This is a genomic window from Actinopolyspora biskrensis, from assembly GCF_013408175.1.
GTDB lineage: Bacteria > Actinomycetota > Actinomycetes > Mycobacteriales > Pseudonocardiaceae > Actinopolyspora > Actinopolyspora biskrensis.
This window is the reverse complement of the sequence record NZ_JACBYW010000007.1, coordinates 1-56,379: the sequence shown is the minus strand read 5'-3', so window position 1 is coordinate 56,379 and position 56,379 is coordinate 1. Positions and strand designations below refer to the sequence as shown.

The window sequence follows — 56,379 nt, the reverse complement described above, 5'->3', positions numbered from 1 at the left end:
GAGGGCGCTCCCGCGGCCGGGCTCCGGCGCGCGGGCCGCAGCCCGGTCGCGCATCGCGGTGCTTCGGCGGGCCTAGTACGCGAAGGACAGCACATCGGATTCATCCGAATCGGAGTCGTCTCCCCCGTCGTCGGAGTGCTTCGGGGGCATGACCGCCTCGAACCCGCCGCGCGCGTAGCGCACCATCAGGAACACCTCGACGACGAGCAGCACCGCGTAGACGGAGGTCAGCGCGATCAGCGAGGTGAGCATCTCGCCCGGTGCCACCCCGGAGGAGACCGCCCGCGCGGTGTACATCCGAACACCGTCCACCCCGGACGGGTTCGGGTTGGGGACCACGACGAAGGGCTGCCTGCCCATCTCGGTGAACACCCAGCCGAAGACGTTGGCCAGGAACGGCGTGGCGATAGAGGCCAGCGCCAGCGGGCCCCACCAGCGTCCCGTCGGGAAACGGCCCTTCCGCGTGAACCACAGCACCGCCACGGCGGCCAGCGCCGAGACGGCGCCGAACCCGATCATGAAGCGGAACCCCCAGTAGGTGACGGGGAGGTTCGGCCGGTAGTCGATCGGCTCGCCCGCGAGCTCGCCCAGCCGCGGGTCGTCCGGGTAGTTCGTGCCGTACTGCTGCTCGTACTCCCGCTGGAGCTGCTGGACGCCCTTGACCTCGGTGCTGAAGTCCCCGTGCGCGAGGTAGGACAGCAGGAAGGGGACGGTGAGGCTCTTGACGTCTTCGCAGTCGGGCTGGCTCACGTCTCCGTAGGCGAACACCGAGAAGCTCGCGGGCTGCTCGGTGTGGCACAGCGCCTCCGCCGAGGCCATCTTCATCGGCTGCTGGGAGAACATCAGCTTGCCCTGCACGTCACCCGACACGGCCAGCCCGGCGAAGGCCACCACGGCCACCCAGGCGCCGACCCGCATGGACTTGTGCCAAACCCTGCGGTCCTCGTCGTGCGGAACACCGGCCCGGTCCCGCTTCCACACCTTCCACGCGGCGATGCCGAGCACGAAGGTCCCGGCCACCGCGAAGCAGCCGAAGATCGTGTGCGGGAAGGCGGCGAGCAGGGTGCTGTTGGTCAGCACCGCCCAGATGGAGCTCAGGCGTGGTTGCCCGTCGACCATCTCCACCCCGACCGGGTGCTGCATCCAGGAGTTGGCGGCCAGGATGAAGTAGGCCGAAGCCACCGTGGCCAGCGAGAAGGCCCACGCGCAGGCCAGGTGCACCCGTTTGGACAGCCGGTCCCAGCCGAAGATCCACAGCCCGAGGAAGACCGATTCGACGAAGAAGGCGACGATGCCCTCCATCGCCAGCGGGGCGCCGAAGACGTCGCCCACGAACCTGGAGTACTCGCTCCAGGCCATTCCGAACTGGAACTCCTGCACGATGCCGGTCACCACGCCCATGGCGAAGTTGACCATCATGAGCTTGCCCCAGAACTTGGTCATCTTCAGGTACCGCTCGTTGCCCGTGCGGTACCACGCGGTCTGCATCCCGGCGACGAGGATCGCGAGTCCGATCGTCAACGGGACCATCAGGAAGTGGTAGACCGTCGTGATCCCGAACTGCCACCTGGCGATATCGAGAAGATCCACGGTTCCCAGGTTCCCCGGTGTTCACGGGGGCTCACAGGTCCGTTGGTCCTCTCGTGCGCGGACCGAGGTCCCGCCCCGGGCGGGACCTTGGTCCCTGCTGTGGGGTCCCGTGTGAGCCGGACCGCGTGGACTTCGTTGTACCACCGGCGGCGCCCCGCGTGCCAGGGTTCGCCCGCAGGGCCGGCGGCTCGGTCGGCTTGAGGGCCCCTCCGGCGCGGCGGCGCCGAAACGACCACGCTCAAGCGAGCGACCACGCAGAACACTCCACGGGAGCTCCCGCTCACCGCGCGGTCACGGTCAGCTCCCTGACTCCGGAGTGCCCTTCCCCTCGCGGGCCGGTCACCTCCACCCGCACGTAGCGGGCGAGCACCGGCCCGTCCGCCTCGGGGTCGAACTCGCTGAAGTGGTGGCCGTCCACCGAGGTGAGCACGCGGTGCTCGACGGGGGCCACATCGGTCCACTGTGGCTCGACCCGGTCGACCCGCGCCGGCTCGTCCAGCTCCACGGTCAGCTCGGCCCGCCGCTCGTCCGCGGTCCACGTGGTGGCCGTGCTGCCGTCCACGGCCGCTTCGGCGTACTTGCCCGGCTCGGATCCGCTGGCCGTGACCGTCCGGCAGCGGGCGAGGTTGGCCGTCGGCTCCAGGTCCGGCCGCCGGGTGTCGATCGTCAACGGCCTCCCCTCCTCGACCGTGTGTTCCCCGTCCGGGGTGCGCACGGTGAACGGCTCACCGTCGCGCAGCCGCACCCGCGTGCTGTCCGGTCCGATGTGGACGTCGTAGGTGCGCCCCTGCCACTTCATGCCGGTCAGGTCCACGCCCCGCGGGAACTGCGGCGGCAGCGTCGGGTCCAGCCGCACCGCGTCGGCCCTCCAGCGCAGCCCGGTCAGGCCGTGCGTGAAGGTCTGCAGGAACCCGCCGTTCCCGGTCAGGAAGTTCAACGCGGGCGAACCACCGTCGTCACCTGCCTGATCTCCCCGCGCCTCGGAGAACTGGGCGAAGGGTTCCCGGACGAAGGGGCGGATCGAACGGTTCAGGTAGGTGTTGGTCACACAGCCGGGCCTGCCGCCCGCAGCCGCGTCGATCGCGTGCACCGCGTCGGTCATCGCCGGGCCGTCCGGGTCGGTGCGCTGGGCGTAGTAGTCCAGCGTGTTCCTCGCCCGCTCCTCCGACATCGGCCACTCCAGCGGATACTGCAGCAGCACGGTGTCGGCCTGTTTGATCTCGCTCCCGTCGTAGCCCGCGTACTGCAGGAACACCCCCTGCTCCTCGTCGAAGGGAACGCGCAGGCCCTCGGAGATCCGGCTCCACCGCTCCGGGGCCGGTTCGCCGAGCACCTCGGCGGCGCTGGTCGCGTCGCGCAGCGCGGTCGCCGCTCCCGCGTTGGTGAACGCGCCGTCGTCCACCCCGTTGCTGTACTCGTCGGGTCCGGCGACGTCGTTGATCGAGTAGCTGCCGTCGGAATTGCGCGTCACGCGTCCGGCCCAGTACTCGGCGATGCCGCGCAGCACCGGCCAGCCGTGCTCGCGCAGCCACTTCTCGTCCCCGGTCGCCTGGTAGTACTGCCAGGTGGCCAGCGCGATGTCGCCCTGCAGGTGGTTCTGGGTCAGGCAGTGCGGCGGGTCCCAGCTGTGGCAGTCGGTGTCGAGGTCACCGCTGTCGGCGCTGGTCCACGGGTAGAAAGCGCCCTGCTGTCCGGTTCGCTCGGCGTTGCGCTCGGCGGCGCCCAGCGTCCGCTCGCGGTAGGCCGGGATCGACTCGGCGACGCGCGGGTGCTGCGCCAGCAGCGCGGGATACATCCACAGTTCGGCGTCCCAGAAGACCAGCCCGGCGTAGTTGTCGCTGCTCAGGCCGGCCGGGGAGATGCTGTTCTCCTGGCCGCGCCGGATGCTGGACAGCAGGGCGTACTTGCTCGAGCGCAGCCATCGCTGCATCTCCGGCCGCCCCGGTGTGCGGATGTCGCTGCGCCACAACCGCTGCCAACTGTCCGCGTGCGCGGTGAAGAGCTCCCGCCAGCCGCGCTCGGCGGCCTCCCGTGCCGCGGACAGGGCCGAGGCGCGAGGGTCCGCGGAGGTCAACGAGGTGTCCACTCCGACGTACTTGCCGAACTCGTAGCTGTGCCCCCGCCGCGCGCGGAAGCTGACCGACTGCTCGGCGTCGAGGCCCGCGACGCCATCCTCGCGCGCGGTGGTGCTCGCGCGCACGGCCTCTCCGGGGCGCAGCGTCGAAGCGACCGTGCCGGTCTCGCCGACCTCGTCGGTCCGGAACCCGACGTGGACGGCGCCGTCCGCGGAACCACCGCCGGTCGGTTCCATCCGGCGCGCACCGGCACCGTCGATCGCGCCCGTCACGGTGGCCCGTCCGCTCCAGTGCGGGGTCATGCGCAGCCGCACGGCTCCCGCGTGCGGTTCGGAGCGGTCGGCCACGATCTCGTAGACCAGGTCGGTCCTCCTGCCGTCCTCCGAGGTCCAGGTCAACGAGGTGCGCAGCAGCCCGCAGCGCAAGTTGAGGGACTGCTCGAAATCGGAGATCCGCCCTTCCGGGGTTTCCGCGCCGTAGGTCCCGGCCCCGTTGTCGACGGTCAGGGTGGACCAGGTGGGGATCGCGGCGATGGCGTGCTTGTCCTCGTCGGTCTGCGCGCTCGGACCGCTGCCGTGGAGCCCGCTGACGAAGGCACCGTCGAAACGCGGGGTTTCCAGCGGGAACCCGGTTTCGCCCCCGGTGGCCACGTATCCGGTTCCCGTGGGAGGCACCCGCTGGGAGAGGTAGCCGTTGCCGACGAAGGCGTGCCTGGTGTAGGCGGGGTCGAACTCCCCGGTCGACAGCACCCACCCCGGATCGTTCGGCGAGCACCCGCGGCCGTGCTCCGCGGAGGACGCGGAGGGCTCGTCCGGCGTGGGATTCGCCTGCGCCGGAGCCACGGCCGTGGTGATCGCGAGCAGCGCTCCGGTGAGGACACCGCCCGCTCGTCTCGATGACAGTCCCATTGTCCACCCCGGTTGGACGTCGCGGTTCGACAGCGCAAGAGCCAACCCGCCGTTTCCGGGGCCAGTCAACATCGAACGCGCGTGTCCGCGGAATTTCGCCGGAACGGCCTACATGGGTTCGTGGCACAGAAAGGCCCTCCCATCCGCTCTGATCCTTCCGGCGGAAAAACCGACCCACCGAAGTGCCGTGCTCACCGGTCGTCCGAACGGAGCAATACCAGGAAAACCCGAGAGGCCACGTGTGAGGTGTCACGAACAGCGGAACGATGTCCCGCGGTTCACCTCCCGAAACACCCGGTTGTCCTAGAATGTGATCATGCGTGGCGCGAGAGGCGCGGAAACCGTCCGGTTGCGGACACGGCACCGCGGGAGCGGCCTGTCCGATTCCGAACACCGTCTCGGACCGCTCGGGTGATGAGCCGGTACGGCTGGAGCGGCACCCTGCCGGTACCCGGGCACGCGGACTCCCGGCAGAGCGGTGAGGTGGTCCGGGCGGCGCTGGCGGTGCAGCAGGGCCACGGCCCGGAGTCGCTGCTGGAGGCGCTGCGGTCCGTTGCGCTGCTCGTTGAGACCGAGCACGGCGAGAGCGGGTACACCGTTGCCGTCATGTCCGCCGAGTCCGGCGGGCTGTGGTGGTTGCCGGTGTTCTCCGACTACCAGCAGCTGGCCGACTACGCGCTGCGCGGGCAGCGCGGCGACGTGTCGATCACGTACGGGCAGCTGTCCGGGGCCGAGGTGTTCGACGAGCTGCTCGCCCAGCTGCCGCGCGGCACGGGGGTGCTGCTCGATCCCGCCGCCGAGCACACCGTGGCGCTGCCGCCGGTGCCCGGCACCGTGCCCGCCGCCATCGCCCTGGATCCCGACACCGGCGATCACGGAGACACTGCCGATGGGTAGCCAGCACTTCTCGGTCGATTCCGACGAGCTGGAACGCGCCGAAACCGGCGTGCGCGACGCGGTCGACGAGCTCGACAAGATCGCCCCGTTCGACGTCGGTGCCAACGATGGCAGGGGGCTGCGGGGCTATGTGGACAACAACGCCTCCGCGGCCGGTGACGACGAGCTCGAAGGGGCGTTGCTCGTGTTCGGCAGGTCCTGGGAGTGGGGCGCGAAGTACCTCGTCGAGGACGGGCTGGAAACCGCCGACGCCCTGGCCGAGACCAACGAGAACTACCGCGCCGCCGACGAGCAGGCCGGCGGGTTCCTCGACCGGGTGGGCCACGTCATGACCGGCGATCCCACCAAGACCTACGAACAGGCCCAGCAGGACGGGTCCACTCCCGATATCTCCGAACGTGCCGCCACCGCCGCGGAAACGGGCGATGCCGGCTGGTTCCAGCAGATGGGCGAGAAGGTGTTCTGATGGTCAGCAACACGTCGTCGTTGGGTGCCGACTGGAACGCGCTCAAGGAGCGGATCGGTGACTGGGGCCAGTCGATAGGCCAAGCGGTGGGCCTGGTCGACGGTGAGGTCATCCCCGGTGATCCCGACAAGCTCGTCGAGATGGCCGGGCACTTCCGTGCCATGGGTAAGGCCTTCGACCAGGCCGGGAACGGCTTCCGGGCGATCACCACCGACGGGTGGCAGGGCGATGCCGCCGAGGCGGCGCGAGACTACCTGGACCAGTCGCCGAAGAAGTGGCTGACCGCCGCGGACGCGTTCACCGATGCGGGCAAGGCCCTGGACGAGTACGCGCAGGTGCTGCGCCGCGCCAAGAAGGACGCGGCCGCGGCGAAGGAGAACCTGGAACAGGCCAAGCAGGACGCCGAGAACGAGGCCGAGCAGAACAACCGGTCGACCGGCCCCCCGGGGGCGTGTCGGCAGCCCACCGCGGAACGGATACGAGCCAACCAGGATCTCATCGACCGGGCCCGGCAGAACGTGCGCAGCGCGGCCCAGGACGCCACCGCAGTGCTGGGCCGAGTCAGCGGCGACGCCCCGGACCGGCCCGGGTGGATGGCCCGCGCCCGCAAGAACCTCGTCGACAGCTTCGAGGTTGCAGGGCGCGTGGTCGGCAGCGTCGTCGAAGGCGTCGGCAGCGCAGCGGTCGAGACGTACAAGGGACTGCGCACCATGAACCCCGGCGACTCCTGGAACAAGACGCACCCGATGATCTACACCGCCCGGATGAAGAGCATGGGGGAGGCGATCGTCACCGACCCCTACGGCACCCTCAAGCAGTCGGTCGACATCAACGGGTGGAAGAACGACCCGGGCAAATCCGTGGGGTCCCTCATCCCGAGCCTGATCGGCACCGCTGCCGGGGGCAGCGGCATCGCGGCCAAGGTCGGATCCGGTCTGGGCAAGGTCGGCAAGACCGCGGGCAAGCTGGACGACGTCCCCACCGGCCCCGTCGGCAAGCACGTTCCGGACGGAAACTCCCGCCCCTCGGGACCTGATTCGGGCAACGAGCCGAAGCAACCACCTCAACGGCCCGAACGGCCGCAGGATCACGGCCCGCCGAGCGGTCCCGGGTCGCAGGGTCCGCCGAACGGGCCCGGCTCACAGCCCAACCAACCCTTCGGACCGGGCTCGCAGGGCCCGCCGAGCGGGCCACAGCAGCCACCGGGCCCCAACCCCCCTCCGTGGGCACGCACCGACGGTCCACCATCCGATCCGGGACAACCACCCTCCGGACCCTCGCACGGCCCGCCGAACGGCCCCGACTCGCAGCCGGATCAGCCCTTCGGCCCCGGTTCCCAACCGGACCAGCCGTTCGGGCCGGGATCACAACCCGATCGGCCTTTCGGGCCCGGGGCCCAATCGGACCAGCCCTCACCTCCGGACTCCGGGGCCGGACCACAACCGCACCCCGACCTCACCGACAAGGTCGGATCCCCGCACACGCCCGAGGACGGACCCACACGTCCTTCCCCGCCGAACGGCCCCGAGGTGCCCCACTCCCCCGAGTCGGACTCCCCCGATCCTTCGGGGCCCGATGGCCCCGGCCAGTCCCGGATCGACTCGCCCGACGACGGGACTCCCGAACCCGGCGGCCGCCACCACGACGACGGGGACCAGGGCCCGGGGGACAAGGGTGACGAGGAGTACCGCCGCCGCGTCGAAACCCGCTACGGCACCTCCTGGGACGAGGCGGTGGCCGATCTGCGCGCCGACCATCCCGAACTCGACCACCTGCCGGACGAGGAAGCCATGGCGGTGCGCCGCTACGTCGGCGGGGACGCGTCCACGATCAACGACACCCTGCGCAACGGCGACGCCATCGACCGCGAGTACATGAGCCGCGAAGTCGAACACCTCCGGGAGGGGCTGGACAAGCTGCCCGGCCACACCCCGACCCCGGACAATCCGGTCGTCTACCGGAACCTGCACGTCTCCCCCGAGGAGCTGCCCAAACTCCTCGAGCGCTACACCCCCGGCGAGACCGTCGAGGAAGCCGGGTTCACCAGCGCCTCCAAGGAGATCCCGCCGGAGATGTTCGGAGACCAGCCCGGCTTCAAGCGCGTCGAGATGGTCATCGACGAGCCCGAGCACGCCGCCGACCTCGAAAAGATCAACCCCGACGAACGCGAAGTGCTCTGGAAGAACGACAACCAGTTCACCGTCAACGACGTACGCCAAACCTCTGAGGGATCCTGGCAAATCCACTTAACCGACGCGGGATCGAAGGGAGAATGAGCACATGGACGACGAAGAACTGCGCCGCCGCTTCCACCGCCCCACTGCGCGTGGTGACGAACTCGAAAAGCTCAAACGACAGAAAATCGAGCGGGGCGAGATCGCGAAGTCCGTCTCCTACGACCCCACCCAGGCGATCGGACTCGACAAGAACCTCGACCCGTTCCCCCTCACCAGCGACACCCCGGACAAGCCGACGGACACGACGGGCGAGTCCCACGAAGACGAGGACACCGACGAGAACCGGTGAGCTGACACCACACCTCCCCGCGGGCCGTCCCCGACCGAGAGACCCCGTCGGGGACGCCCCGCTGCGGACCGAGCCGACGAAGCCCTACTGCCCCAGCGCCTCGGCCACCGAGGCGCAGCACTGCACCACGAGCGGGCCCACCTCGTCCGGGGAGAGCGGTTCCATCGCCACCACGCCGACGCTGGCCCGCAGCCCGGGAACACCCCGCACCGGAGCGGCCACCCCGTAGGCACCGGGCTGCAACTCGCCGGTGCTGGTCACCCATTTCGGCCCGTCCGCGGGGAGGTCGACCGCACGGCCCGCCGCCCCGCGCTGCACCGAGTGCCTGGTGCCCACCCGGTAGGAGATGTGGTAGCTCGTCCACGAGGGCTCGACCACCGCGATCGCCTGCGCCTCGTTGCCGTCGGCGACGGTCAGGTGCACGGTCGCGCCCACCCGTTCCGCCAGCGCGCGCAGCGCGGGCAGGGCTGCGAACCGCAGCTGCGGAACGACCTTGCCCGCCAGCCACAGCACGCCCAGTCCCAGCCGCACCCGGGAGCCCTCCCGGCGCACCAGGCCGCGGCTCTGCAGCGGCCCCAGCAGGCGGTACACCGCGGCTCGGCTGACCCCGACGCCCGCAGCGAGATCGCTGATCGTGGGAGCCTCGCTGTCCGCGTCGGCCACGGCCTGGAGCAGGTTCAGACCGCGCTCCAGGGTCAACGAGCTCTCCTTCGTCGAGGTCGCCCCGGCCGGTTCCCGCTCCGGTTCCGGAGTGGGTTCCCGGGCGGACCGAGCCGATCCGGTGTTCATCGTCCTACCTCCGAACGGCCGGGAGGACCGTCCCGGCCACGTTGCCGAGCCCGACCACCGAGCCGTGCTCGCCGGGTGCGGTCGCGCTCAGCATCACCCTGTCCCCGTCCTGCAGGAAGGTTCGCTGCTCGCCGTCCTCGAGCGTGACGGGGTCCGAGCCTCCCCAGGTGAGCTCGAGCAGGCACCCCCGCTGGTCGGGTTTCGGGCCCGAAACCGTGCCCGAGGCGAACAGGTCCCCCGGCCGGACCGGGCTTCCGTTGACGGTCATGTGGGCGAGCTGCTGCGCGGGCGACCAGTACATCTCCGCGAACGGCGGGCTGGACAGCAACGTGTCGTTGCACCGGACCTCCAGCCGCAGGTCGAGTCCCCACGGCTGCTGCTCGGCCAGGTATTCCTGCACCCCGTGCTCGTCCCCCGTGGTGGGGACCCTGGCGTGTTCCAGCGCCTCCAGCGGGGTGATCCAGCCCGAGACCGACGTCGCGAACGACTTGGCCAGGAACGGTCCCAGCGGCTGGTACTCCCACGACTGGATGTCGCGGGCCGACCAGTCGTTGACCAGCACCGCCCCGAGCACGTGCTCGGCGAAGTCCTCCGTGCCCACCCAGGCTGCCGGTTCGCCTCCGCAGACGAAGCCCACCTCGGCCTCGAAGTCCAGCCTGCGGGTCGGGCCGAAGACCGGGGCGGGGTCGCCGGAGATCCGGCGTTGGCCGTTCGGGCGGGTGACGTCCGTTCCGGAGACGAACACCGTGCCGGAACGGCCGTGGTAGCCGACCGGCAGGTGCGTCCAGTTCGGCAGCAGCGGTTCCGACTCCCGCCGGAATATCCTCCCGACGTTCTCCGCGTGGTGTCTGGAGGAGTAGAAGTCCGCGAAGTCGGAGACGGTGAACGGCAGCAACTGGGTGTGCCAGTCGGTGCGCAGCAGCTCGGCGCCCGCCGGAGCGCGGTCGGCGTGGACCACTCCGAGCAGGCGTTCCCGCAGTTCCCGCCACGCGGGACGTCCCGCCGCGAGCAGCGGGTCCAGCGAGGAGCCGCCGACGAGCTCGGACAGCCTCGGGCCGAGCTCGTCGGCTATGCCGCGCAGCGGGATGGCGTGTCTGCCGACCCGCACCGCCACCGCCGGGCCTGCCGCCGTCCCCAGTACTCCGTAGGGCAGGGTCTGCGGCCCGAAGGGGTGATCCGGAGTGAACTCCGGGTCCTCGATCCAGCTCACAACAGTTCCAACTCGACGAGATCGGACACGGGATCGGTGGGCGAGTTCGCCCCGTACGAGGCGAACACCCCGCGCACCGCCTTGGCGGCTTCGTCGGAGAACGAGCCTGCCTCCGCCGCGAGTTCCGCTTCGTCGGTGCTGGCGAGCGCCCCGCGCACGTCCTGGCCCGACAACGCGCGCCCCACGGCCACCAGCAGGTTCAGGAAACCGTGGTACGGGAACCCGGTTTCCGAGTCGGTGCGGCGCACCGCTCTCGGCATACCCGCGGTCACCTTGAACGGAACGTCCAGCGTGGTGGCCACGGCCAGGAACTCGGCCACCACGTCGACGCTGGGGAAGGACTCGACGGTCTGCCCGCCGGAGCGCAGCTTCGGCCAGCAGCCGAACTCGGCGACCCGGCGCACACCGTCGAGCCACCCCTCACCCCGTCTGGGCTCGACCACGCGCACCACGTCCTCGGGAACGAATTCGGAGACGCGTTCCAGCCAGACGTCGTCCACGTCCGAGGGGCCGGGCATCTCGACCATCCGCAGCGAAAGCAGTTCCTGACGGCCTTCGATGATCGAGAGCGCTTTCGGCACCTCGCCGAGTCCGGTGTCGCAGACCAGCGACATCGGAACGGGTTCGGCCGGTTTGGCCTTGGCCAGTTCGGTGATCAGTTCCGGCAGTCGGGAGACTTGGCACAGGATAGGCCCCAGCAGCCCCGCGTACTCACCGTCCCGCGCACGCAGGTGATCCTCGACCGCCTGAGCGACGGACGCGCCGGCCGGCGAGAACAGGGAAGCGTCGTCGGCCAGGCGTGCGAGCAGGGGCGGAATACCGCGCGGACCGGGAGCGTGGAGTTCAACAGCGCTTGACACGAGTGCCACGCTAATGCCGTGCCGGGTAGTGAACAAAAGTGTCCGTAAAACGAACACCCGATCGTCGGGTGCGATCGGCCCCCGAACAGGGGCCGGGGACGGTCACGGCCCAGCCGCACGGCGTGTCGTCGCACCGCAACGGAGCACCGCGCGAGCCTACCGGGAGGACCGTCCGGGCGGAGGGGTTCACCGACCGCGGCACCCGACAACTCGACATCGGATCGACCGGAGGTCGGCATGCCGTACTACCGCCAAGTGGGCGAGATCCCCCGCAAGAGGCACACTCAGTTCCGCCAGCCGGACGGCAGCCTGTACGCCGAGGAGCTGATGGGCATCGAGGGCTTCTCCGCCGAGTCGGCGCTGCTCTACCACCGCGGTCTGCCCACGGCCGTGGTCGCCGCGGAGGCGGTGACCGAGCACGGGCGCTCCACCTCGCCCAACCTGCCGCTGAAACCGCGGCACTTCCGCACCGGCGAGCTCGGCTTCACCAGCGACTCGGTCGACGCGGTCACCGGGCGCAGGCTGCTGTTCGCCAACGAGGACGTGTCGGTGTGCTTCGCGGTGCCGGACACCACCAGCCCGCTGTACCGCAACGCCGTCGGTGACGAGCTGTGCTACGTGCAGACCGGTTCGGCCAGGGTGGAGACGGTCTACGGCGCCCTCGAGGTCGCCGAGGGCGACTACGTGGTGCTGCCCACCTCGACCACCTACCGGGTGACACCGCACGGGGACGAGCCGGTCCGGCTGTACATCGTGGAGTCCACCGGCCACATCGCTCCGCCCAAGCGCTACCTGAGCGCCAAGGGGCAGTTCCTGGAGCACGCGCCGTACTGCGAGCGGGACCTGCGCGGCCCGACGGAACCGCTGCTGCTGGAGGGGAGCGATGTGGACGTGCTCGTCCGGCACCACCACGGGGTGACCAGGATGACCTATGCCCACCACCCCTTCGACGTGGTCGGCTGGGACGGCTGCCTCTACCCGTGGGTGTTCAACATCGGCGACTTCGAGCCCATAACCGGCCGGCTCCACCAGCCGCCGCCGGTGCACCAGACCTTCGAGGGCCCCAACTTCGTGGTGTGCTCGTTCTGCCCGCGCAAGGTCGACTACCACCCCGACGCAGTGCCGGTCCCGTACAACCACGCCAATGTGGACTCGGACGAGCTGATGTTCTACGTGGGCGGCGACTACGAGGCGCGGAAGGGCTCCGGGATAGGGATCGGGTCCCTGTCGCTGCACCCCTCCGGGTGCAGCCACGGCCCGCAGCCCGGGGCGGCGGAGGCCTCGCTCGGTGCCGAGCGGTTCGACGAGACCGCGGTCATGATCGACACCTTCCGTCCACTCCGCATGGGCGAGGCGGCCACGGCCTGCGAGGACCCCTCCTACGCACGGAGTTGGACCCGCTCGTAACGGAGCTGGGCCCGGATGATTGCTCAGCCGGCACGTGAGTCGGCGCCTCGCGAGGTCGGGCCGCTGGTGAGTTGGCTACTCGATGTCGGGCACCCGGAGCGAGCCCCCGACTGAGGTTCCGCCACGGAACCACGCACGCAACCGGTACCGCCGACCGCCCCCAACCCGAATGGGTCATTCCCAGATCCACCCCATTCGAGTTAGGGTTACCTAAGTAGCTCCGTGGACCGGGCCCGTGGCGCTCACGAGCGCTCGTGAGCGCCACGGGCGAGGGCAGTCGCTCGTCCGGCACGTTCTCCCCGGAGCGGTTCCGACCCGGCCCGCGCGTCCCCTCGAGAGGTGAGCAATGCACGAGACCGCTCGCAGGCCCGCGACTCCAGCCCCGGCCGAGCGGGCCCGCACCATCGCGAAACGCGGTGGGCGAGCGACCGTACTGCCGTCCGGCGAGACCTCCAACCGCGCGCGGCCGCTGCTGCACCACGTGCACGCGGACGGCACGGCCACCGTGCTGCTGGCTGACGAGCACCCGCTGGTGGCCACGGCTTGGCAGAACCCGCGCGGGGAACTCACGGGCGTGCTCGAAGTGACCGACTCCGCCCCGGTGCGCCTGCGCGAACCCGTGCGCGGGCTGCTCTGGCTCACCGGCAGGCTGCGGATCCCCGATCCCGGGACGGCCCACCGCGAAGTCCTGCGCGTGGCCGAGCAGCGGCCCGACCCGCGCCTGTTGGACGCGGGGCACGGCGCGACGGTCCTGCTGCTGGAGACCGTCTCGCTGGTGCTGGCCGACTCGGAGAGCACCGACTCGCTGGACACCCGCGAGTTCGCGGCGGCCGAACCCGACCCCTTCTGCCTCTACGAGGACGGGTGGCTGCGCCACCTCGAGCTGTCGCACCGGGACGTGGTCGGGCTGCTCACCCGGTACCTGCCCGACCGGCTGCGCGGCGGGCACCTGCGCCCGCTCGGGCTGGACCGCTACGGGGTGCGCCTCCGGGTGGAGGCCGCGGACGGGGATCACGACGTGCGCATCGGTTTCTCCCAGCCGGTGGAGGACTCCGAGCAACTGAGCACCGAACTGCGCAGGCTGATGGGGTGCCCGTTCCTGGCCCCCCGGCGCTGACCCGCCGCCGTTGACGGTTTCGCGCGGAACGTGCTGTCCGGAACCGTTCCGGGGTGAACGTTTCACGCGAAACGTCCACCCCGGAGCGGGCCGGGTTTCCACAGCGGAAGCGGCCATCCACAAGCCCGTTCACCAACGACCGCCGCTCCGCCATCCCGTCGGTGAGCACGGCACGGGCCGCCACCTCGGTTAGAGTGCCCCGGGTGAGCACCTCCACGTCGGGGCACGCGCTCCCCGAGCCCTCCGCGACGCGTTCCCGGTCCGTGCCGCGTGACTGGCTCTTCCCGCCCCGTCCCGCCGAACCGGGCACGGTCACCACCCGCCGCGAACGTCGGGCGATCGTCGCCGAGCTGGTGATCGTATTCGCGATCACCCTGGGCATGGCCGGGGTGCAGAGCCTGCTCTCGTTGCTCGACGCGCTGCTGCGGCCCGAGGGGCTGGGCGAGCAGGCGGTCGCGATCAACTCCTCGCGCTCGGCCCTCGGGCTGCTGGACCTGGCGCAGCAGCTCGTCAACATCCTGCGCCTGTTCGCCTGGGGAGCTCTGGGGGCCTACCTGCTGTGGCGGGGCGGAATCGCGTTGCGCTCGGTGGGACTGCGCGGGGACCGCATCGGGGGTGACTGCGCGGGCGGAGCGGGAATGGCCGCGCTCATCGGCATCCCCGGCCTGGGGCTGTACCTGCTCGCCCACTCGCTCGGCCTGAACCTGTCCGTGCAGCCGTCCACTCTGGGCGACGCGTGGTGGCGAGCACCGGTGCTGGTCCTGTCGGCCGTGGGCAACTCCTTCGCCGAGGAGATGCTGGTCGTCGGCTACCTGCTCACCCGGCTGCGTCAGCTCGGGCTCCGCGAGAACGGAGCGCTGTGGCTGTCGGCGGTGCTGCGCGGTTCCTACCACCTCTACCAGGGCTTCGGCGGATTCGTCGGGAACGTGATCATGGGGCTGGTCTACGGCCGGGTGTGGCAGCGGACCAACCGGCTCTGGGCGCTGGTCGTCGGACACGCGTTGATCGACGTGGTGGCCTTCCTCGGCTACGCCCTGTTGCGCGAGCGGGTGGGTTGGCTGCCCTGATCGCACAGCTGCACGCAACGATCCGAACACCGATGTGCGCTCGTGTTTAACGATCCTTCGAATTTCGCGCCGAATGCGGTCATTTTCGCTCAACAGCGCTAGGCTGCGGGGCCGTGACCACTCCACACGTGACGAGCGAAGTCGGCCCGCTGCGCACCGTGCTGCTGCACCGCCCCGGCGGAGAACTCAAGCGGCTCACACCGCGCAACAACGACCAGCTGCTGTTCGACGCGATCCCCTGGGTGGACCGCGCCGAGCAGGAGCACGACACCTTCGCCGAGGTGCTGCGTGGCAGGGGTGTCGAGGTGCTGCTGCTGGACGAGCTGCTCACGGAGGCCCTCGCGGATCCCCGCGCCAGGACGGCCGCCCTGCACAGCGGCGTGGACGAGCGCAGGCTGAGCACCGAGGTGGCCGACACCCTGTGCTCGTACCTGGCCAGTGTGGACGACAGGACGCTGACCACGGCCCTGGTGGCGGGCATGACCTTCGAGGAGCTGCCCGCCGCGGAGGGGCAGTCGCTGGTGCGGCGGATGCACCAGCCGCACGACTTCGCGATCGACCCGTTGCCGAACCTGCTGTTCACCAGGGACTCCTCGGTGTGGATCGGCGACAGGGTGGCGGTGACCTCGCTGGCCATGCCCGCGCGCACCCGCGAGTCGGCGCTGACCGATCTCGTCTACGCCTACCACCCGAGGTTCGCGCAGTCCGCACGCGCCTACGGTGCGCACTCCGCCCCGGTGGAGGGCGGGGACATACTGCTGCTGGCCCCGGGGGTGGTGGCCGTCGGGGTCGGCGAGCGCACCACACCGGCCGGGGCCGAGTCGCTGGCGCGGTCCATGTTCACCGACGGGCTCGCGCACACCGTGCTGGCCGTGCCGATCACGCAGACGCGGGCCTCGATGCACCTGGACACGGTGTGCACCATGGTCGACCGGGACGCCGTGGTGATGTATCCGGCGATCCAGGACCACCTGAGCGCCTACGTGCTGCGTCCCGCCGGGGACGGGATCAAGGTGTCCGGCCCGGAGCCGTTCCTGCGCGCCGCGGCCGAGGCCATGGACCTGGAGCGGCTGCGGGTGATCGACACCGGGCTGGACCCGGTGACCGCCGAGCGCGAGCAGTGGGAGGACGGCAACAACACCCTCGCGGTCTCGCCCGGCACGGTGGTGGCCTACGAGCGCAACGTGGAGACCAACGCGCGGCTGGAGGACGCGGGCATCGAGGTGCTGCGCATCAGCGGCTCCGAGCTGGGCTCCGGCCGCGGCGGGCCGCGCTGCATGTCCTCACCGGTGGTGCGGGACGGGCTGGACTAGCGGCAGGCCCCGGGCAGCAGGTCGAGGCATCCCGGCGCGTTCGCCAGTTTTGCCTAAAACTGGCCCCCCGGGCAGGCCCGAGTCCACTGGGGACTCCAGTTTTGCCTAAAACTGAGGGTTATCCACCGCGCTTCGCGAGCACGGCCCCGACGTCGTGACGGGGAGCCACCCGATGTCGGGGCTCCCGCAGCCGGGCGCCGCCCGAGGTTCCGCCGAGCGGCCCCCGGGCGAACCGGGCCGAGGCGACCCCACTACGCGTGGGTGCCGCCGTCGACGCGGATCTCCGTACCGGTGGTGAAGGCCCCGTCGTCGGAGGCCAGCATCGCCACCACACCGGCCACGGTCTCCGGACCGGCCATCGTCGCGCCGCCCGCTCGCTGGTCGGTGCGCAGCGCCGGGGAGAGCTTGGCGAACAGCGACATGTCCGCGTCGGCGGGCAGGTGGTTCGGGGTCTCGTCGGTGATGCCGCTCTTGATGCTGCCCGGGGCGACGCAGACCGCGCGCAGCCCCCGCGCGGCGTACTCGGTGGCCAGCGTGTGCGTGAAGGACTGGATGCCGCCCTTGCTGGCGGCGTAGGCGGCCATGTACGGGTGGGCGAACGAGGCCGAGGTGGAGCTGAAGTTGACCACCACCCCGTGATCGCTTTCCAGCAGCGCGGGCAGCGCCTGCCTGGTCACCAGGAAAGTTCCGGTCAGGTTGACCGTGATGATCCGGTTCCACAGTTCCAGCGAGGTCTCGTGGGTGTGCGCCGCGCGCAGGATTCCCGCCGAGTTCACCAGCACGTCGAGCCCGCCGAGCCACCGCACGGCCGCGTCCACCGCGGCGGTCACCGACCCCTCGTCGGCGGTGTCCAGCGACATCGTGGTCAGCCGATCGGCGGTTCCCGCCTGCTCGGCTCGCCGCCGCGTTTCGGCCAGCCCCTCCGCGGAGATGTCCGCGGCGACCAGCAGCGCGCCCTCGTCGAGCAGCCGCAGCGCGGTCGCCTGCCCTATGCCCGAAGCCGCACCGGTGACCAGTGCCCTGCGTCGTTCGAGACGGTCCATGCTCGCTCCAGTTCCGTGGATCGAATGCGGGGTGTCGCACCGGCTCACGATTCGCGAGCACGCGCGGAGCCGAATCGTTCGGCACGGCACACTTCCCGACCTGGAATTCCGGGGGAACTCTACTGCCGAACGAGGCGAGCGACCACCAGCCCTGGAGACGAATACGCAGGGCGGACTGTTACGAATACGCTCGGTTCCCTCCGGGAAGTTTTCGATTCCGTCGACTTCCGGCCGGAACGGAAAACCGGTCCTCGAAAAAGGCCGGGCACGGAGATCGGGGCGGGAAAGGACGACGCCCCGGCCTCGTTCCGGGGTGGAAACGAGGCCGGGGCGCCAGGGGCGGGTGCGGGTCAGTCGACCGGCACGGCGCTCCACCGCTGGGAGAGGCTGTCCACGTCCTTGTGCAGCACGATGTCGTGCGAGGGCAGCGCCGCCTGGTAGGGGTTCATCACCAGGTTGCCGTTGTTGAACGGCGAGATGCGCAGTCCTTCGTCCTTGCGCACCGACCACCACTGCTCGCGGTCACCCCTGTCGCACTGCTTCTGCACCACGTGCCGCAGCGAGTCCTGGTTGTTCGGCTGCAGGCACAGGCCGGAGCCGACGTTCTTGATGCGGGCCACGCTGTTCAGTCCGGTGGGCATGAACTTCCACTGCTCCTGGAGACGGTTCACGTTGGTCTGGTGCGTGTGCCACAGATCCAGAACGCCGTTCTCCGCGGTGTTCCAGCCCTTGGTGATCATGAACAGGTGAGCGCTGCGGTTGTAGAGGTGGTAGGGCTCGCCCATGTTGATCGAGGTCTGCGCTTCACGCGCCTGCGGCCGCACCTGCTCCTGCTGTCCGTCCTGCTCGGCGGCGCCTGCGCCGGCCCCCATGACGCCGACCATGGAGAAGGCGGTTGCGAGCACCAGGGCGATCCGCTTTTTCAACTTCACCGGGATCCGGTCCTTTCCCGTTGTCACTCGAGAACTTCCGCGAGGATCATCAGCGTGTCGCAATAAAAAATCAACAACTCTTTCGGGTGACAACAAGGGAAGATCAGCTCCACCCCAGGTGAACAAGTTGACGCAAATCCATTTCCTCCCACCAAAGGGTGAAATCTTGGTTTTTCGCTTGATTCATCGTGATTTTTGCGCTCAACCCGAACAGCGAATCCCGTTCAGGCTGCCGCGGGCATTCGACCGCGCGGGGGCGCGGCGGCGCGCGGCGATCGGCGGCGGGACAGCAGACCTACGGATGTGGTCCACTCCGGACGGGCCGCGCAGCCGCGGTCCGCGCTCGGCGCGCGGCGGTGCTTGCCGATGTAGCCGGGTTCCGGGTGCTCGTCCTGACCCACCGGGACGCCGAGCAGCACGGCGAGGTCCTGCTCGACCAGGCTGATGGGGTGGCGCGGCCGCCACCTACCAGGGTCGGGCGGCTGGTACTCGGGATGGTTGAGCAGGGCAAATCGTTGGGCCGGGGTGAAGTCGGGGACGGGCCAGTAGCCGAGGGCGTCCCACCAGTCGGAGTCCGGGGAGCGGTCGGGCCCGTGGAGGATCAGCGTGGCCGGGTCCAGCGGTGGATCCGGTGCTGCTCCGGCAGAGCTCGCGTCCGAATGTTCATCCACAGTGGCCGAATGCTCGCGCCGACCGGAGGGCCCCGGCGCGCGGTGCCGGTCGAGCAGGCCCGCGACGGTGAGCGCGCCCGGACAGACTCCGGTGTGCTGTCCCTGACCGCCGCGCAGCGGGGCGAACGCGCTGCCCAGGGCCAGCGCGAGCACGGTTCCGAGGATCCACAGCAGTCCGACCGGGTGTTGCAGCAGTGCCGGTCCCGGGGTCATCGCCGCGCCGATCACAGCGCGTCCCCGTCGCAGCCGAAGCGTTCCCGCACGTGACGGCGGGCCTGACGCTCGCGGTCCTCCTTCTCCCGACCGTGCTCGACGGCCACGCTCATGCAGATGTCGCAGGTCGGCAGCAGCCAGTCCAACTCGGACGGGTCTATCAACGTGACCCACTGCCCGCACAGGGTGTCCCGCTCCTGCCCCGGACGCGGACGCAACTCCCGCGAGAACGCGTGCCGAAGCCCGGCCACCGGATTCCACCACACCACCGGCCCGGACCAACCCCATCCGGCCAACGGAACCTCCAGCATCACCAACACTCCTCACCCTACGAATGAATACAAACACGATCTGTCTTCAGTGAATATTATACAAAGATAATTACAAGTGAATCACTCGCGCAGGTGATAGTCGTATGATCAGAGCCGACTCCGACCGATCCGGGAAGGCTGATGACCGCTACCGACTCGCCCGCCGTGCTGCGGCGCTACATCGCGTTCGAACTCAAACGGCTGCGTGAGGCACGCGGATACACCCAGGCTCAAGTGGCCAACTACATGCGGTGTGCCCAGAGCCGCATCACCCACATCGAAAGCCAGCGCAACCTGCCCAGGCTGGAGTTCCTGGAAAAGCTGCTGCGCTACTACGACTGCACCGAGGAACAGGTGCGGCACTTCGGTGGGCTGCTGGGACGGGCCAACACCAAGTCGTGGTGGACCGGAATCGACCACAGCAGGGAACCACTCCAGTTCGATCTCTACCTCGGCCTGGAAGAAGGAGCCTCACGGATCGAGAGCTACGACCCGCTGCTCATCCCCGGCTTGCTGCAAACCCCGCGGTACACCGAGGCCATCGTCCGTGCGGGCCAGCAAACCGAGCACGACCTCGACCGGCAGGTGGACCTCCGCGTTCGACGACAATCGGCACTGACGCGCTCGGACAACCCCACCCACCTCTGGGCGGTCATCGACGAGCAGGCTCTCGACCGCCCCGTCGCGGCACCAGCAGTCATGCGCGAGCAGCTGGACAAACTGCTGGACACCGCCGAGCTCGCCAACGTCACCCTGCAGATCTGTCCCGTCGTCGTCGGCGGTCACCCGGCCCTGACCGGGCCGTTCACCATCCTGCACTTCCCCATGCCGCACGATCCCGGGGTCGTCTACATCGAAACTCGGATCAAGGGCTTCTGGTTCGAGGAGCAGCCCGAGATCGACCAGTACACCCAGATCATGAATCACCTTCGCACTATCGCCGCTTCTCCGGAACAATCGAAGAAACTCCTCAACGACAAGCGCGAGGAACACACCTAATGCAGCACAGCACAACACACCACTGGCGGACCTCCAGCTACTCCAACGACATCGGCCAGTGCGTCGAAGTCGCCTTAACATCCGAGGCGGTCGGCATCCGCGACACCAAGGACCGCGCGGGCGGCACCCTCGCCGTGCGCCCGGAATCCTGGGCCGGATTCGTGGACCGGCTCAAGACCGGCGAGTACGACCGGGGCTGACCTCGGCCACGCCGTGCCGGGAGTCGACCGGCCGCCAGGACCACGTCCCCGGCACGGCACACCGGCTCCGCTCCGAGGATCGGGTCAACTCCGTTGACCCCGTGCACGCGTGATCAGTAGCGTCGCTCGGTATCACACGGCAGCGCAGTACTGGGGAGCCCACGCCGATGAACGATCCGCAGCAGGTCGCCAACAGCCTGTCCAACACCAACGACGCGATGCGCGGCATCATCACCGCCGCTGACAAGGGTGAGTTCACCATCACCCCCGATGCGGGCGACGAGCTCATCCAGATCTTCCAGGGGATCGAGGAGTGGACCGGGAAAGTCCTGTATGACATGACGATCGTCAAGCAACACACCCCGCTCGGCCCCAGCCCCGCCGGTGAAGCGATCACGGAGTTCAACCAGCAGGTCGCTTCCGGGAACGAGAGCTCCTTCGAAGAAATGATCCTACGCATCCGGAAGAACGCTCCGAAGGTCGTCGAGGCCCTCCGCGAAGGCATCCGGCTGTATCAGGAAACCGACGAAGGCAACGCCGACGACCTCGGAAGGCAGGCATGACGACCGCGCCCGAACGTCCCAAAGCAACCCGCACCGCGCTGCTGGCGACACTCGCCGCGGGCGGCCTGCTGCTCTCCGCCTGCGGCGGAAGCAGTTCCGGTGCGGACAGCACGACCACCATCGAAGAGACCACGACAAGTACGAGCAGCACGTCCGCGCTCGCTCGGACGAACCCCTGCGAGCAACTCACCGCAGCCAACAAGGAAGAACTCGGCATCAACGAGCAAGGCGACAGCAAAGAGCTCGTAGGGGCTGTAAGGTGCTCTTGGACCACTCAGAACGGAACACTCACGGTCGCTCTCAACCCAGAGGATGGAATTGACGACCTGAACTTCTCGGACGGTGAGCAGGAGTCTTACTCGATAGCTTCGAAACAAGGAAAGATCGTGCGTGGCAGTACCGGGATGGACTGTACTGTAGCGGTACCTTTCGACGAAACCTCCTCCATAAGCGTAGGCGGACTAGTAGACGACATCCCCTCCTCCTGCGAGCTGGCTAAGAAGGCGGCCCCGATGGTGTGGAAGAATCTTTCCGAGGAGTAGCTGCCCGGACTCCGCTGAGGCGGTAGGCTGATCGGGCGAGTACGACCGGGGCTGCCCCCAGCGCGCCGTGCCGGGAGTCGACCGGCCGCGAACCGGCGCTTCAGCGACAGCGGTGCCGCAGCGCGTGCCCCGGCAGGGCATCGGTGCGCTCGCCCTCGTCGATGACGGGCACGCCGTTGACGAGCACGTGCGAAATACCGGCGGCCTGCCTGCGCGGATCGTCGAAGGTCGCCGTGTCGGCGATCCCGTCCGGGTCGAAGAGCACCAGGTCCGCCACGTTTCCCTCCCGGATGCGGCCTCTGTCCGGCAGCCCGAGCCGGTCGGCGGCCCTGGCGGTCATGTGGTTCACGCACTCCTCGAGACCGAGGACCCCGAGCTCGCGGGTGTAGTGCGCCAGGTAGCGGGGAAAGGTCCCCCACGCCCTCGGGTGCGGTTTGTCGCCGACGAGCAGCCCGTCGCTGCCCGCGGTGTGCGCCCGGTGGCGCATGATCGCCCGCACGTTCTCCTCGTGGCCGACGTGCATGAGGCAGGAGCTGCCCAGCCGCTCGGACAGCAGCACGTCCAGGTAGAGCTCGGTGGGCTGCTTCCCCTCCGCACGGGCGACTTCGCCCACGGTGCGCCCCAGCAGGTGACCGTTGACCTCGGGACGGCGCACCCCGTTGATCTCGATGGAGTCCCAGTCGACCGGAACGCCGTGGCAGCCGTCGGAGCCCTCCACCTCCAGGACCTCGCGGATCCGCGCACGCAGCGCGGGATCCCGCAGCCGTTCCAACGTGGCCTCGACACCGCCCTCCCCGGCCCAGCTCGGCAGCAGCGCGTGCAGCGCCGTGCAGCCGGGCAGGTACGGGTAGGAGTCCAGCGTGATGTCGGCGCCAGAGTCGATCGCGTCGTCCAGCAGGGTCAGCAGTTCACCGGCCCGCCCCTCGTTGACGTCGAAGTTCATCGTGGCGTGCGCCAGGTGCAGCGGGCAGCCCGCCGCCGCGCCGACCTCGATCATCTCGGCGTAGGCGTCCAGCGCCCCGGCGCCGTAGCTGCGGTGGTGCGGGCAGAAGAACCCGCCGCGCTCCCCGGTCACCGCGCACAGCGCGGTCAGCTCGTCCCGGTCCGCGAACATTCCCGGCGTGTAGGTCAGCCCGGCGGACATGCCGAACGCGCCCTCGCGCAGCGAGCGGTCCAGCACCCGGCGCATCTCGGTGAGCTCGGCCTCGCCGGCGGGGCGGTTCTCGCTGCCCACGCACAGCACGCGCAGGGTGCCCTGGGGAACCAGGTAGGCCGCGTTGACCGCGATCCCCTCGTCGAGCCGGTCCAGGTACTCGGCCACGCTGCGCCAGTTCCAGTCGAAGCCGGGCGGGTCGTCGTTCCAGCCCGCGAGCTGGGCGCGCAGCGCCGTCAGGGTCCGCTCGTCGACGGGCGCGTAGGACAGCCCGTCCTGTCCGAGCACTTCCAGGGTCACGCCCTGCGAGACCTTGGCCAGGTGCTCCGGTTCGGAGAGCACCCGCAGGTCGGAGTGGGAGTGCATGTCGATGAACCCGGGGGCGAGCACGAGCCCGGACGCGTCGACCACGCGGCGCGCGCTCAGGCTCACCGGCGCGGCGACCTCCGCGATCCGCCCGTTGTGAACTCCCACGTCGGCGCGGTACTCGGGGGCTCCGGTCCCGTCCACGACGCGGGCTCCGCGCAACGCGATGTCCATGCCGAGCCCTTTCCGCCGCACACGAAAATCAGCACCCACTGTGCTCATATCGACACCTGTTGCATCGAACGGCCAATTGGTTTATACCAATAGCGTGACAGTTGGTCAACGCGCCCGGAAAAACCCCGAGCGACGCACTCACCGATGCTTTCCGGTCGAGTCGTTGGCCGACTCGGATCTTTCTTCGGCGCGGCAGCGCCGAAACGACCACCCTGGCCACCGGCACCGCCCCGGAAAAATCCAATCAATCCGCGGAGCCCAGGCCGCGGTTGACCGCGTTCAGGCTGTCGCTGAGCGCTTCGAGCTGTCCGGGGGTGAGCAGGTCGATCAACGAGGAACGCACGGCTTCGAGGTGCCCGGGGGCCGCACGGCGGAGCTTCTCCAACCCCTGCTCGGTGAGCACCGCGAAGACGCCGCGGTCGTCCCCCGGGCACGAGCGGCGGCGCACCAGACCGGCCTTCTCGAGCTTGCCTATCTGGTAGGTCACCCCGCTCTTGGAGGTCACCAGCTGCGTGGCTAGCTCGGTCATCCGCACCTCTTGTCCGGGGGCCTCCGCCAGCCACACCAGTATCTCGTACTGGGGGTGGGACAGTCCTTCCTGCTCCCGGAGCTGGTGCTCCACACGCCTTCCCACGCGATGACTGGCCTCCAGGAACGCGTTCCAGGCCGCCATCTCCCCGGAGTCGAGCCAACGTGGTTGCGTCATGCACTCATCCTAGCGGTTGTTCGAATTTGAACAACCCGGTAGCGTGGAACTAGTTCAAATTTGAACCACAAGCACTCCGGCGGGCCCCGACCCCGCCCCGCCCGGACCGGGGACGACTCACCGGCCCGGGACCCGAAGTCCGAAAATCGAAAGGAGCAGTCATGCCACAACTGCCACCCCAGGTCCGCGACCTGGCACTGCTGCTGGCCAGACTGGTTGCCGGGATCGTGTTCATCGCCCACGGCATGCAGAAGTTCACCCAGTGGGGGATCAGCGGGACGGCCGACTCGTTCGCCGGAATGGGCATCCCCGCCCCCGGGCTCGCGGCCTGGGCGGCCGCGCTGATCGAGACCCTGGGCGGAGCCGCGCTCCTGCTCGGGCTCGCCCTGCCGGTCGCGGGAGTGCTGCTGGCGCTGAACATGCTCGGCGCGCTCGTGTTCGCCCACCTCGGCCAGGGCTTCTTCTCCTCCGGCGGTGGTTACGAGTACGTGCTCGTGCTCGCGGTCATCGCCCTGGCCCTCGGATTCAACGGCGGAAGGTTCGCGCTGGACAGGGCGCTGAGCAGCTCCGGCTCCCGCTCCGGCCGGGAGCGCACCGGCGAGAGCGTGGGGGTGTGAACAACTCCCAGTTATAGGCAAAACTGGGAACCCCTCTGGAAATCGTCACCCCTCCAACGCCGTCTCCCGGAACGTCGACAGCCCGGCGGCAGGCGGTGCCTCGGGCTGCTCGGCGGCCGGATGCCCCGCCGCGAGGACGTAGAGCGGGGTCCTGCCGATGTTGTCCAGCCCCAGCCGCTCGGCGAGCTGCGAGTCGTGGAAAGCGCCCGTCTGCGCGGGTCCGAGCCCCAGCGCGGTGGCGGTCAACGCGAAGGTCTGCCCGAGGTGTCCCGCGTTGAGCAGGCTCACGCGGTAGGAACGTGGTGTGGGGTACTTGCTGAGCAGCCGGTCCACCACTAGACCGAGCACCACCAGGAAGGCCGCGCCACCCGCCCACTCCTGGTCCGCGCAGAAGCGGGTCGCGTCCGCGGAGGAGAACCCCTCGGAGAGCAGTTCCAGGGAGTGCTCCCGCAGGTTGTAGTGGTACACCCCCGGCTCGACCCCGGTCACGTTCCGGACGGCCACGTAGGCGTCCAGCTCCTGCCGCGCCCCGCCCGCGGGGCTCGTGCGGCGGAACAGCGCACCCCGCCCGCAGTCGATGAAGTCCACGGGGGCGAACGCCGTGGCCAGCAACGTGCTCAGCACGGGCAGCGGAACCGGGTCCCGCGTGTAGTCCCGGCAGGTGTGCCGCGCGAGAAGCACCTGCTCGTAAGGGGCGCGCAGCTCCGTGGACAGCGGTCGGGGCAACAGGATCCGATCGGCCCGCGGATAACTGGTGAACAGCACGAAAGGGGCCTGCGACTCCCGCCCCGCAGCGGACTCCCCCTCGTGCTCCGTCTCGGGGTACTTGACGTCCTGGGTGGCGTAGTGGAAGAAGGCGGCCTCCGGACTCCAGGTCGACCACTGTCGCTCGAACCGCTCGTCGGCCGCCACCTCGGGAGCGTCGGCGGCCAGCAGCAGCCCGGCCCCGCGTAATTCCCCCACCGCCTGCTCCACGGTCCCCGGGGAAAGGTGATTCAGCTTCTCGGCCGCTTCCGCGGGATCGGTCCACTCCGAGAAGGCGGAGAGGATCTCGGCCACGGCCGGATGAAGGGCGAGTGGGTCACCACCCGGGTAGGGGTGGACGACGAAGGACCCGTCGTACCAGTAGCAGACCAGTCCGTGACGACGGCGCAGGCGCATTCGTGCTCCAAGAGGTTCCGGAATCGATCGCGGAGTCATCGGCATTCGTCGCGGGGCGGACCGAGCGATCCGCCCCGCGACGTTCATCCGTCATCAGGAGTGGTGCCATATCCAGAAGAACGGCTTGTTCTTCCGGTCGCTGCGGACCACGGGAGCGGCCTGGATCGTGATGACGCGCATCGTGCTCACCTCCTTTCCCGCGAGTTCCTGCGGTGCGTGGGCAATTACGCCAGCACACGCACCGAGAACACAACGGAAGAACGCGGAATCAGCCCTCGAGGCGACAGGAAAGCACGCTTCCGGAGCAGAAAGGCGAACACGAAAGAAACAGAAAATATTCGCCGACAAACAATTCCCGAAACAGACAGCGGGCCAAGAGGAGGAAGAATTGTCGAGAATTCCGAGGGCCCGTCACCGGGCGTGGATCCGGGAACGCGGAGAGCGTCGGGACGCACCCGCGATCAGGGCCGCCCGGGAGCACGCTGCCGGAGGGGGCTCGCGGCCTGCCCGGACGAGGGATACCGACACTTCCGGCCGCGAGCCCGTTCACCGCGGCGGGCCGCTACGGCTCCACGGCCGCGCCGACCGTGCCCCACGACCGAGCCGAACCGCCGCACCACCGAGTTCCGGCGTTTCGCGCGAAGCGTTCTTTCCGGAGCGGTGCCAGAGCGACAGTTTCGCGCGAAACGTCCCCGTTCTCGGCAGTCGTCCAACGCGAACCGCGCCGAGGAACCTCGCTCAGCCCGTCCGCCACAGCTCGCGCATGCTCGCCAGGGTCTGGCGGTAGCGACGGTAGCCGTCCTCGTAGCGCTGCCGCACCTCCGGGTTCGGGGTCACCTCCCGCGTCGGGAGCGTCCACTCGCCCGAGTCCACCGGATCACCCAGGGCCCGTGCCGCCGTGACCGCCGCGCCCCTGGCTCCCATGCCCGGGTCGTCCGGCAGGTGCAGCGGCTGCCCCAGCACGTCCGCGAACACCTGCGCCCACGGGTGCGAACGCGTCCCCCCACCGCAGGCCACCAGCCTGCCGTCCAGACCGGCCGCCTCGAAGCAGTGCCGCGCGGCGTAGGCGACGCTCTCGCAGACCGCCCGCACCACGTCGGCGCGCGTGGTCCCGATCCGCACCCCGCTCAGCTGACCGCTGGCCCCGGGATCCACGAACGGGGAGCGCTCACCGCCGGGCGCCAGGAACGGCAGCGCCGAGACGTCGTTGGCCCCGGGTGGACTGGCCTCCAGCTGCGCGCCCAGATCGTCGATGCCCAGCCCGAGCAGTTCCAGCACCCAGTCCAGGCTGGCCGTGCCCACCATGGCGGGCATGCCGTGCAGCAGCTGGTTCTCCTCGGGGGTGCACAGCCACATCCCGGAGGGCTCCTCCTGCCGGTGCCGGTCGCCCACCTCCGTCAGCACCTGGCAGGCCAGCGTGGTGCCCACGGTCAGCAGCCCGTCGCCGAACTCGTTCAGCCCACCCCCGACCGCGCAGGCGGGCAGGTCGAATGGTCCGGCCGTGACCGGTGTCCCGGCGGGCAGCCCGAGCAGTTCGGCCCCGTTGGCGTCGAGTTCGAAGATCTGACGCGGTCTGGCCGGTTTCGGCAGCAGGTGCTCGTACTCGGCCAGCCCGCAGGCCTCGAGCGCCTCCTCGTCGTAGCAGCGCGTGTCCGCGTCCAGGAACGGGACCGAGGCGTCCGAGGCGTCGACGCTGATCTCCCCGGTCAGCACGTGCAGCACGGAATCGACGCAGTAGCCCGCCACATCGGCTGCGCGCAGCGACTCCGGCTCGTGATCGGCGAGGTGGGCCAGCAGCGGCCCGTGGGCCCCCGGGAAGAGCCCGTTGCCGGTGCGTTCGTAGACCCTCCTGCTGACCCCGTCGCGCTGCCACTGCCGCACGACCGGCGCCGCACGGCCGTCCATCCACGAGATCGGGCTGCGAACCGGCCTACCCCGGGCGTCCCGCAGCCACAGCCCGTCCCCCTGCCCGGTGAGGGCGACGGCGCGCGGACGCGTGCCGGTGCGCTCCACCACCTCGCGGACCACGGCGGCGACCGTGGACACGACGTCGTCGAGGTCCTGCTCGACCCGCCCGTCCGGGTAGTGCTCCAGGTGGGAGTGCCTGCTGGCCTCGGCCAGCACCCGGCCACCGTCGTCGAAGGCGGCGGCCTTGGTGAGCGAAGTTCCGATGTCGACAGCGGTGATCATGTCCGGGTCCCTCGAACGTCGGGGTTGGCGAGATGCGCCTGCGGCTCACCCCGTGCGAAGCGGCCGACCTCGGCCGCCACGATCTCGGCCGCGCGGTGCGCGGTCTGCCGCGTGGCCCCGGCCAGGTGCGGGGTGGTGATGACGTTGGGGGCGTCGTGCAGCGGCCAGTCGGCCGGTGGCGGTTCCACGTCGTAGACGTCCAGCGCCAACGCGCCCAGCTTCCCGGAGCGCAGCAGACCCGGCAGCGGGGTGTAGTCGAGCAGCCCGCCGCGGGCTGTGTTGACCAGCACGGCTCCTTCGGGCAGCAGGGCGAGCTTCTCCGCGTCCAGCAGGTTCCTGGTCTCCGGGGTGAGCCTGGCGTGCAGGCTCACCACCGAGCAGCGCGGCAGCATGCTCTCCAGCTCCACCGGTTCGACACCGTCGGCGCGGAGCCGCTCCGGTTCGGTGTAGGGGTCGGCGACCAGCACCTCGGCGCCGAAGGCGCGCAGCACCCGCGCCACCCGGCTGCCGATGGCCCCGTAGCCGACGAGCCCGACCGTGCCGCCCTCCAGCTCGACGCCTGCCTCGGGGTAGGCGTAGAAGTCCCCGCGCCAGTTCCCCTTCTTGAGCTCGGAGTCCGAATCGGGGATGCGGCGCAGCGCGGCGAGGGTCATGCCGACCGCGTACTCGGCGGCCGCGGCCGCGTTGCGCCCCGGGGCGTAGGTGACCGAGACCCCGGCCTCGGTGGCCGCTGCCAGGTCGACGTTGATCGGGCCTCCCCTGCACACGGCCACCAGCTCGAGCTGAGGTGCGGCCGCGAACACCCGCTCGGTGAACGGGCCCATCTGCGTGGCGCAGGCCGTGGCCCCGTCGACGGCCTCGATCATCTGATCTTCGCTTCCGCTGGCCTCCTCGACCCCGCCGACCGGGCCGAAGGGTTCCACCGGCCAGGGCAGCTCGAGCTTGCCGACCTCCGGGTCCTCCAGCTCGGACCCCTTCAACTCGGACCGCAGTGCCGATTCGAGCAGGTCGGGGCCGACGAAGTTGTCACCCGCAGCCAAAACGCGCACGATCGATTCCCCTGTTCTGCTTGTCTGTTGTGATTCACGGGGCGGGCTGCCTCGGCATTCCGAACGGCACCACCACCCTGCCCACCGGTACCGCCGCGGGTTCTCAGTCGAGTGCCCGGCGAGGACGGTCCCGACGTTGTGTAGTCGCTACCCGATGTCGGGACACCCGCAGCCGGGCGCCGACTGAGGTTCCGCCAAGTGCCCCGCCACGCAGACCGAGCCGCCGACCTTCTGTTCAGTGCTGGTGTTCGTAGCGGGTTATCTGGGCGACCTTCTCCGCGCTCGCGGAGGCCGGGTCGAAGGAGTAGCCCAGCCACTCGTCGACCAGGCGCTTGGCCAGTTCGGGACCTATAACCCTGGACCCCATGGTCAGTATCTGGCAATCGTTCGACTTGATCGAGCGCTCCACCGAGTAGGAGTCGTGCGCGACTGTGGCCCGCACCCCCTCCACCTTGTTGGCCGAGATGCACATGCCGATCCCCGTCCCGCAGATCAGCACGGCGCGCTCGGCCTGCCCGCCCGCCACGGCCTCGGAGGCCGTCAGCCCGAGGCGGGGGTAGGCGCGGTCGTCGGAGGCGTCGTGCACGCCGTAGTCCAGCACCTCGCCGACCCGCTCGTCGGATCCCAGCTGTTCGGCGATCAGCTGTTTGAGTTCGAAGCCCGCGTTGTCCGCCGCGACCGCAACGGTGACCGTCATCCTCGGTTCCCCTTTCGTGAGAGAGTGCGCGAGAGCGGATCGCCCATCGGCTCCCGCCCCGCGAGTGCTCAGGTGGCCCGTTCGCAGGCGCCGTCGGCCACTGCGGCCGCGGCCGCTTCGAGCAGCAACGCCAGCGAGGTGGCCCCCGGGTCGGGCGTTCCCCGGTCCCTGCCACCGAGCCGGGAGGCGCGCCCGCGCGCCGAGGTGAGTTCGGCGGTCCCCTCGGCCGCCTTGCTCGCCACCCGTGCCGAGGAGGTCAGCGCCTCGGCCAGGGCCGTTCCGGACTCGGCCTGTTCCACCAGCGCGTCGCGGAAGGGTTCCAGCGCGTCGAGCAGCGTCTTGTCCCCGCTGCTCGCTCCCCCCAGCTCGGCGACGGCGGAGCAGGCCCCGCGCACCGCCTCGGCCAGCGCCGCGGTGTCCACCCGGCCCCGGTGTGCGCGCAGCCCGGCTCCGGTCTGGCTCAGCAGCGCACCGTAGAGCGCTCCCGAGGCCCCTCCGGCCGCGTCGGCCAGTGCCGTTCCCGCGGCCAGCAGCGCGTCGCCGACCGAGCGGGCGTCGTCCGGGTGGCTGCCCGTGGAGTCGGCCGCCCGCACGGCCGCGCGCAGCCCGCGCACGATGCCCTGCCCGTGGTCACCGTCCCCGGCGACGGAGTCCAGCCGTCCGAGCTCGTCCTCGGCCGCCGAGACGCGTTCCAGCGCCGCTTCCAGCAGGGTGTGCACCACGCCGCCGCGGCTCTCCCGCTGCTGTTCGGTCCCCGGCGCCCCGGCGGCGCCCGCCGACCCGGTGTCCTCTCCGGTGGCCAGCGGGTTGAGCGGGCGGAAACCGGGGGTGTCGCAGTCGGCGTCGTAGAGCTCCGCGAGTTCGTCGTCCAGCGCCAGCAGCGACAGCGAGAGACCCGCCATGTCCAGCGAGGTCACGAACTCGCCCACCTCGGGCCGGTGCGGGCGCAGCCCGGCGGCGCGCAGACGCCGTTCGATCGCCGGGTAGCAGGCGAACATCTCCTCGTACTTGGTGCGGCCCAGGCCGTTGACCAGCACGGCCACCCGTTCGGTTCCGGCGGGCAGCTCGGCGACGAGCTTGTCCACCAGCTCGGCCGCCAGCGCCTCGGCTCCCATGGCGTCGGCTCCCCGCGCCCCGGGCTCGCCGTGGATGCCCAGGCCCAGCTCCACCCGGCCCGGGTCGACGGTGAACAGCGGCTCGGACTTGCCGGGCAGGGTGCACCCGCCGAAGGCGGCCCCGTAGGTGCGGGTGCGGTCGTTGGTCCTGCTCGCCACGGCCGCGACCGCGTCCAGGTCGTCGCCGCGCTCGGCCGCGGCACCCGCCGTCTTGAACACGAAGAAGTCACCGGCGACGCCGCGCCGCTCGGCGGCGTTGTCGGCGCTGCCGCTGGCGATGTCGTCGGTGACCAGCACGGTCCTGCTGTCGATCCCCTCGGCCGCCAGCCTGCGCGCGGCCAGCCCGAAGTGCATCACGTCGCCCGCGTAGTTGCCGTAGCCGAACAGCACTCCCGCGCCGCCGTCGGCCGCGCGCGCCGTGCGGTAGACCTGTTCCGCGCTGGGGCTGGTGAACACGTCGCCGACCACGGCCGCGTCGGCCAGCCCGGGACCGACCAGCCCGGCGAAGGCCGGGTAGTGCCCGCAGCCGCCGCCGATGACCACCGAGACCTTGCCCCGGCGGGGCGCGTGCCGCCCCACCACTCCGTACGCTCCGGGCACACGGGCCACGGATCTCCCGTATGCGGTGACGAACCCTTCCAGCCAGGACTCCTTGAAGGAGTCACCGTCGATCAGTCCGGTCATCAGGCACCTTCGCTTTCGACCACCGGGGCGGACAACATGGACAGCAAGGTGCGCCGGACGTGGGACAGCGACTCGGCCACGACGGTGGCCGACTCGACGGCGTCCGGCTTGGGCGGGTACTCGGAGTTCGGGATCGCCACCACGCTCATCCCGGCCGCGTGAGCCGCCCGGATACCGTTGCTGGAGTCCTCGACGGCCGCGCACTCGGGTCCGGTGTGTCCGAGTCGTTCGGCCGCTTCGGCGTACACGTCGGGGCTGGGTTTGCCCCTGGGGACCTCGGCGCTGGACACGGTCGCCACGAAGCGGTCCGTGAGTCCGCTGCGGTCGAGCACGGCGTCTATGAGCCGCCGCGCCGCCGAGGAGGCCAGCGCGATCGGGGCCACCGCGCTGACCTCGGTGACCATCTCGCGTGCCCCTTCGAGCAGCTGGATCTCACCGTCGTCCAGCGCGGCGATCATGTCGTCGACGACCGCCCGTTCGATCTCCGCGACGGGTTCCGGCGACCCGCACACCCGGCCTAGGTAGGCCGACCACTCCGGGGAGCTCATGCCTTGCACCGTCGAGGTGTCCGCGGAGCTCCACTCGTGTCCGTGGCGGGCGGCGTAGCGGCTCCACATCCGTTCCCAGAGGTGTTCGCTCTCCACCAGCACGCCGTCCATGTCGAACACGACCGCTCGCAGCGGACCCGTCGACCGCGGCTCGGTTACCTGGCTGACCGTCATGCGCTGTCCTTTCACAAACTTGAGGTTAAATTAACGATACACACTTTATATGTCCAGCCCCAGCGTTAAGCTCACCCGAGCAGCGTGCCCATCCATGGGGAAGCCGGAGGAGATCCACCAGGACATACGGTTCAACATGCGAAAACTTAGGGTTAACACCTTGCGAGTGAAAGTCACTAGATGCATGATGCTCGCTTAACACCGGCGGTGCCGCGCATCACAACTCCGATTGCCCATCCGCCGCGTACACGGGACCGCCCACGAGGTGGCCCCGGCATCCTCAGTCGCTTCGGAGGCGGGAACATTGGCACAGCAGCCACCGGGCGCGGCGAGTTCGGACGCCGCGCCGGACAACCGGAACTGGTTGGAAAGAATAGGCATCCCCAAGCCGCTGTTCTGGGGATTCGTCGGCGTGCTGATCTTCATGATCGGCGACGGTGTGGAGATCACCTACCTGACCGACTACCTGCAGCGCCCGGAGGGCGGCGGGCTGGAAGGCTCCCAGGCGACCTTCGCGACGGTGACCGTCTACGGGCTCGCCGTGATGATCGCCTCGTGGTTCTCCGGGACGCTGTCCTCCATCTGGGGGCCGCGCTACGTCATGTGGCTCGGCGCGGCCTGGTGGATCGTCTTCGAGATCCTCTTCCTGTTCGTCGCGGTGCCCACCCACAGCTACGCCCTGATCGTGACGATCTACGGCATACGCGGGTTCGCCTACCCGCTGTTCTCCTACGCCTTCCTCGTCTGGGCCCAGGTCGCCAGCCCCGTGCACATGCGCGGCTCGGTCGCGGGCTGGTTCTGGTTCGTCTTCACCGGCGGTCTCCCCACCCTCGGTGCGGCGGTGGCCGCGCTGGCCATCGGTCCGTTCGGCATGAGCCTGCACGCCACGCTGGTGCTGTCGCTGGTACTGGTCGCCGTCGGCAGCCTCATCGGCTGCTTCGGCATCCACGAACCGCACGGCACCAAGCCGATCGCCGACGAGAGCGTGACCAACCCGCGCAGCCCCAAGCGCCTGCTCGAGGGCGTCGACATCCTCTGGCGCGACAAGCGGACCCTCGCGGGCGGGCTGACCAGGATCGTCAACACCGCCCCCGAGTTCGGCTTCTTCGCGATGTTCCCCTTCGTCTTCGGGCCGGAGACGCCGGGCGGCGGCTTCCTCAGCACTTCCGAGGTCGCCGCGCTGAGCAGCATCACCTACGCCGCGAACATCGCGGCCAACCTGGGCTTCGGAGTGCTCGGCGACTACTTCGGCTGGCGGCGCACCGTCACCTGGTTCGGCTGCGTCGGATGCGCGATCGCCACTCCGCTGTGGTACTTCGCGGCCATCGGTTCGCAGAGCTTCGCGGTGGCGTCCGCGCTCGGCGCCGTCTACGGCGTGCTGCTGGCCGGGTTCGTGCCGCTGTCCGCGCTGATGCCCTCGATGGTCTCCACCAAGGACAAGGGCTCCTCGCTGGCCGTGCTGAACTTCGGCGCCGGCGGTGCCGCCTTCCTCGGCCCGGTGACGGTCTACCTCGTGCACCCCGTGCTCGGCGGTGGCGGTGTCGCGATCACCTTCGCGCTGATGTACGTGGTGGTGGCCGTGCTGTCCAGCTACGTCAAGGACCCCAGCGATCCGGGCGAGGCCAGGGCGAACCGAGGCGTCCCGAGAGACACTCCGGCGGAGACCGCGACCACCTGACCTCCGGCACGACGGGAAGACACCGGCGGGCCCTGCGCCACGGGAGAACGTGATGAGCAACGAGGACTTCGCACTGCACGGCAACACCGCCCTGGTCACGGGAGGTGGCCGGGGCATCGGGATGAACATCGCGCGAGCCCTGGCCGAGCACGGGGCCGAGGTGGTGATCGGCGACATAGACCCCGAGAACGGCAAGCTCGCCGCCGAACAGGTCGGCGGCGAGTTCGTCCACCTCGACGTGACCGACTCGGGACGGGTGGCCGAGGTCGTGCGGGACATCGTCGACGACCACGGCTCGCTGGACGTCTCGGTGCACAACGCCGGAATGGTGCGCAACGAGAACGCCGAGGACACCACGGACGACTCCTGGCGGGACGTGCTGCGGCTCAACCTCGACGGCGTGTTCTACTGCTGCCGCGAGGTCGGCAAGGCCATGCTGGAGCAGGGGAGCGGTTCCATCGTCAACATCGCCTCCATGTCCGGCATGATCTCCAACCACCCGCAGGCGCAGGTCTCGTACAACACCTCCAAGGCCGGGGTGATCACGATGACCAAGTCGCTGGCGGGCGAGTGGGCCGACCGCGGGGTGCGCGTCAACGCGATCTCGCCCGGATACATCGGGACCGACCTGCTCCAGGGCGTCCAGCGGACCCAGCCGGAGTGGTACTCCTCCTGGCTGGAGCAGACCCCGATGGGGCGGGTCGGCAAGCCCTCCGAGCTGGGGCCGCTGGCCGTCTACCTCGCCTCGAACGCCAGCAGCTTCATGACCGGCAGCAACGTCGTGATAGACGGTGGGTTCACCTCTTGGTGACCGGAGGTGCCCCTCACCTCCCCGAGTGGTGTTCCCAATTTTGCCTATAACTGGGAACCCCCGGACGGGAACCTCCGGGGCGGTGCCCGCCGCCCTCCTCCGTCCTCGACACGACGAACGGGAGCCATGAACGAATCCGACGACGCGCCCGCCCACGTCGAGCTGGTGCTGCTCGACGTGGGCGGGCCGATCTACGACGACGCCGTCTACCGCGACGCGCTGCTGCGCGCCACCCGCGAGCTCGCCGAGTACGAAGTGGACGAAGCCGAGTTCCTGCGGGTCTACGACGCGCAGCGGCAACGCCAGAGCGGTTCGCTGCGCACGGCGGTGGCCGAGCACTTCCTCACCGCCGAGCGCAGGAAGGAACTGTCCGATCTGGCCGAAAGCCACTGGGAGTACCCGCCCGAAGCGCTGCACCCCGACGTGCTGCCCGCCCTTCGGGAGCTCTCCGCGCGCTACCGCCTGGCAGTGGTGGCCAACCAGCGGAGCCTGGTGACCGAGGCGCTGCGCCGCGACGGGGTCGACGAACACATCGACGTGTGGGCGATCTCGGAGGTCGTGGGGGCGGAGAAGCCCGATCCCGCGATATTCCGGCACGCGCTGTACGAGGCCGGGGTGACGGCCGAACGCGCGGTGCACGTCGGCAACCGGCTGGACGCCGACGTGCGCGGCGCCGCGGCCGTGGGCGTCCGCAGCGTGTGGATCACCCGTGGCGAGGCACCTCCCGAACCCACGGCCGAGCAGCTCGCCGAACCGGACGCGGTGATCGGCTCGCTGGCCGAGCTGCCCGCCGCGCTGCGCGGTTTCCGGGGAGAAGCACCGTGAACCCGAGCGGAGGACGCGGCGGTTCGGGTGGAGCCGAACCGCTGGTGGCCGGGGTGGACGTGGCCACGGCCGAGGTGCGGGTGCTGGTGCTGGACGCCCACGGCGGACGTCGGGCCGAAGCCGCGGAGCGCCTTCCCCGGCCCCGGCGGGACGACTCGGGGGCCTCCGAGCAGGACGCCCGCACCTGGTGGCCCGCGGTGCGGGACTGCCTGGCCCGGTGCACGGCCGAACTCGGCCCCGCGGCCGGGGGGATCCGGGCGCTGGCGATCAGCGCGACCTCCGGGACCGTGGCCGCCGTCGACGAGGACGCCGAACCGGTGGCCCCGGCGCTGATGTACGACGACCGCGGCGGGACGCGTCAGGCCGAGCTTGCGCGGGAAGCCGGGGCCGCGCGCTGGGCCGACATCGGGATCACCCCCTCGGCCGCCTCCGGGCTGGCGCACCTGGGGGTGCTGGCCGAGCGGCTCGGCGACTCGCGGGCGCGGCTGCTGCACACCCCGGAGGTGCTCGGCGAGCGGCTCGTCGGCCACCCGGTGGCCACCGACACCAGCCACGCGTTGAAGAGCGGCTACGACCCGGTTCGCGGCCAGTGGGCGCACGAGGCGCTGGAGGCGCTGCGGATCGCCCCGGAACGACTTCCCGGGGTGGTCGGGCCCGCGCGGGGGCTGGGCCGCGTTTCCCCGGATGCCGCGCGGGAGACGGGGCTGCCGACCTCCTGCGAGGTGCGTTCCGGCATGACCGACGGGTGCGCGGGCCAGCTCGCGGCCGGGGCGGTGCGCGCCGGTCAGGTGGTCACGGTGCTCGGCACGACCCTGGTGCTCAAGGCCGTCTCGCGGGAGCTGGTGCACGATCCCGCCGGGGTGGTCTACAGCCACCGGCACCCGGAGGGCGGCTGGCTGCCGGGCGGCGCCTCCAACACCGGCGGGGAAACCCTCGCCGATGTGGCCCCCTCCCGGCTGGGTGAGCTGGACGAGCTGGCTTCCGCGCGGGGCCCGGCCGGTGCGGTCTGCTACCCGCTGCGGCGCGGTGGTGAGCGCTTCCCGTTCCGCTCCGACCGGGCGCGCGGTTTCCTGCTGGGCGATCCCGACGAGGTGGAGCTGCACCGGGCGCGGCTGGAAGGGGTGGCCTTCTGCGAGCGGCTCGCGCTGGACAGGCTGGCTCGGCTGGGGGTTCCGGTGACCGAGCCGGTGCGCACCGTCGGCGGCGGCGCGCGCAGCGAACTGTGGTGCCGGGTGCGCGCCTCGGTGCTGGAACGGCCCGTGCTGCGCGTGCGCGGTGCGGAGACCTCGCTGGGGGCGGCGCTGCTGGCCGCGAGCGGAACCGTCCACGCGGACCTGGAGAGCGCGGCCGAGGCGATGGTCCCGCGGGGTGAGCTGGTGGAGCCGTCCGACCGGGAGGTCGCCGCGCTGGCCGAGAACTACCGGAAGTTCCACGCCGAACTGGCCGAACGCGGGTGGCTGAACGGGGAGTGAACGGTCTCCGCGGGCACGGGGTTCGTGGGCGAGCTCCCGCCCCGGTTCCCGGTGATCACTGCTGAACGCCCCACGGACCGGCCGGGTGATGAGAGGCTGTGCGACGGCGCGACCGTCCACTGGTGACGGCTCGGCGCTCGGGGCCCACTGCGGAGAGGCCAGGAGGTTCGGGAATGGATGTCCTGTCGTTCGTCGGGACCGTGCTGCTGGTCCTCAGCTGGATCCTGTGGGCGGCGGGGGTGCTCACGCGCAGGTCGTCGCGGAATTCCGCGGAGCACGATCCGGCCGTGCGCCTGATCCCGGTGGACCACGAGACCCGCGAAGCCGTCACCGAGCGGCTCCGGCGCGGCAACAACGTGCGGGCGGTGTCCCGCCTGCGGCGCGCCACCGGAGTTTCCCCGGCGCAGGCACGCATCCTGGCCGGGATCATGGCGGACGGAACCGTTCCGCCCGCGAGCCACTCCGAGTCCTGGGAGCTGCTCCGCGCGCGGCGACCCGAGCTCGTCGCCGAGACCGAGCGGGTCCACGACCAGCACGGGCACTACGCCGCGATCCGCCACCTGCGCCGCCACCTTCCCGTGGGGCTCGGCACCGGGAACCTGTTGGTCAGGGCTCGGAACGGTTGATCGGGAACGTCCGGTTCCCGTACCGGCCGCACCCGGAGTTCTTCGGGAGCATTTTCCGCAGAAAACGACCACTTCCGTGCTGCCGACGAGTGCGCCATACTGCGCAGCACGGGAGTTGAACCACCACGCTGTCCATCACCGGCGGACGGTTCCCACAACGAACACGTTTTCTTCACGGAACGAAACATGTCGCAACGGGCTGTGTTCCAGTTTTAGGCAAAACTGGAGGGGTCACAGCCGGGCCGGACGTCCTCGTCCCCGGGGCCGCCCCTCGGAGGTGCCCTCCGTCGTCGCGGGCGCGTCGAAGGTCAACGCGGCCGCGCACTCGCCGCAGCCCCCGAGGAGCGCACCTCTCGCGCGAGAGCGGACTTCGTGACCCGGCTCGACGAATCAGGGGCTCGCACGCACTCGTATCGCAGTGGGAACACGGACGCCGCCTCCCGAGAACGGAAAGACGCGGCGACCGTCCTCACCGGACGCGGCGTGGAGGCGAACGAGCGTGAACGCACCATCGAACCGGCCGGGAACGCCGGTGGCAGCGACCCGCCGGAACGGCGGGGAAAAGTTGCCCGTGTCACAATCGCGGCGGCGACGCGCAATTCCCGCCCCACGAATCCGGGAAAAGTAAAGCTTGCCTTCGTTAAACAAGGCTCACCTATTTTAGGGGAGTCAAAACTATTTGAGGCGAACCTGAATAAAAGCCCCACCCCGAGGAATGTGTATATTCGTGGCATGACCACGACGGAGCAAAGCGAAGAAAACCGGGAAAGCAAGTTCCACCTGCTGCTGCAGCAGCAGGTGCGCAGCGAGTTCAACGCCTCGCAGCAGTACATCGCACTGGCTGTGTGGTTCGACAAGAACGACCTCCCCAGGTTGGCCGCGCACTTCTACAAGCAGGCCCTGGAGGAGCGCAACCACGGAATGATGATCGTCAAGTTCCTGATGGACAACGACATTTCCGTGAGCATTCCGTCCACCGACGAGGTGCGCAACGAATTCGACGAGGCCCGCGAGCTCGTGGCCCTGGCGCTGTCCCAGGAGCGCGAGGTCACCGCCGAGATCGAGAACCTGGCCAAGACCGCCCGCGCCGAGGACGACTACATCGGCGAGCAGTTCATGCAGTGGTTCCTCAAGGAGCAGGTCGAGGAGGTCGCGCAGATGTCCACGCTGCTGAACGTGCTCGACCGCGCCGGGGGCAACCTGTTCGAGGTGGAGAACTTCCTGTCCCGCGAGCAGGTCGGCGACGAGGGCGCTGATCCCTCGGCTCCCGAGGCCGCGGGCGGCGCGCTCTGAGAAAGACCGTGAGCGGCGCCCCGCCTCGGCAGGACGCCGCCCGGGCATTCCGGTAGGCACCCCGGCGCGGAGCCGGGGTGCCGGAGTTCCGTCAGCTCCGGTAGCTCAGCCCGTACCCGTACGGGTACAGCGGATCCTTGTGATCCCCCCGGTTGATCGGCTGCTGCTCGTAGGAGCGCATCCAGGTCACCGGGAGCTTGCCGGTGGGGTTGTACTCGCCGAACAGCACGTCGGCCACCCCGCCGCCCTGGGTGCCGGGCAACCAGGAGGCCAGCAGCGCGCTCCAGCCGTCGACCCTTTCGGAGACGTCCACCGGACGCCCGGACACCGTCACCACGGCCACCGGAACCCCGGAGGAACGCAGCTTGGCGATCGTGTTCAGGTCCTCCTCGCTGAGCCGGACCCCCTCGGGACGATCGCCCTCGTACTCGGCGTAGGGCTTCTCGCCGACCACCGCGATCGCGGCGTCGTAGCTGCCGTCGATGCCGTCGCCCCGCTCGTCGTAGGTGACCTTCGAGTCCGACACCTCCCGGATCCCCTCGAGGATCGTCGTCCCCTCGGTGATGTCCCCGCTGGACCCCTGCCAGCTGATGGTCCAGCCGCCGCTCTGGTTGCCGATGTCGTCGGCGTTGGAGCCTGCCACGAACACCTCGTCCTCCTCGGGCGAGAGCGGCAGCACCCCGTCGTTCTCCAGCAGTGTCTGCGACTCGCGAACCGCCTGCCGCGCCAGGGCCCGGTGCTCGTCACTGCCCACGGTGGGCAGCAGGTCGCGCTGGGCGAAGGGGCGCTCGAACAGCCCCATCTCGAACTTCTTGGTCAGGATGCGGGCGGTGGCGTCGTCGATGCGCCGCATCGGGATGTCGCCCGACTCCACCTCCTGCCGCAGCAACCGCAGGAACTTCGCGTGATCGGTGGACAGCATGATCATGTCCAGACCCGCGTTGACCGATTCGCGCACCTCGGAGGCGGTCAGCGTCGAGTCGTCGCCGTCGAGCTGGTGCAGCGCGTCGTAGTCGGAGAGCACCACGCCGTCGAAGCCCAGCTCCCGCTTGAGCACGTCCTGAACCAGGTACTCGTGGGCGTGCATCCTCGTGCCGTTCCAGCTGCTGTAGGAAACCATCACCGAGGCGACGTCGCGCTTGACCGCCTTGCGGAACGGCTCGAGGTGGATCTTGCGCAGCTCGCGCTCGCTGAGTTGCGCGTTCCCCTGGTCCTCACCGCCGGTGGTTCCGCCGTCGCCCACGTAGTGCTTGGCCGTGGCCATGATCGAGCTCGGGTCCTCGCCGAGCCGCTTGCCCTGATAACCGGTGATCTCCTTGGTCATCTTCTTGGGCAGTTCCGGGGTCTCGCCGAAGGCCTCGTAGGTGCGCCCCCAGCGGTCGTTCCTGGCCACGCACAGGCACGGGGAGAACGTCCAGTCGATGCCGGTAGCGGCGACCTCCTCCGCCGTGGCGGCACCGATCCGCTGGACCAGCTTCGGGTCGCCCGCCGCGCCGAGCCCGATGTTGTGCGGGAAGATCGTGGCACCGCGCAGGTTGTTGTGCCCGTGCACGGCGTCCACGCCGTACAGGAGCGGGATTCCCAGGGGCGTGTCCAGGGCCGCGCGCTGGTAGCGGTCGTACATGTCGGCCCACGCCTCGGGCGTGTTCGATTCCGGCGTCGAACCGCCGCCGCTGAGCACCGAGCCGATGCGGTTGTCCGCCACCTCCGAGGGGCCCGCGGCGTCCCGCTCGATCTGGACCATCTGACCGATCTTGTCCCGCAGCGACATCCGCGACATCAGATCGTCGACCCGCTGCTGAACGGGCAGGGACGGGTCCTGGTACTCGGCCCGCGACGTCCCCGCCGAAGCGGGCGCCAACCCCGCGGTCAGCAGTGTGACCACCGCCAGGCCCGCCATCGACGGGAACAGGCGACGTAAGCGACTTCCGGTCGCTCGATACGTCATGAAAACTCCTCACAGTTCTGCGAACGTGTGGCGTGCAGCACTTTCGCAGCATGACCGTGAGCGCTCTCGTTACCAAGCGTCCGAAAAGTGGTATCCGCTTACTCCATTCAGAAACCCCGGAGGAGCGCGGAATCGAGCCCGTTCGCCGAAGGGCCCCGCCCCCGGGGTGCGCCCGCGAAACGACGGGTGCGGCCCCGCCACCCCGACGGGACCGCACCGCGAGAGGAGCGCGCGGACAGAGCCGGCACCCGCTCGGCCGGACCGCTCGCCGGGCAAGCGGCGCAGCCGCTTGCCGCCACCCGCGCAACCGGCCGAGCCGCCGACCTCACCGGACGGTGATCTGCCTGCCGCGCAGCCCGTCCCTGGCGCGCCGCTCGTCCGCGTCCAGCGAGCGCTCGTCCAACGAGGCCAGCGCCTCGTCCAACCGGCGCCCCAGCGCGGCGGCAGGCTCGGCCCACTCGTCCGGGTGCTTCTCCCGGTCCAGATCCCACACCGGAACCAGCAGCCCGTGCGCGCGGAACGATCCCGCGTAGCGGCTGTCCTCGCCCAGCGCCAGCTCACCGCGCGCCGAAAGCCGCGCGAGCGCCGAGATCAACCGCTCCTCCGGCTCGGGCCGCACCCAGCGCAGGTGCGCCCGGTCGGTGGCGTCCACCCAGTACGCCGCGTGCACGCCCTCGGTCTCCAGGCGCTGCGTCGGCATGATCGCCGAATTCGCCCGCTCCAGCGACATCGCGACCTCCCCGGTGGCCTCGACCCCCTCGGGCATCCACCAGGAGAAGTCCTCGTGCACCTGGACGTCCAATCGCGCATCCGGATCCAGCAGGTCCTGCAACCGCGCCGGAACACTGCCCGCCGGGGCGTCCTCCGGACCGACCACGGCCAGGGACTCACCCGGCTCGGCCGTGCGCACCCACTCGACGGCCCGCGCCAGATCCCTGCTCACGTCACCGGACTTCGTCTGCACCTGCAGACCGATGAAGGCCACACCGTCGGTGCGCACCAGCGCCGCCGCGGCCATCGGCAGCACCGTGGCCAGCTGGATCTCCTCGGAGCCGGAGGCCAGCGGCAGCCGCGCCGTGGCCGAGGGCACGAACTCACGCAGGGCGACCAGCTCGCACTCGGCCGCCAAGCCCTCGAACGGACGGGTGACCTTGACCTTGGCCGCTCCACCCGAAGCACCGTGGCAGGCCTTGTACCGCTTGCCGGAACCACAGGGGCACGGCTGCCTGCGTCCGACCACCGGAATGTCCTCGGCCGGTTTCTGCTCCGGCGCGGTTCGTTTACTCAAGATCGCTCTCCTTGGCGCGTTCTGCTCCGCAAGACGCATCGGCACGCCCACGAACGCCGCGTGCCGATCGACTCCGCTCATCGACTTCGACACTCGAGAACCGCCCCCACCGGGAAAACCCGACGTGCGGGCGCACCGGCGTCACCTTCGAATCCGGGCGACGCTATCGAACACCACCCCGGCCGACGCAGCCGGGCAGCCCGACCGGCACCGGAGAACCCCGCCCGTGCCCGCGGATCACCGCACGGCGTGCGGGGGGCGAGCCGCGCGGGGCGGCTCCGGAGCGCCCCGGACCCGCAGCACCCGCCTGCTCCGCAACGTGGTCGGATCCGGCGGGACGAGCACACGGGTGCACCGCTTGACCACGCGCACCGAGACCACGGCCAGCACGACCAGCAGCACGTCGGAGAAGGCGTGCAGCAGCACCCCGTCGGCCAGGGCCTGGACGCTGTTCCGCAGCCCCCACAGCATCGTCGACCAACCCACCAGCAGGCACCCGGCCCAGCAGAGCCACCAGAGCCGGACCAGCCGCGAGGGAACGGGCCGCGCAGCGGGCACGGACTCGCCCGAACCACGCAGCGCCGCGTCCTCCAGCTCGGCGAGCACCGAGCCGGGGACGAACAGGTTCACCCCGGGGATCAGCGTGCCGAGCACCACCTGCCAGTCCGGACGGGCAGGGCGCAGTCCCGCCCGCTCGTGGGCGTAGGAACGGGTCCGCAGTGCCCACAGCACCCCGACCACCGCGCTCAGCAGCCCGAACAACCAGGTCATGATGCCGACCGTGGCGACGAGCGCGTCCGAGACCGCCAGCGTGGTGCGGCCGAGCGCACCCGAGCGGCTCCACAGCAGCAGCACGTACCGCCACGACTCCGCCCCCGCGGCCAGCACGCCGAGCACCGCGGTGATCCAGAGGGTCGAGACCGCGGTCCCCGAGAGGGCCGCCACGCGTTCCGCCGGGTCCGCACGCCGCGAGTTCGGAAGCGAGAGCGGCCAGCGCCAGGTCAGCGGGGGAAACCCCCAGCGCGGCGGAGCCGGGTAGGCCGGCGGTCCGGTGTAAGGGGGACGCGGCCGGGCACGCCGCCGCACGTTCGGACCGCCCGGTGGAGTGGCCGTCCACTCCACCCGGGGCCCGGACCGGGGAGGACGGCCCGTCACAGCACGTGGGGTTCCGCGTCGGGATCGTCCGCCACAACCGGACGACCGATGGACGACCAGCCGTTCATCCCCCGGTCGACGTTGACCGCGTCCCAACCGCTGGCGTTCAGATAGGCGGTCACCTTGGACGAGCGGCCACCCGACCGGCAGATCACGTAGAGCTGGTCCGCCTCGGGGATCTCGTCGAGCCGCTGCGGGATCTCGTTCATCGGGATGTGCACCGCGCCCGGCGCGTGGCCCGCGTCCCATTCCTCTTGCTCACGGACGTCGAGCAGGCTGCCCTCGGGAAGCCGCTCCGGCAGCTCCTCGGGGGACACCGCCGGAACTCGACCATGCATCGGAGTAGTCACACCTCGATGCTGCCACGCCGCGCGCCGAACGCGCCCACCGCAGTGGTCGAACCGGACGAGCGGAACCGATCCCGCCGAACGGCCGGGGCGCGCACCGCCGGCGGTCAGCTCCGGCGCCTGGCTCGGACCAGTCGATGCCTGCCGCGCCCGCCACGGCTCGTCGACGAGACCCGCTCCGCGGCCTCCCCCTGATCCACGGAGCGGTCCCGGAGGAAACCGAGCCGGTCCGGGGTGTGCATCCGCAGCATCACGCGCCCGGTCCCCGAAGGGACGTTGCGTCCGGTGAGCTTGCTGACCACCACCGTCACCACGAAGGCCACCGGAACGGTGAAAGCGGCGGGCTGCAGCAGCACGGCCGACCACCACCCGTACCCGTCGCCGAGGAAAGCCCCGGTCAGCACCGCGATCAGCACCAGACCGCCCCCCACGACCAGCCCGCCCATGGCCCCGGCCGCGGTCAGCTTGCGCCACCAGATGCCGAGCACCAGCAGCGGGAAGAACGTGGAAGCCGCCATGGCGAAGGCCAGGCCGACGCTCTGCGAGATGTCCCGCCCGATGGCGATCAGCGCCAACGCCACGGGAAGGATGCACGAACCGAGAGCGATCAGCCGGAAGTTCCCGAGCTTGCCGGGGAGGAGGTCGGTGAACAGCACACTGGACACGCTCATGACCAGCCCGGAGGAAGTGGACAGGAACGCCGCGAAGGCGCCGGCCGCGGTGACCGCCCCGATCAGCTCGCCCGGCCACCCCTGCAGCATCGCCGTGGGCAGCAGCAGCACCGCGGCGTCGGTGTTGCCCGTCACCAGCAGCTGCGGCACGTAGAAGCGGGACAGCACCCCGAAGATCGTCGGGAACAGGTAGAAGACCCCGAGCAGCCCCAGCACCACGAACGAGGTGCGCCGCGCCCCCTGCCCCGTCGGGTTGGTGTAGAAGCGCATCAGCACGTGCGGGAGCCCCATGGTCCCGAGGAAGGTGGACAGCATCAGGGAGTAGGTCTCGAACAGCTCGTAGGAGTCACCGCTCTGCGGCAGCAACCAGGACCTGTTGTCCGGCTCCGCGTCGGCGACCGCCGGAACCGCGCTCCCCTCCGGGAAGCGCAGCTCGGAATCGGCCCGCACCGAGTGGATCCCCTCCGTGAGGTAAACGCTCCCCCCGGAACCGGCCCCCTCCGAGTCCGCGACCCCGTCCAGCGCCTCCGGCCCCGGGCCGGACAACACGTCCACCCAGACCGGCTCGGTGACCCGCAGCCGCACATCCGTCTCGATCCGCACCGTGGTCGTACGCTCGAAAGCGGGCGGGACGGGTTCGTCCAGCCCCCTGCGGTGCTGCTCGTCCTGCCCGAGGAAAACGAAGAAGAGCACGAACACGGGCACGCTGATGGCGAAGAGCTTGATGCCGTACTGGAAGGCCTGAACCAGCGTGACCACACGCATCCCACCGCTGAGCACCCCGGCCAGCACGATGACCGCCACGGCCAGGATCCCGCTCGAGTAGGTGATTCCGGTGACCGTGGACAGCGTGACGCCGGCCGCCTGCAGCTGGGGAACCAGGTAGAGCCAGCCGATCAGCACCACGAGGACCGTCGACACGGCGCGCACCCGGGTCGAGTCCAGCCGCACCTGCGCGAAATCGGGCAGCGTGTAGGCGCCGGAACGACGCAGCGGCGCGGCCACGAACAGGATCAGCGCCAAATACCCCGCCGTGTAGCCGATCGGGTACCAGAGGGCCTCGATACCGTCCTTGAGCAGCAGCCCCGCCACACCGAGGAAGGAGGCCGCCGAGAGGTACTCACCGGCTATGGCGGCCGCGTTGCGCTCCACCCCGACCATGCGGCGGGCCAGCAGGAAGTCCGAAGTGGTCCGTGCTCCGCGCGACCCCCACATCGCGAGGGCGAAGGTGACCACGGCTATCAACGCGACGCCGCCGAGGGCCCACGGATTCACCGGTCCACCATGTCCATGAACTCACGCTCGTGCTGTTCGGCCTTGCGCGTGCCGATGTACCCGATCAGCAGGATGAACGGGAACGGCAGCACCCCCAGGAGGAACCAGGGCAGCGGAATGCCGAACAGCCGGATCTCGGACAGGACGGGGACGTAGCGCAGCAGCACGGGCAGCGCGCCCAGGAACGCCGCGCTGATCGCGGCCAGCCACAGCGAGGAGCGCAGCTGGGCACGAACCAGGTTCCGGATCATCGCCTCGCCCATGCTGCTCTGGTTCTCGAGATCGATGATCGTGCGCGGAACGTCGCGCGAACCGCGCCGATCGGCCAGCACCACGCGCTTGCGCCGCGGAGCGCGCTGCTGGTGTGCCGAAGAAGTCCTGCCCGTGGTCACCCTCACCGCCTCTTTTGTCGAAGCCTCCCCGTCCGGGTCGCCGTGGGTGGTCGACTCGGGTGCTGGTTTCGGCGCCGGGGCGCCGAAGAAGGACCCGAGCCAACCGACGGCCCGACAGGAGAGCCTCGGTCGAAGTGGTCATGATCCGCCACAGGGATCATCCGACGAACTCCCCGCTCCGGACAACGGTTCCGCGGTCATTGACGCGGCGAACGCACCAGCCGGTCCTTGAGTTCGCGGGTGTGCCTGCGGCTGACCGGCAACTCGCGGGTCTCCCGGTGCTGTCCCCCGGCGATGAGCACCGAATACCCGGAGGAGGACATGCGCAGCTCGTTGATCAGGTTCAGCGCGACCAGGTAGGACCGGTGAATGCGCACGAATCCGGCGTCCGCCCACTTCTCCTCCAACTGGGCCAGCGGGATGCGCACCAGGTGCGACCCCTCGTCGGTGTGCAGCCGCGCGTAGTCCCCCTGGGCCTCCACCCAGCGCACCTGGGAACGCTGCACCAGGCGGGTGGTGCCCCCCAGCTCCACGGGGATGACCGAGTGGTCGTCGGCCCGCTGCTGCTCCTCCGCCCGCTCGCCGCCGGCGGTCAACGCGCGGGCACCGTCGCCGCCCGTCTCCGGAGGGGCGGCTATGCGCTGCACCTTGCGCAGCGCGCGTTCCACCCTTTCGGGGCTGGCCGGTTTCATCACGTAGTCGATGGCGCCCAGGTCGAAGGCCTCCAGCGCGTTCTCCCCGTGCGCGGTGATGAACACCAGAGCCGGTGAGTTCTCGAAGGAGAAGAGCACCCTGGCCAGGTCCATTCCGGTCAGTCCCGGCATGGCGACATCGATGAAGACGGCGTCCACCAGCGGCGCCTCGGCGGGGCGCCCCTGCAGGTCGGGGTTGTCGCTGCGCAGTATCCGCAGCGCCTCTGCCGCGTCGAACGCCGTCAGCACCTTGCTGACACGCGGGTTCTTCTCGATCATTCCCTGCGTCGTCTCGAGCCCCGGGACCTCGTCGTCGACGATCAGGATGACGAGGCCTGCCCTGCTCGAGCCGCCGCTGCCGTTACGACCCTCGGGCGGGCCGCTGATGCGCTGTGGTGTACTCACGGCAAAGCCCAATCCTCCCGCGCTCACCGAACTCACGTCCACGGTCGACCAAGCGCGCCGGAGCGGCGCCCGCGGCGCCACCCGTGAACACCGACCGCGGGTGAAGCGTGTGACTCACCGCATTCAACCTAAGCCCCCGCATTCATGTTTCGCGCGGTGGGTGCACGTGCATTCGCACGATCGTCGCAATCCGCCGTGGAAAAATCGGTCCACAGTCGACCACCCGGCTACGCGGCCCCCGCGCGCGGGGTCACCGCCCAGCGTCCCGCCCCACTGTCCGGACTGGACGCAAGTCGGTTCTCTCCGGCCCCGCACCGCCGCGAAAGTTTCCGCTCATCAGAACCCGCTACGCGAACCAGGTCCCCGGAAATCTCCCACTCCAACGCAGGTGCTTACGAGCCTGAGCAATTCGCACCGCCGCGGGTTCTCTCGTGGTGCTCTCGCGAGGAAGGCCCGACGTCGTGTAGGCCGCTACCCGATGTCGGGCCTCCCCGGAGCGAGAGCCCGCGAGAGGTTCCGCCACGCAACCACCCACGACGAGGAAGAGCAGAAGACACGAGTCACAGCCCGAAGCGCGACCACATTCCCCGGTTCTCGATCCGGTCGAAGGCGGCGTTGACCGCTCCGGCCGCCACTCCGGCGGCACCACCGCCCGGACCCGTCATTCCCAGCCGGGCCAGCAGCGGCTTGCGCGGCTCGACGGAGACGATGTGCGCGTCGGGAAAGCGGTGGGAGACGACCCCGCGCAGGTTGCCCAGACCGTCCACCAGCCCCAGTTCCCGCGAGCGCCGCCCGGTCCAGACCTCACCGGAGAAGAGGTCCTCATCGGCCTCCGAGATGGCATCACCGCGACGCTGCCGGACCCAGTCGGCGAACTGCTTGTGCAGCTCCTCCTGCATCCCCTGCAACCACTGGACGTCCTCGGGGTTCTCCGGGCGGAACGGGTCCAGCCGCGACTTGCTCTCCCCGGCCGTGTGGATCCGGCGTTCGATACCAGCGCGGCGCAGCAGCTCCTCCATGCCGAAGCCGGCGCTGACCACCCCGACGGAGCCCACCATGGAGCTGGCGTGCGCGTAGATCTCGTCACCGGCGCAGGCCAGCCAGTAGCCCCCGGACGCGGCCACGTCCTCGCAGAAGGCCAGCACGGGGACGTTCTTCCGCTCCGCGAGCTCACGAATCCGCTCGGCCACCAGCGCCGACTGGGTCGCCGCCCCTCCCGGCGAGTTGATCGCCAGCGCGACGGCGGACGTCCTGTCGAAGGAGAACGCACGGTTCAGGGCGGAGTCGACCGTCTGCAGCGAGATCGAGGGACGGTTCACCGGGGAGGGCGTCGGGGTGATGGGGCCGTGCAGCTTGACGACCGGCACCACCGGGCCGCGCTCGGCCCGCTCGGCGAGTTTGCCCGGCAGCTTCTCCGAGAGCTTGCCGGGAAGTGCCTGGGTGATTTTCTGGGCTGACTTCTCACTCATGCTTCCACGTTACTGGCCGCGGAGCGAACAGCCGTGACACGACCGGCTCGAAAACCGCGCTTCGGCCGCGTCGGGTCACGCTCCGGAGGCACGCGCGGTCTCCTCCTCCCGCACCTCCTCCACGACGTCCCGTTCGGGAGGTTCCCCCGGCCCGGAACGTTCCACGGGCCCGGCGTCCTCGACGGAGTCGAGCTCCTCCGGAGATTCGGCTGCCGGTTCGGCCGCTCCGTCCGCCGCGGGCGCGGATTCCTCCGCGGACTCGGCCGGCGGGGGGACGTCCGGGCAGTCCGCGCCCTCGAAGGGCTGGGAGGACAAGGGCTGGACCCCGGGAGCGAACTTCGGGACCCGCATGATCACCTTCATCCCCGCCCCCTGCTCGGTCTCCACCACCAGCCCGTAGTCGTTGCCGAAGGTCGCGCGCATGCGGTCGTTCACGTTGCCGAGGCCGACGTGCGAACCGTCGGTGTGGCTGCCCTCGAGCTCCTCCTCCAGCTGCTGCGGGTCCATACCGATGCCGTCGTCGTCCACGCTGATCAGCGCCTCGCTGCCGTTGTCCTCCGCGAAGACGGAAACCGTGCCGCCACCGGGCTTCTTCGCCAGCCCGTGCCGGACGGCGTTCTCGACCAGCGGCTGCAACGCCAGGAACGGCAGCACCACCGGGAGGACCTCGGGCGCGATCTTGAGCTGGACCTTCAGGCGCTCGGGGCCGAACCGGGCGCTTTCCAGCATCAGGTAGCGGTCTATGTTGCGGATCTCCTCGGCCAGGGTCGTGTACATCTCGTTGGACCGGAACGAATACCTGGTGAAGTCCGCGAACTCGGTGATCAGCTCCGTGGCCTGGTCCGGGTCGGTGCGGATCAACGCGGAAATGGTGTTCAACGCGTTGTACACGAAGTGCGGGGAGATCTGGGCCCGCAGCGCGCGCACCTCGGCCTCGGCCAGCTTCTCCCGGGAAACCTGCAGCTCGGCCAGCTGCAGCTGGGCCGAGACGTGGTCGGCGACCTCCTGCGCCGCCCGGAACAGGCGCTTGCGGTCCCCCGCGGTGATCAGCACCAGGGCACCCCGGTTGTTGTTGTCCACCTCGAGCGGGACGACCACGGCGTGCCGCATCAGGCAGGGACGCTCGTCGCACGGCAGGTCGGCGTGGTCCACGTACTCGCTCTTGCCCGTGCGCAGCGACCGGTCGATCGTCTCCGTGAGGTCACGGTAGTGCTCGTTGACACCACCGTCCCAGCTCAGCAGCGTCCCCTCCGCGTCGACGATACCGACGGCCACGCAGGACAGCAGGGCCCGCAGATGCGGCGCCGTCTCGTCGGCCGCCTCCTGGTCGAGGCCGCGACGCAGGTGCGGAGCCGCACTCGTGACCCGGTGCAACGCGGCGAGAGTGGCGTCCTCCTTCGACGTACTGACCCGGCGCGAGCGGCACAGCATCACGAACATACCGAGCACGGCCAGCGCCGCGATCAGGGTCAGCACCGTCCGCTCCGACAACAGTTCGAGCACGCTTCACATGTTCACCGGATATCACCCGCGGAGGCAAGGACATCACGATCAGTGCACCGCCGGCGTCGGTGAGCGGTTCGCACTCCTTCCGCGGAACGGAAAACAAGCCCACGATCGAGTGAGATTCACAGCTACCCGAAGCCGTTCCGGAAACACTCGCACCCGAGCACCCGCACCGGGAGATCCGAACCGGAAAAACCCCACCCGTTCGTATGAGTACCGATCACCGCGCGAATTCCACGGCGCTCCCGGCCGACCGGCGCGGGCCTTCCTCACTCGACCGGCTGAAGCGGGCCGTTCATGTCCGGTTCGGCGTAGACCTCGATGTTGCGTGCCACCCGAGCGCCTTCCTGACGCGCCGTGAGCGTCCCGCGCACGACGCCGACCCAGCGCTCCGGCGGATGTTCGTCCGTGTCCCCCGGCGTCTCGGCGATGATCGACCACGGCCTGCGCAGCAACCAGCGCACGGGGAAGAACAGCACGAGCAGCAGCAGCGCCAGCACCAGCCAGCCGGGAATCAGCACCTCGGAAGGAGTCCAGACCAGAAAAGCGACGACCAGGATCAACACGACCGAGCTCATCACGACCCCGGGGGAACGACCACCGCTGACGTCGTGCTCCCACTCGTCGACCATGAGTGGGTCGCTCCACTCGATGCTGGTCCGCAAGTTCCACTTTCGACCGTCGGATCCACGCACCGCGCGGTTCATCGCCGCCTCCACGCACTGGGCCGGGACTTCGCCTGCCCGCCTTCGGGGTCGCCCGCCTCCGGCTCGATCAGCATTCGGGGACACCGTACCGCGCACGGCCTGTGAATGCGCCCCTTCCCGGCCCGGCTTTACTCTTCCGGAGGAAGGGTCGGAACCGACACGTCCACGAGGCGGGCACCACCGCCCGAGGGGGAGACATGGACCCGGAGCACGCTCGCTCGATAGTGCGCGAACAGCACCACGCGGTGCTGGCCACCGCGCGCTCCGACGGAACGCCGCAGCAGAGCCCCGTTTTGGCCACTGTGGACTCCGAGGGAAGGATCGTCATCAGCACCACGGCCAACACGGCCAAGGTGGCCAATCTGGCCAGAGACGACAGGGCGTGGCTGTGCGTGCTGCCCGACGAGTTCTTCGGAAGATGGGTCCAGGTGGAGGGCAGGACCGAGATCGTGCGGCTGCCCGAGGCCATGCCGCTGCTCGAGGAGTACTACCGCTCCATATCAGGTGAGCACGAGGACTGGGAGCAGTACCGCGCCGCGATGCGCGCCGAGAACAGGGTGGTGCTGCGCATCGAACCGACCCGCGCGGGTCCCTCCTGACGGAGCCCCTCCGTTCCGGTCGTCCGGTCACCGGGGTGCTCGCCGGAGCGGACCCCTCCTGCTCGCACCGCGCCGGGCCGAGCAGCCCCTGGCCCGTCCCGGCCCGAGGCCGTTCCACACCCCCCCTGCGAAGCCGCCGCGGGCATGAAGTACAGTAGTCGCCGAAGCGGTCGCTGGGCCGGTTCAACGCGGATGTAGCGCAGCGGTAGCGCATCAGCTTGCCAAGCTGAGGGTCGCGGGTTCGAATCCCGTCATCCGCTCGGTGACGAGCCCGTCGGTGTAAAAGCCCGGCGGGCTCGTCTTCTTGGATCCCCTCCTTCGACCCCCGGGCCGGTTCCCCGCGGCTTCGGAGCCCCCGAAGAGCAGAGCACCGAACCCCGGAGACGGACCGTTCCTCCGGTTCGGAACCCCTCTCCCCTGGGGCCGCTCCCCGCGATGAGCGAACCGTTCCCAGGAGATCGGCGCAGTGCCGGAACCCCGCAAAAGACGATCCGGACACCCCTCCGTCAGAGTGGCGCACTCCCCCGAACGGAGTATAGGTCTAGACCATAACCGGTTATTAGGTCTGGACCAAAGTGATGGTGATCAACCCCAGTGAGTTACTCGAAACGGAGCTGTCCACGGCCGGGACGGCATCCGTAGCTTTTCCGACTACGGAAAGCGAAGAAGGGAGTAACCATGCTCACCAAGCGCATCAAACGGGCGATGGGGATAGCCGCGTTCGGCATCGTTCCGCTGGCGCTGCCCATGCTCACCGCGGGTGCCGCCTCGGGGCACGGCTACACGCAGAACCCGATGAGCAGGCAGGCGCTGTGTGCCGACGGCACGGTCAGCAACTGCGGCGCCATCCAGTGGGAGCCGCAGAGCGTGGAAGGCCCCGGCAACTTCCCCTCCGGCGGCCCGGCCGACGGCAACCTCTGCAGCGGGGGGAACAGCCGCTTCTCCGAGCTCGACGAACCGCGCAACGGCAACTGGCCCGCGACCGACGTGTCCGCGGGCCAGAACCTGCAGTTCCGCTGGGAGCTCACCGCGGCCCACTCCACCGAGTCGTTCCGGTACTTCATCACGAAGGACAGCTACGACCCGAGCCAGCCGCTGACCAGGGACCAGCTCGAGCTCCAGCCGTTCCACACCGAGGACTACAACGGCAGGCAGCCCGACTTCACCGTCACCCACACCGGGCAGCTGCCCTCCGACAAGAGCGGCAAGCACCTGATCTTCGGTGTCTGGGAGGTCGCGGACACGAGCAACGCCTTCTACACGTGCTCGGACGTGAACTTCGGCTGACCCCGATGTAGGGTGCCCGCACAGCGGAACCGCGCCCCGGCGTCCCCCGTTGCGGTGCCGGGGCGCGGTCCGCCCCCTTCCCGGGCGGCCCGCGCGGGACGCGCGCCCGAACCGGACGAACCGTTCCGCTACGAGCTCCGGGCGCGTCCCGTCGCCCACGAAAGAATGAACTGATCCACCTCCGGCCAACCGATCGGTCCGCGAACCCGTCCCCTCACCGGAGCAGACAACGCGGAAAACGAAAGGTTCGACGATGCGCTTCCCACGAATCCGCACCGCACTGGCCGGATTGGGAGTGGCCGCGCTGACCGCGGCCCTGTCCGTGACGACCACACCGGGAGCCGGTGCCACCGAGTCGGCGACGCTGCCCCCGCCGCCGGAGTGCGCGACCGACTGCGAGCGGGTCTTCGAGCTCTCACTGCCGCACGACGTCCACTTCGCCGGTTGGCGCGACAGCTCCGTCCCCGGGGGAGACAGCGTGCTCGCCTACTACTCGGGCGGAAGCGTTCACGACACGCTCGAACTGGAGCACAAGAGGGTCCGGGACGCGGACTGCGGCTGGGAGGGAGACGCCCAGCGCTGCGCTGTCACCTACCACACCGGAGCGCACGGCACGGGCGCGCTGTCCACCCTGCTCCTGGGCGAGGAGGGGATAGTGCGCAGCAGCGACGTCCGGGGCAACGCCCCCGGGGCCACCCTGCGGCAGCTCGACGGCAACGGTCGCCCGGACGTGGCGCTCCGGCAGAGCACCTACGAGCCGAACTACGCGGAAGCCCCCCAGTACTGGGAGACCTACCTCGAGTTCGAGGGCGAGTTCGTACGCACCGGATGCACCGCTCCCGAGCAGGGGAGCTCACCGGCTCCGACCGAGCCGGTCCACACCAGCTGCGCCTACGTCTGACCGGGCCTTCCCGCCGCGGTTGGCGCACCGGGAGCGTGGTCTATCCCCGCGTGCGCGGGGCCTACCCCCGGCCGTCCGATGTGGAGACCGGGGCGCGGTCTATACCCGCGTGCGCGGGGCCTGTTCGGTGACCTGCGGTCTTGGCAGCGCTTTCCCGCTGCGGGAACCACTTCTGTTCCGGGAGCGAGGAGGGGTCAGTACCACTGGCCGGGTTGCCACTGCACGCAGCTCGGGCGCTGTCCGGTGCGGCAGTATTCGGTGATGGCTTGGCGTGCCTGGTCGAGTGGCAGCGAGGCCGAGGCGGGGAAGAACAGCTGCCCTTCAGGATCGAACAGCAACGCTGGCATCTCCTCGGTGGCGTGTGGGTTGTAGGAATCCACAGCCTCACCGTTGACCGCTTCGGGACGTGCGTCCATGTGGTTGAGCGCGCCCCAACCGTCGTCGGGAGCGACGGTGATGCGAACTCTCGCGTGTGGGAAAGACGGACCGTTTTCGTCGCGGAAGCTCAAGCAAGGCCTGTCCCACACATAGATCTGGGAGTACCGCGTATTGAGGACGGTCTCGACGAGGTCGGCGGTTTCCTCGGGGGTGCGTGCGTAGTGGAATTCGTGGCCGAGGACTCCGGTTATGACGGTCCCCGTTTCGATGGTGGTCATGGTGCTTCCTCTCCACGTATTTCGATGGGGCGTGACTCTCCTGGTTCCCACACGGCCAGTGTTGATCCACGAGGCAGGATGGCTCGTACCGCAGCATGACAACCCCACGGATCAGGACACATACGATTGTTCAGCACAACGACGCCGTAAGTCTGCCCTGCCTCTTTCATCCGTTGGGCGTACTTCGCTTCGACGTGGGTGTCGACCACCGGGGACGCATCTCCTCGATGTGGGGGATACACGCTCGACGTGTCAAGAGCGAGACGTATGCGGTCGGATAGTTCTCGATCTCGACCACTGACCAGAATCTGCTCGTTGCCGTCCTGGTCGTAGATGAGCCCGGATGTTTGACCACCCTCATAGCGCGGTAGCCGTTCGCGGATCTGGTCGATCCAGGAGCGGTCCCGGGCCGTGTCGATAGGAACGCGGCCCAGCGTGGACGGGTGCGGCAGGCTCGGCGGGGGTTTCTCGCCGTGCACGCCGAGGGTGGCGAGGTAGTTGATCAGGTGTTCTCGGGTGTTGTCGGACAGGGCGAGCACGTCGTCGATCAATTCCCGTGCCCGTTCGAACGAAGCGTAGGCCTCGGCCAGTTCGGACGAGGTGCTGCCTTCACCGACTTCGGTCAGGGTGGGCAGGGCGTATTCCTCGATCCAGGCGGGGGCCTGGTGCAGCTGCTCCGGCGGTAATCGTCCGAGCATCCCGGCGAGGGTGTTGCCCATCTCCTCCACAGCGGACATGGCGGGCTCCTGCAGGACGGCGGAAAAGGTCCGGACGTGCTCGGTGGCCCGCATCGCTGCCGGTAGTTCGTCGGTGGGGGTGGCCTCGGTGATCTGCGGGAGTCGTTTCCGGATGTCGTCGCGCATCACCGGTCTCCTATCAGCCCGGGATGACAGTCAGATCGTGTTCGCGGCCTGCGACCTGTGGTGCGGGCACTGCTCGGGGGTGTACGGGTCGACGTAGAGGTAGAGCTGTCCGGTGGCGGTGACGATCATAGCCTCGACGGACAGCCCGTAGGCCAACGCGTGCCGATCGCGGGCCGCGTCACGAACTCCGGGACCGTCGAGGGTCACCCCCAGTCGGAAGGTGGTCGGTCATGGGTGTCTCCGTGGAAGGTGTGGTGGACGGGGGCCGCGCCGGAGGTCGGGGCTCGGTTCATCCCGCACACACGAAAACCCCGGCCGAAGCCGGGGGTTCCCATCGCATCCGCACCCGTGAGTACGTCACCAGTATAATACGGACACCGGTTACGCGACCTCGACGACCTCGCCCGGAGCCCGGTACGGCTGATCGGCCGGACGCTCGTGGTCACGGCACGCGCCGTCCTCGTGCGGCAGAAACCACAGCACCAGGTTCTTCCGGAAGGCCAGGTGAAAAGTGCTGACCTTCCAGTTGCCCTGTCGCAGCGTGTTCGTCAGGTATGACCAGCGGTCGAGGTTGTCCGCGGTAAGCGGCGCGGGGTTCGGCGTGTAGGACGCGAGCGCCTCCTCGATCCACTCACGTCGGCCGTAGGCCTCCTCGGCCTCGCCGCGGTGCGCCTCGATCTGATCCCGCACCCACGCGAGCGCGTCCTCCGGCGACCACGCCACCAGGTCGGGAGACTGGCGGCTGATGTCGGTCCAGTGCTTCTCGTCGGTCGACCACTCCATCCGCATGTAGCAGTGATGGTGCACCGGTTTCCCGGCTGTTACGTCGGTCCAGCTGGTCAGCGCCATATCGGCATCCTCCCACTAGTGGTAGTGCGGCGCGTCGCCGAGCACGGCACCGCAATCGTTGCAGATGATCTGGTGCTCGTTCTGCCGTCGATTCCTGTGCTGGCACGGCTTCTCCGGTTCCGGGAACAGGCCGTCCTTGTCCTTCTTACCCATACTGACCTCCTATGATCTTTCCGGGAACCTGCCCGCTCGGCGCCGCCGGAAGCGACCACCGAACGGGCGAGGCGTCAGACCGCGTTCGCGGCCTGCGACCTGTGGTGCGGGCACTGCTCGGGGGTGTACGGGTCGACGTAGAGGTAGAGCTGTCCGGTGGCGGTGACGATCATGGCCT

General features: G+C 69.7%; 54 protein-coding genes and 1 tRNA gene. 23 read left to right on the top strand and 32 right to left on the bottom strand.

Going from position 1 to position 56,379, the window contains the following annotated elements; all coding sequences use genetic code 11:
* Positions 1-72: 72 nt before the first annotated feature.
* The gene (locus FHR84_RS18035) at positions 73-1,590 is read right to left on the bottom strand and encodes a cytochrome ubiquinol oxidase subunit I (protein ID WP_179536726.1); all 1,518 of its coding nucleotides are present in this window, start codon (positions 1,588-1,590) and stop codon (positions 73-75) included.
* A gap of 280 nt (positions 1,591-1,870) precedes the next feature.
* A complete protein-coding gene (locus FHR84_RS18030) occupies positions 1,871-4,573 on the bottom strand; it encodes a glycosyl hydrolase family 65 domain-containing protein (protein ID WP_179536725.1) in 2,703 nt (900 codons plus the stop codon).
* Between the two features lie 414 nt (positions 4,574-4,987).
* Here FHR84_RS18030 and FHR84_RS18025 point away from each other — a divergent pair, with 414 nt between their 5' ends.
* Genes FHR84_RS18025 through FHR84_RS18010 form a run of 4 tightly spaced genes read left to right on the top strand, consistent with a single transcriptional unit; the run spans position 4,988 to position 8,462 of the window.
* Complete coding sequence (locus FHR84_RS18025) at positions 4,988-5,470, top strand: SseB family protein (RefSeq protein ID WP_179536724.1); 483 nt, start codon at positions 4,988-4,990, stop codon at positions 5,468-5,470.
* Complete coding sequence (locus tag FHR84_RS18020; protein WP_179536723.1) at positions 5,463-5,936, top strand: hypothetical protein; 474 nt, start codon at positions 5,463-5,465, stop codon at positions 5,934-5,936. Before FHR84_RS18025 ends, FHR84_RS18020 begins: the two co-directional genes overlap by 8 nt.
* Positions 5,936-8,212 (top strand): putative T7SS-secreted protein, encoded by a 2,277-nt coding sequence (locus FHR84_RS18015; RefSeq protein ID WP_179536722.1) that lies wholly within the window; start codon positions 5,936-5,938, stop codon positions 8,210-8,212. The genes FHR84_RS18020 and FHR84_RS18015 overlap by 1 nt, the downstream gene beginning before the upstream one ends.
* Before the next feature lie 4 nt (positions 8,213-8,216).
* Entirely contained in the window at positions 8,217-8,462 is a 246-nt protein-coding gene (locus FHR84_RS18010) for a hypothetical protein (protein ID WP_179536721.1), read from the top strand.
* An 84-nt stretch (positions 8,463-8,546) separates the two neighbouring features.
* On the opposite strand, the gene FHR84_RS18005 is transcribed toward FHR84_RS18010, so the two are convergent.
* From FHR84_RS18005 to FHR84_RS17995, 3 genes are read right to left on the bottom strand one after another with little or no spacing between them, the layout of a single operon-like run.
* Entirely contained in the window at positions 8,547-9,251 is a 705-nt protein-coding gene (locus tag FHR84_RS18005; RefSeq protein ID WP_017972750.1) for an IclR family transcriptional regulator, read from the bottom strand.
* A 4-nt stretch (positions 9,252-9,255) separates the two neighbouring features.
* On the bottom strand, positions 9,256-10,461 hold the full coding sequence (locus FHR84_RS18000; protein ID WP_179536720.1) for a fumarylacetoacetate hydrolase family protein: 1,206 nt from the start codon (positions 10,459-10,461) through the stop codon (positions 9,256-9,258).
* Positions 10,458-11,321, bottom strand: a complete 864-nt coding sequence (locus FHR84_RS17995; protein ID WP_343075320.1) for a hypothetical protein — start codon at positions 11,319-11,321, stop codon at positions 10,458-10,460. The genes FHR84_RS18000 and FHR84_RS17995 overlap by 4 nt, the downstream gene beginning before the upstream one ends.
* A 237-nt stretch (positions 11,322-11,558) precedes the next feature.
* On the opposite strand from FHR84_RS17995, the gene FHR84_RS17990 reads away from it, so the two are divergent.
* From FHR84_RS17990 to FHR84_RS17975, 4 genes are all read left to right on the top strand, one after another.
* Complete coding sequence (locus FHR84_RS17990) at positions 11,559-12,728, top strand: homogentisate 1,2-dioxygenase (RefSeq protein WP_179536719.1); 1,170 nt, start codon at positions 11,559-11,561, stop codon at positions 12,726-12,728.
* 346 nt (positions 12,729-13,074) lie between these two features.
* Entirely contained in the window at positions 13,075-13,845 is a 771-nt protein-coding gene (locus tag FHR84_RS17985; RefSeq protein WP_179536718.1) for a DUF2470 domain-containing protein, read from the top strand.
* A gap of 203 nt (positions 13,846-14,048) precedes the next feature.
* The gene (locus FHR84_RS23360) at positions 14,049-14,912 is read left to right on the top strand and encodes a CPBP family glutamic-type intramembrane protease (RefSeq protein ID WP_179536717.1); all 864 of its coding nucleotides are present in this window, start codon (positions 14,049-14,051) and stop codon (positions 14,910-14,912) included.
* A gap of 128 nt (positions 14,913-15,040) precedes the next feature.
* Positions 15,041-16,225, top strand: coding sequence for an arginine deiminase (locus FHR84_RS17975; RefSeq protein ID WP_179536864.1), 1,185 nt, complete (start codon positions 15,041-15,043; stop codon positions 16,223-16,225).
* Between the two features lie 251 nt (positions 16,226-16,476).
* Here FHR84_RS17975 and FHR84_RS17970 read toward each other — a convergent pair whose 3' ends face one another.
* From FHR84_RS17970 to FHR84_RS17955, 4 genes are all read right to left on the bottom strand, one after another.
* On the bottom strand, positions 16,477-17,268 hold the full coding sequence (locus tag FHR84_RS17970; protein ID WP_179536716.1) for an SDR family NAD(P)-dependent oxidoreductase: 792 nt from the start codon (positions 17,266-17,268) through the stop codon (positions 16,477-16,479).
* A gap of 350 nt (positions 17,269-17,618) precedes the next feature.
* Complete coding sequence (locus FHR84_RS17965; RefSeq protein WP_343075319.1) at positions 17,619-18,200, bottom strand: RICIN domain-containing protein; 582 nt, start codon at positions 18,198-18,200, stop codon at positions 17,619-17,621.
* 224 nt (positions 18,201-18,424) lie between these two features.
* Positions 18,425-19,084, bottom strand: a complete 660-nt coding sequence (locus FHR84_RS17960) for a hypothetical protein (RefSeq protein WP_218863218.1) — start codon at positions 19,082-19,084, stop codon at positions 18,425-18,427.
* A gap of 11 nt (positions 19,085-19,095) precedes the next feature.
* The gene (locus FHR84_RS17955; protein ID WP_179536713.1) at positions 19,096-19,395 is read right to left on the bottom strand and encodes an HC3 family zinc finger protein; all 300 of its coding nucleotides are present in this window, start codon (positions 19,393-19,395) and stop codon (positions 19,096-19,098) included.
* 141 nt (positions 19,396-19,536) lie between these two features.
* Between FHR84_RS17955 and FHR84_RS17950 the strand changes: the two genes are divergently transcribed.
* The 4 genes from FHR84_RS17950 (at position 19,537) to FHR84_RS17935 (ending at position 21,699) form a co-directional block, all read left to right on the top strand.
* On the top strand, positions 19,537-20,394 hold the full coding sequence (locus FHR84_RS17950; protein WP_179536712.1) for a helix-turn-helix domain-containing protein: 858 nt from the start codon (positions 19,537-19,539) through the stop codon (positions 20,392-20,394).
* Positions 20,394-20,594, top strand: a complete 201-nt coding sequence (locus FHR84_RS17945) for a DUF397 domain-containing protein (RefSeq protein WP_179536711.1) — start codon at positions 20,394-20,396, stop codon at positions 20,592-20,594. Before FHR84_RS17950 ends, FHR84_RS17945 begins: the two co-directional genes overlap by 1 nt.
* Positions 20,595-20,761: 167 nt before the next feature.
* Positions 20,762-21,157 carry a hypothetical protein gene (locus FHR84_RS17940; RefSeq protein ID WP_179536710.1) on the top strand — a complete coding sequence of 132 codons (396 nt, stop codon included), beginning with the start codon at positions 20,762-20,764 and terminating at the stop codon, positions 21,155-21,157.
* Positions 21,154-21,699 (top strand): DUF3558 family protein, encoded by a 546-nt coding sequence (locus FHR84_RS17935; RefSeq protein WP_179536709.1) that lies wholly within the window; start codon positions 21,154-21,156, stop codon positions 21,697-21,699. The genes FHR84_RS17940 and FHR84_RS17935 overlap by 4 nt, the downstream gene beginning before the upstream one ends.
* A gap of 100 nt (positions 21,700-21,799) precedes the next feature.
* On the opposite strand, the gene FHR84_RS17930 is transcribed toward FHR84_RS17935, so the two are convergent.
* On the bottom strand, positions 21,800-23,392 hold the full coding sequence (locus tag FHR84_RS17930; protein ID WP_179536863.1) for an amidohydrolase family protein: 1,593 nt from the start codon (positions 23,390-23,392) through the stop codon (positions 21,800-21,802).
* A gap of 244 nt (positions 23,393-23,636) precedes the next feature.
* Entirely contained in the window at positions 23,637-24,098 is a 462-nt protein-coding gene (locus tag FHR84_RS17925) for a MarR family winged helix-turn-helix transcriptional regulator (protein ID WP_179536708.1), read from the bottom strand.
* 161 nt (positions 24,099-24,259) lie between these two features.
* Here FHR84_RS17925 and FHR84_RS17920 point away from each other — a divergent pair, with 161 nt between their 5' ends.
* Positions 24,260-24,715: a DoxX family protein gene (locus FHR84_RS17920; protein ID WP_179536707.1), complete on the top strand. Its 456-nt coding sequence runs from the start codon at positions 24,260-24,262 to the stop codon at positions 24,713-24,715.
* Between the two features lie 45 nt (positions 24,716-24,760).
* On the opposite strand, the gene FHR84_RS17915 is transcribed toward FHR84_RS17920, so the two are convergent.
* From FHR84_RS17915 to FHR84_RS17890, 6 genes are all read right to left on the bottom strand, one after another.
* Positions 24,761-25,876 carry a SagB/ThcOx family dehydrogenase gene (locus tag FHR84_RS17915; RefSeq protein ID WP_179536706.1) on the bottom strand — a complete coding sequence of 372 codons (1,116 nt, stop codon included), beginning with the start codon at positions 25,874-25,876 and terminating at the stop codon, positions 24,761-24,763.
* A 738-nt stretch (positions 25,877-26,614) separates the two neighbouring features.
* Positions 26,615-28,066: an FGGY-family carbohydrate kinase gene (locus FHR84_RS17910; RefSeq protein ID WP_179536705.1), complete on the bottom strand. Its 1,452-nt coding sequence runs from the start codon at positions 28,064-28,066 to the stop codon at positions 26,615-26,617.
* Positions 28,063-29,115, bottom strand: coding sequence for an NAD(P)-dependent oxidoreductase (locus tag FHR84_RS17905; protein ID WP_179536704.1), 1,053 nt, complete (start codon positions 29,113-29,115; stop codon positions 28,063-28,065). The genes FHR84_RS17910 and FHR84_RS17905 overlap by 4 nt, the downstream gene beginning before the upstream one ends.
* A 235-nt stretch (positions 29,116-29,350) precedes the next feature.
* Entirely contained in the window at positions 29,351-29,812 is a 462-nt protein-coding gene (locus FHR84_RS17900) for a ribose-5-phosphate isomerase (protein WP_179536703.1), read from the bottom strand.
* 68 nt (positions 29,813-29,880) lie between these two features.
* The gene (locus tag FHR84_RS17895; protein ID WP_179536702.1) at positions 29,881-31,611 is read right to left on the bottom strand and encodes a dihydroxyacetone kinase family protein; all 1,731 of its coding nucleotides are present in this window, start codon (positions 31,609-31,611) and stop codon (positions 29,881-29,883) included.
* Positions 31,611-32,333 (bottom strand): HAD family hydrolase, encoded by a 723-nt coding sequence (locus FHR84_RS17890; RefSeq protein ID WP_179536701.1) that lies wholly within the window; start codon positions 32,331-32,333, stop codon positions 31,611-31,613. Before FHR84_RS17890 ends, FHR84_RS17895 begins: the two co-directional genes overlap by 1 nt.
* Before the next feature lie 304 nt (positions 32,334-32,637).
* Here FHR84_RS17890 and FHR84_RS17885 point away from each other — a divergent pair, with 304 nt between their 5' ends.
* From FHR84_RS17885 to FHR84_RS17860, 6 genes are all read left to right on the top strand, one after another.
* On the top strand, positions 32,638-34,011 hold the full coding sequence (locus FHR84_RS17885; RefSeq protein WP_179536700.1) for an MFS transporter: 1,374 nt from the start codon (positions 32,638-32,640) through the stop codon (positions 34,009-34,011).
* A 52-nt stretch (positions 34,012-34,063) separates the two neighbouring features.
* Positions 34,064-34,822 (top strand): SDR family NAD(P)-dependent oxidoreductase, encoded by a 759-nt coding sequence (locus tag FHR84_RS17880; protein WP_179536699.1) that lies wholly within the window; start codon positions 34,064-34,066, stop codon positions 34,820-34,822.
* Positions 34,823-34,948: 126 nt separating this feature from the next.
* Complete coding sequence (locus FHR84_RS17875) at positions 34,949-35,647, top strand: HAD family hydrolase (protein WP_179536698.1); 699 nt, start codon at positions 34,949-34,951, stop codon at positions 35,645-35,647.
* On the top strand, positions 35,644-37,119 hold the full coding sequence (locus FHR84_RS17870) for an FGGY-family carbohydrate kinase (RefSeq protein WP_179536697.1): 1,476 nt from the start codon (positions 35,644-35,646) through the stop codon (positions 37,117-37,119). The genes FHR84_RS17875 and FHR84_RS17870 overlap by 4 nt, the downstream gene beginning before the upstream one ends.
* Positions 37,120-37,292: 173 nt before the next feature.
* The gene (locus FHR84_RS17865; RefSeq protein WP_179536696.1) at positions 37,293-37,745 is read left to right on the top strand and encodes a hypothetical protein; all 453 of its coding nucleotides are present in this window, start codon (positions 37,293-37,295) and stop codon (positions 37,743-37,745) included.
* A 732-nt stretch (positions 37,746-38,477) separates the two neighbouring features.
* Entirely contained in the window at positions 38,478-39,038 is a 561-nt protein-coding gene (locus tag FHR84_RS17860) for a ferritin (protein ID WP_179536695.1), read from the top strand.
* A gap of 91 nt (positions 39,039-39,129) precedes the next feature.
* Here FHR84_RS17860 and FHR84_RS17855 read toward each other — a convergent pair whose 3' ends face one another.
* The 10 genes from FHR84_RS17855 to FHR84_RS17810 form a co-directional block, all read right to left on the bottom strand.
* Positions 39,130-40,986 (bottom strand): glycoside hydrolase family 3 protein, encoded by a 1,857-nt coding sequence (locus FHR84_RS17855; RefSeq protein ID WP_246300758.1) that lies wholly within the window; start codon positions 40,984-40,986, stop codon positions 39,130-39,132.
* 325 nt (positions 40,987-41,311) lie between these two features.
* Positions 41,312-42,274, bottom strand: a complete 963-nt coding sequence (locus tag FHR84_RS17850) for a DUF5926 family protein (RefSeq protein ID WP_179536694.1) — start codon at positions 42,272-42,274, stop codon at positions 41,312-41,314.
* 237 nt (positions 42,275-42,511) lie between these two features.
* Positions 42,512-43,360, bottom strand: coding sequence for a DUF4328 domain-containing protein (locus FHR84_RS17845; RefSeq protein ID WP_343075318.1), 849 nt, complete (start codon positions 43,358-43,360; stop codon positions 42,512-42,514).
* Between the two features lie 65 nt (positions 43,361-43,425).
* The gene (locus tag FHR84_RS17840; protein WP_179536693.1) at positions 43,426-43,767 is read right to left on the bottom strand and encodes a rhodanese-like domain-containing protein; all 342 of its coding nucleotides are present in this window, start codon (positions 43,765-43,767) and stop codon (positions 43,426-43,428) included.
* A gap of 116 nt (positions 43,768-43,883) precedes the next feature.
* Positions 43,884-45,722, bottom strand: coding sequence for a sodium/solute symporter (locus tag FHR84_RS17835; RefSeq protein WP_179536692.1), 1,839 nt, complete (start codon positions 45,720-45,722; stop codon positions 43,884-43,886).
* Positions 45,719-46,120, bottom strand: coding sequence for a hypothetical protein (locus tag FHR84_RS17830; protein WP_246300757.1), 402 nt, complete (start codon positions 46,118-46,120; stop codon positions 45,719-45,721). Before FHR84_RS17830 ends, FHR84_RS17835 begins: the two co-directional genes overlap by 4 nt.
* A 191-nt stretch (positions 46,121-46,311) precedes the next feature.
* Positions 46,312-47,211: a LytTR family transcriptional regulator DNA-binding domain-containing protein gene (locus tag FHR84_RS17825; protein ID WP_179536691.1), complete on the bottom strand. Its 900-nt coding sequence runs from the start codon at positions 47,209-47,211 to the stop codon at positions 46,312-46,314.
* A 560-nt stretch (positions 47,212-47,771) separates the two neighbouring features.
* On the bottom strand, positions 47,772-48,680 hold the full coding sequence (locus FHR84_RS17820; protein WP_179536690.1) for a S49 family peptidase: 909 nt from the start codon (positions 48,678-48,680) through the stop codon (positions 47,772-47,774).
* A gap of 75 nt (positions 48,681-48,755) precedes the next feature.
* Positions 48,756-50,183, bottom strand: a complete 1,428-nt coding sequence (locus FHR84_RS17815) for a histidine kinase (protein ID WP_179536689.1) — start codon at positions 50,181-50,183, stop codon at positions 48,756-48,758.
* A gap of 272 nt (positions 50,184-50,455) precedes the next feature.
* On the bottom strand, positions 50,456-50,893 hold the full coding sequence (locus tag FHR84_RS17810) for a DUF983 domain-containing protein (RefSeq protein WP_179536688.1): 438 nt from the start codon (positions 50,891-50,893) through the stop codon (positions 50,456-50,458).
* A 197-nt stretch (positions 50,894-51,090) separates the two neighbouring features.
* On the opposite strand from FHR84_RS17810, the gene FHR84_RS17805 reads away from it, so the two are divergent.
* From FHR84_RS17805 to FHR84_RS17790, 4 genes are all read left to right on the top strand, one after another.
* Positions 51,091-51,492 carry a PPOX class F420-dependent oxidoreductase gene (locus tag FHR84_RS17805; protein ID WP_179536687.1) on the top strand — a complete coding sequence of 134 codons (402 nt, stop codon included), beginning with the start codon at positions 51,091-51,093 and terminating at the stop codon, positions 51,490-51,492.
* A 188-nt stretch (positions 51,493-51,680) separates the two neighbouring features.
* Positions 51,681-51,752, top strand: a tRNA-Gly gene (locus tag FHR84_RS17800).
* Between the two features lie 445 nt (positions 51,753-52,197).
* Complete coding sequence (locus FHR84_RS17795) at positions 52,198-52,779, top strand: lytic polysaccharide monooxygenase auxiliary activity family 9 protein (RefSeq protein ID WP_343075331.1); 582 nt, start codon at positions 52,198-52,200, stop codon at positions 52,777-52,779.
* Between the two features lie 253 nt (positions 52,780-53,032).
* Positions 53,033-53,680 carry a hypothetical protein gene (locus tag FHR84_RS17790; RefSeq protein ID WP_179536685.1) on the top strand — a complete coding sequence of 216 codons (648 nt, stop codon included), beginning with the start codon at positions 53,033-53,035 and terminating at the stop codon, positions 53,678-53,680.
* A 194-nt stretch (positions 53,681-53,874) separates the two neighbouring features.
* Here FHR84_RS17790 and FHR84_RS17785 read toward each other — a convergent pair whose 3' ends face one another.
* From FHR84_RS17785 to FHR84_RS17765, 5 genes are all read right to left on the bottom strand, one after another.
* On the bottom strand, positions 53,875-54,336 hold the full coding sequence (locus FHR84_RS17785) for an Imm1 family immunity protein (RefSeq protein WP_179536684.1): 462 nt from the start codon (positions 54,334-54,336) through the stop codon (positions 53,875-53,877).
* Positions 54,333-55,199, bottom strand: a complete 867-nt coding sequence (locus tag FHR84_RS17780) for a DddA-like double-stranded DNA deaminase toxin (RefSeq protein WP_246300755.1) — start codon at positions 55,197-55,199, stop codon at positions 54,333-54,335. Before FHR84_RS17780 ends, FHR84_RS17785 begins: the two co-directional genes overlap by 4 nt.
* Positions 55,200-55,229: 30 nt before the next feature.
* A complete protein-coding gene (locus tag FHR84_RS17775; RefSeq protein ID WP_246300754.1) occupies positions 55,230-55,406 on the bottom strand; it encodes a hypothetical protein in 177 nt (58 codons plus the stop codon).
* Between the two features lie 174 nt (positions 55,407-55,580).
* Complete coding sequence (locus FHR84_RS17770) at positions 55,581-56,048, bottom strand: hypothetical protein (protein ID WP_179536683.1); 468 nt, start codon at positions 56,046-56,048, stop codon at positions 55,581-55,583.
* 15 nt (positions 56,049-56,063) lie between these two features.
* A complete protein-coding gene (locus FHR84_RS17765; protein WP_179536682.1) occupies positions 56,064-56,201 on the bottom strand; it encodes a hypothetical protein in 138 nt (45 codons plus the stop codon).
* Positions 56,202-56,379 lie beyond the last annotated feature (178 nt).

What these genes read in the sequence shown, in the direction of transcription:
- FHR84_RS18020 (WP_179536723.1), top strand. Translation starts at nt 5,463, where the DNA reads ATGGGTAGCCAGCACTTCTCGGTCGATTCCGACGAGCTGGAACGCGCC.
- FHR84_RS17795 (WP_343075331.1), top strand. Translation starts at nt 52,198, where the DNA reads ATGGGGATAGCCGCGTTCGGCATCGTTCCGCTGGCGCTGCCCATGCTC.
- FHR84_RS17985 (WP_179536718.1), top strand. Translation starts at nt 13,075, where the DNA reads ATGCACGAGACCGCTCGCAGGCCCGCGACTCCAGCCCCGGCCGAGCGG.
- FHR84_RS18025 (WP_179536724.1), top strand. Translation starts at nt 4,988, where the DNA reads ATGAGCCGGTACGGCTGGAGCGGCACCCTGCCGGTACCCGGGCACGCG.
- FHR84_RS17880 (WP_179536699.1), top strand. Translation starts at nt 34,064, where the DNA reads ATGAGCAACGAGGACTTCGCACTGCACGGCAACACCGCCCTGGTCACG.
- FHR84_RS17910 (WP_179536705.1), bottom strand. Translation starts at nt 28,066, where the DNA reads ATGATCACCGCTGTCGACATCGGAACTTCGCTCACCAAGGCCGCCGCC.
- FHR84_RS17945 (WP_179536711.1), top strand. Translation starts at nt 20,394, where the DNA reads ATGCAGCACAGCACAACACACCACTGGCGGACCTCCAGCTACTCCAAC.
- FHR84_RS17805 (WP_179536687.1), top strand. Translation starts at nt 51,091, where the DNA reads ATGGACCCGGAGCACGCTCGCTCGATAGTGCGCGAACAGCACCACGCG.
- FHR84_RS17860 (WP_179536695.1), top strand. Translation starts at nt 38,478, where the DNA reads ATGACCACGACGGAGCAAAGCGAAGAAAACCGGGAAAGCAAGTTCCAC.
- FHR84_RS18015 (WP_179536722.1), top strand. Translation starts at nt 5,936, where the DNA reads ATGGTCAGCAACACGTCGTCGTTGGGTGCCGACTGGAACGCGCTCAAG.
- FHR84_RS17960 (WP_218863218.1), bottom strand. Translation starts at nt 19,084, where the DNA reads ATGACCCCGGGACCGGCACTGCTGCAACACCCGGTCGGACTGCTGTGG.
- FHR84_RS17785 (WP_179536684.1), bottom strand. Translation starts at nt 54,336, where the DNA reads ATGACCACCATCGAAACGGGGACCGTCATAACCGGAGTCCTCGGCCAC.
- FHR84_RS17915 (WP_179536706.1), bottom strand. Translation starts at nt 25,876, where the DNA reads ATGCGCCTGCGCCGTCGTCACGGACTGGTCTGCTACTGGTACGACGGG.
- FHR84_RS17925 (WP_179536708.1), bottom strand. Translation starts at nt 24,098, where the DNA reads ATGACGCAACCACGTTGGCTCGACTCCGGGGAGATGGCGGCCTGGAAC.
- FHR84_RS17895 (WP_179536702.1), bottom strand. Translation starts at nt 31,611, where the DNA reads ATGACCGGACTGATCGACGGTGACTCCTTCAAGGAGTCCTGGCTGGAA.
- FHR84_RS17770 (WP_179536683.1), bottom strand. Translation starts at nt 56,048, where the DNA reads ATGGCGCTGACCAGCTGGACCGACGTAACAGCCGGGAAACCGGTGCAC.
- FHR84_RS17940 (WP_179536710.1), top strand. Translation starts at nt 20,762, where the DNA reads ATGAACGATCCGCAGCAGGTCGCCAACAGCCTGTCCAACACCAACGAC.
- FHR84_RS17970 (WP_179536716.1), bottom strand. Translation starts at nt 17,268, where the DNA reads ATGGACCGTCTCGAACGACGCAGGGCACTGGTCACCGGTGCGGCTTCG.
- FHR84_RS18005 (WP_017972750.1), bottom strand. Translation starts at nt 9,251, where the DNA reads ATGAACACCGGATCGGCTCGGTCCGCCCGGGAACCCACTCCGGAACCG.
- FHR84_RS17855 (WP_246300758.1), bottom strand. Translation starts at nt 40,986, where the DNA reads ATGACGTATCGAGCGACCGGAAGTCGCTTACGTCGCCTGTTCCCGTCG.
- FHR84_RS17950 (WP_179536712.1), top strand. Translation starts at nt 19,537, where the DNA reads ATGACCGCTACCGACTCGCCCGCCGTGCTGCGGCGCTACATCGCGTTC.
- FHR84_RS17890 (WP_179536701.1), bottom strand. Translation starts at nt 32,333, where the DNA reads ATGACGGTCAGCCAGGTAACCGAGCCGCGGTCGACGGGTCCGCTGCGA.
- FHR84_RS17790 (WP_179536685.1), top strand. Translation starts at nt 53,033, where the DNA reads ATGCGCTTCCCACGAATCCGCACCGCACTGGCCGGATTGGGAGTGGCC.
- FHR84_RS17990 (WP_179536719.1), top strand. Translation starts at nt 11,559, where the DNA reads ATGCCGTACTACCGCCAAGTGGGCGAGATCCCCCGCAAGAGGCACACT.
- FHR84_RS17780 (WP_246300755.1), bottom strand. Translation starts at nt 55,199, where the DNA reads ATGCGCGACGACATCCGGAAACGACTCCCGCAGATCACCGAGGCCACC.
- FHR84_RS17765 (WP_179536682.1), bottom strand. Translation starts at nt 56,201, where the DNA reads ATGGGTAAGAAGGACAAGGACGGCCTGTTCCCGGAACCGGAGAAGCCG.
- FHR84_RS17840 (WP_179536693.1), bottom strand. Translation starts at nt 43,767, where the DNA reads ATGCATGGTCGAGTTCCGGCGGTGTCCCCCGAGGAGCTGCCGGAGCGG.
- FHR84_RS17935 (WP_179536709.1), top strand. Translation starts at nt 21,154, where the DNA reads ATGACGACCGCGCCCGAACGTCCCAAAGCAACCCGCACCGCGCTGCTG.
- FHR84_RS17930 (WP_179536863.1), bottom strand. Translation starts at nt 23,392, where the DNA reads ATGGACATCGCGTTGCGCGGAGCCCGCGTCGTGGACGGGACCGGAGCC.
- FHR84_RS18010 (WP_179536721.1), top strand. Translation starts at nt 8,217, where the DNA reads ATGGACGACGAAGAACTGCGCCGCCGCTTCCACCGCCCCACTGCGCGT.
- FHR84_RS17900 (WP_179536703.1), bottom strand. Translation starts at nt 29,812, where the DNA reads ATGACGGTCACCGTTGCGGTCGCGGCGGACAACGCGGGCTTCGAACTC.
- FHR84_RS17810 (WP_179536688.1), bottom strand. Translation starts at nt 50,893, where the DNA reads ATGAACCGCGCGGTGCGTGGATCCGACGGTCGAAAGTGGAACTTGCGG.
- FHR84_RS17820 (WP_179536690.1), bottom strand. Translation starts at nt 48,680, where the DNA reads ATGAGTGAGAAGTCAGCCCAGAAAATCACCCAGGCACTTCCCGGCAAG.
- FHR84_RS17920 (WP_179536707.1), top strand. Translation starts at nt 24,260, where the DNA reads ATGCCACAACTGCCACCCCAGGTCCGCGACCTGGCACTGCTGCTGGCC.
- FHR84_RS17955 (WP_179536713.1), bottom strand. Translation starts at nt 19,395, where the DNA reads ATGCTGGAGGTTCCGTTGGCCGGATGGGGTTGGTCCGGGCCGGTGGTG.
- FHR84_RS17865 (WP_179536696.1), top strand. Translation starts at nt 37,293, where the DNA reads ATGGATGTCCTGTCGTTCGTCGGGACCGTGCTGCTGGTCCTCAGCTGG.
- FHR84_RS17875 (WP_179536698.1), top strand. Translation starts at nt 34,949, where the DNA reads ATGAACGAATCCGACGACGCGCCCGCCCACGTCGAGCTGGTGCTGCTC.
- FHR84_RS18030 (WP_179536725.1), bottom strand. Translation starts at nt 4,573, where the DNA reads ATGGGACTGTCATCGAGACGAGCGGGCGGTGTCCTCACCGGAGCGCTG.